Source organism: Chimaeribacter californicus, assembly GCF_002858675.1.
Classification (GTDB): Bacteria; Pseudomonadota; Gammaproteobacteria; order Enterobacterales; family Enterobacteriaceae; genus Chimaeribacter; species Chimaeribacter californicus.
In genome coordinates this window covers 115,343-171,863 of sequence record NZ_PJZF01000001.1, presented here as the reverse complement: position 1 = coordinate 171,863, position 56,521 = coordinate 115,343, and the positions used below count along the sequence as shown (strand labels likewise).

Genomic DNA, 56,521 nt, shown 5'->3' with positions numbered 1-56,521 from the left:
AACGCCAGCACAAAAAAGGGAATCAAAACCACGCGAAACAACGTGAGGCAAGTCGGTATATTAAATTGCATAGCGCTCAGTAACTGTCTGGCAAAAGGGATTATTGTGAGTATGTTGCTACATTGCCCTTAGTGTTTCAACGCATTGTAGATTTTTTCTGCCAATGCGTGTGAAATACCCGGCACTTTTGCAATTTCCTCGATGCTGGCGTTGAGCAGGGGTTGCAACCCGCCCATATATTTCAGCAATACCTGACGGCGTTTCGGGCCGACGCCTTCAATCGTTTCCAGCGCGCTGGTATTGCGCACTTTCGCCCGTTTTTTCCGGTGGCCGGTAATCGCATGGTTATGTGAGTCGTCCCGGATATGCTGGATGACGTGCAAGGCCGGAGAATCCGGCGGCAGGGACATCCCTTCCCCTTCCGGTTTAAAGAACAGCGTCTCCAGCCCCGCCTTGCGGTCAGTGCCTTTGGCGATGCCGATCAGTTTCGGCCGGGTTTTATCCCAGGTCACATTCAGTTCTGCAAACACATCCATCGCCATGCCCAGCTGCCCTTTCCCGCCATCAATGAAGATCACATCCGGGATTTTATTCTCTTCCAGCGCCTTGCCGTAACGGCGTTTCAGTACCTGCGCCATCGCCGCATAGTCATCCCCCGGCGTAATGCCGGTGATGTTGTAACGGCGGTACTCGGCGCGTACCGGCCCGTTGCCGTCAAATACCACGCAGGATGCCACGGTTTGCTCCCCCATGGTGTGGCTGATGTCAAAACACTCCATGCGGTTGATCTCGGGCAGATTCAGCACTTTCGACAACTCCGCCAGCCGTTGGTGAATGGTGGATTGCTGGGAGAGTTTGGTCGCCAGCGCCGTGGCCGCATTGGTGCGTGCCAGTTTGAGGTAACGCGCCCGGTCGCCGCGCGGTTTGGTCTGGATCGCAATTTTGCGGCCGGACATCTCGCTCAGTGAGGCGGCCAGCAGTTCTTTCTCCGGCAGATCGAAATCCAGCAGAATTTCCCCCGGCAGGGTCCGGCCTTCGCTGCCCTGCAAATAGAACTGACCGATAAAAGTCTGCACCACTTCAGCAAGCTCGGTGCCGCCCGGTACTTTCGGGAAGTAGCTGCGGCTGCCCAGCACTTTCCCCTGGCGGAGAAACAGCACGTGCATACAGGCCAGCCCGGCATCAAAAGAGACACCGATAACGTCGAGGTCGTCACCGTCGCCCGACACAAACTGCCGCTCCGTCACCCGGCGCACCGCCTGGATCTGATCGCGGATGCGCCCGGCTTCCTCAAAGTTCAGCCCTTTGCTGGCCTGCTCCATGCGTTCAATCAGCTGGGTCAGCACCTGCTGATCTTTGCCGGCCAGGAACAGCCGCACATACTCCACCTGCTGGCGGTACTCGTCTTCGCTCACCAGCCCTTTCACGCAGGGGCCAAGGCAGCGCCCAATCTGGTACTGGAGGCAGGGGCGCGAACGGTTGCGGTAGACGCTGTTTTCACACTGCCGGATCGGAAACAGCTTCTGCAGCAGCGCCAGCGTTTCACGCACGGCATACGAGTTAGGGAACGGCCCGAAATACTCGCCTTTCGCGTGTTTAGCCCCGCGGTGAATAGCGATGCGCGGGTGATCATCGGCACTCAGGAAAATCAACGGGTAGGATTTATCATCACGCAGCAGCACGTTGTAGCGCGGCTGGTAAAGTTTGATGTAGTTGTGCTCCAGCAGTAACGCCTCGGTTTCCGTGTGGGTCACGGTGACGTCAATCTGGTCAATATTCTTGACCAGATTTTCCGTTTTGCGGCTGCCGACATGGGTGCGGAAATAGCTGGAAAGACGCTTTTTCAGGTCTTTGGCTTTCCCTACATAGATGACCGTCCCGGTGGTATCGTACATCCGGTACACACCGGGCTGGCTGGTGACAGTTTTCAGAAATGCCTGGGAATCGAAACGCTCACTCACTGCTGGTTAGGCTCTCGGTATTGAATAAGCCGTGACGAATAGCCAGATGGGTCAGCTCAACGTCACCGCTGATATTTAACTTACTGAACATGCGATAACGATAGCTGTTCACGGTTTTCGGGCTGAGATTAAGCTGCTCGGAGATCTCATTCACTTTCTGGCCCTTAGTAATCATAAGCATGATTTGCAGTTCGCGCTCAGAAAGGCAGCCAAACGGTGTCTCGGTCTGCGGCTCGAGCTGGCTCAGGGCCATCTGCTGGGCAATGTCAGACGCGATATAACGCTGGCCGGCCGAGACCACCCGGATAGCGTTAATCACCTCCTGCGGGGCGGCCCCCTTGCTCAGGTAACCTGCCGCTCCAGCCTGCATGACTTTGGCCGGCAGCGGGTTTTCGGTATAGATCGTCAACATAATGACTTTGATATCAGGTGAGAACCGCACAATTTTGCGCGTGGCTTCCAGCCCGCCGATTCCCGGCATGTTCATGTCCATAAGCACAATATCAACGTCATTATTGCGGCACCATTTAACGGCATCTTCGCCGCACTGTGCCTCGCCTGAGACCTTGATACCTTTCACATCTTCAAGAATGCGTCGTATCCCTGCGCGCACCAATTCGTGGTCATCAACAAGAAGAACGCTAATCAAAGAGAATTCTCCAAAAAAAGGGAGTAACGCCGTCAGCTATTGTCCACTGAGAAATGTCAATGTCTAAGCCAGAAATGAACACAGAATAGCGTGCAAAGCACCTGATACGGCGGGATACGCCATAACGGCACGCGTCAGCCTCTGTTTTTACAACATCCGTTTTTTACCACTTCCGTCTTTTACAACATCTGTTTTTCTATCATCCGAAGGTGACAACCTGCGCACTGCCGTCAGCGAACTTTGTTTTTATTCGTTGCTAAAACGGCATGGCTATTTGCACGAGGCATTTTACTGTATGCCCGCTTATTTGACCAATAAACACTGTAAAAAATTGCTAGCGGTTTCATACCGACATCTCCTTTCGACAACTCTTTGAATCTAGTCAAAAAGGTGGAAAATTGCCAACACTGTCAGATCATTTTTACAGCACATTTACATTAAAACAGGTGAATTATTTCACTGTCCAGGATAAATCAATTAACCAACCGCACGTTTTGCCGGATAATTGGCCCGGTAAAGAAAGTAAGAATGATATATTTTAAATACTTGTTTCCATCCCGTGTCTTTTTTATAACTTTTTTGATCACTTTATCTCTTTTTTGACATATACCTTTATGCGCTCCCCCGGATACCCGTCTCCGGCCGGCCACGGACGAAGGAGAGAAGCCGCTTTTCCTATGGTATACTCGCCCGCTTCTGTATTTTGCGTTGCTGTGCTGCGTATGCCGTAACGCGTTGTTCATCGCAAGGAGATGACATTGTGAGCCTTAACGAATTTGCCACTGACCCGAACGTAGAAACCCTGGCAACTGAAATTGCCTGCCTGAAAGCCACCCTGACCATGATCCTGAAGGCGCTGGGTCAGGCAGATGCCGGTAAAGTGGTCCTGAACCTGGAAAAATTCATCGCCCAGATTGAAGATGAACAGCAGGCGGAAACCTTCCGTACGACGCTGGCCCAGATCAAGCAGGCCTACCGCCAATAATCTGTTGAGCCAGACGCCCGCCGTCTGGCTCCCTTCCCTGGCTCATTTCACCAGTCCCAGCGCTTTCTGCGCGACCCGCAGGCGCGCCTGCCGGTCTTCAATGCCGTTCAGTCCTCCGTTGATGACCTTGGTCATGCCGATGAAATCTCCCATATCCGCAAACCGGCTGAGGTTTTTTTCCCGCCAGAACCAGCCCGCCGAACGGGCGGCATTGATGTCCAGCAGCAGCAGATCCGGGTTCCCCAGCAGATCCAGCCCCAGCGCCCGGCCGCACTGCAAATAATTGCCTTTAAATGTCACCTGTTTCAGGCCCCGGCCCCGGTAGGTCCAGCCATCGTCAGGCTGCGTATTGCCCACCCGCCCCCCGTAAACCAGGTTGGCAATGGCCCGCTGCCGCTCCAGCGGCAGGGCCGGCTCGCCGGGTTTGCGCCCCAGGGCCTGCCGTTGCTGCGGCGTCATTCGCGGGCCAAAAATAATCAGGCCGGTCACACTGTAATTAAAAGATTCGATAATCCGGGTAAAGCCGCCGGACTCGGTGCCAATTTGGGCAATAAAACAGGCCTGGCGCGCTAACGTGTCAATGACAAACTCGTGGCAGGTCTGCATCACCGGCTCGTACCAGCGGTCGGCCAGCGCGTCCGTCAGGGCGGCAGCCTGTTTAAATTGATCGCGTGTCATAGGTGTGCTCTCCGATTGGTAAGTTTTTTTAAACGGTAGCATCCACACGAAATAGAATAGCCGGTCCGGCATCACTAAATATCACGGCAAATAACAAAATAACTCAATGATAATAATGAGGATCGTGAGGAAAGCCTGCACCAGTCCTATTATACGCCCGGGGTAATTTAGCGAAATAACGCGTTGCGAAAAATAAATATAAAGCAGACTATTTCTTTATTAACTGGAAAATAATCACTGACGTCATTCTGGAATAAATAAATGGGGGTAATTAAATTAACTCTCCTCATTGATATTTTTTTCTTTCTTTCATTTTACGGTGTGAATAACGGGTTGAATCAGGATAAGAAACCACACCACGCCGGCCAGTGATGACGTTCATCAGAAACCGGCGTCGTGTTGCCGGGCAGAAGCGTTGCTTATTTATCGGGGGATTAACCGGCAATAAAGTACGTCAGAGGCTGACTTCGGCAGAGTAAACAGACAGGGCATCAGGCCCGTTACACAGCGCACGGGCCCGGTACAGAGGGAGGCGGTTAGCGGCTTTCCAGCAACGTGGTCAGACGCGTCAGGGCAAAGTTTGCGGCGGCGACAATGACTTCTTCACAATCACCGGAAAAGGTCTCCACTTCCGCAACGGTCAGCCCGTCAGAGAACGCCCAGCCAAACCAGACCGTACCGGCGGGTGTACCGTCCGGCCCGCCATCCGGCCCGGCGTAGCCACTGATGGAGACAGCCGCCTGCTCCCCGGAGATACGCAGCGCACCTTGCGCCATCTCACGTACCACCGGTTCACTGACTGCCGTATAGGTCTCGAGCGCACTGTGACTGACCCCCAGTACCTCCTGCTTCGCCTGGTTGGTATACGTAATGAAGCCACGGCTGAAAAAATCCGCGCTCGATTTGGCAGAGGCTACGGCCATCGCTGCCAGCCCCGCGGTGCAGGACTCCGCAAAGGTCACTTTCATCCCGCGTGCTTTCAGGACTTCCCCGAGTTCTTCCGCAGTGTGTTGCAGTTTTTTATCCATATAACCTCCAGCATAATGGCCAGTAAGCCGGCATAGGAATAATGCCGGGAAGTGTATAAGCATAGTCTGCTTTACCGGCGCCGGTGGGTGGAGTGCTCTACTCTCCATGCGCCCTGCGCCATGCTTCCACCTGTTCCTCACTGACATCATCTTTATAACAGAGCGGGTCAGCACCCCCTGGTTTACTCCAGGCGCTGCGTTTGCCGCAGCGGCTGCCGTTACGGGCGCTGTTATAGGGGCAGGCGCAGTTGCCGGAATAAGCAGAAATGGACTCATCAATTAAGTGTTGTTTTATTTCCTCATCCGGGGTCACTGCTTTTTTTGCTGTGGCGTCACAAACCGGTAAACTCAGGCAAACCAACAGGACTGCCTGAAAAGGGATATTCCTGAACATTGCCTCTCCTTTTTTAGGGAACGTAATAGAACGCGCAAAAAATACCGGGTTATCTTATTTGTTATCCTGAAAGGGAAATGAGATCCGGAGGGCGATATTGCGTGGTTTTTTAACGGATTACCGGCAGGGTTAAACATCCCGGCGCGCCGGCGTCGGCCTGCACCAGCTTCCCTAACATCAACCGACGCCCGCCCCTTTCTCAGATTTGGGCTGCGCCTGCCGATAACCTCATGACCTGACGCTGAGAGCATTAGGATCACAATAAGAGTACACACGTAAAACCTTTGCCCGCCCAGCGCGGGCTTTTTTGCGCCCGGGCAACACCCTATGCAGCAGGAGCAGCTGCGCCATGCATCAGGAAAAGAGGGAGATCCCTGGGATGCCCCGAAAAAAAAGGACTTACGCTATGACGGCGTAAGCCCTTGTATTCATTGGTGGGTCGTGCAGGGTTCGAACCTGCGACCAATTGATTAAGAGTCAACTGCTCTACCAACTGAGCTAACGACCCAACGCGGTGAATTATTCGCCTCCGCAGGGGAGAAGTCAAACCCGTCGCCCTAATGTGTGACTGATTCGTAAGCAATAAGTGCGTTTCCCACAAAGGCTGTGTGGAAATGCCTTTATTCAGCCCTTTTTGCTGACGGCATCGTAGAACAGCATACTGTTGCCCAGATTCTGCGTTGCGCCCTCGATATTGCTGCGCAACCCCACCTGCCGCTGGCCCTGGAGCGTCACCACATAGGGTGAGTTTTGCTGGATTTCCGTCTGCAACTGGGTATACAGCGCATGGCGTTGCGCGGCATCACTGGCCGCCGCCGCGGTGCGGGTCTGTTCACTCAGTGACGGGATCTGCCAGCCTACGCGCCAGGCCAGGGTTTTCGGCCCGTCCGGCACGTTATAGGCAAAGGTGCTGGCGTTGGTGTTCGGGTCGATGTAGTCCGGCCCCCAGTAGATAAAGATCGACTGGAAATTGCGGCTGCGCATTTTGCCCCACAGCTCCGCCTCCGGCACCGGTTTGATGTTGAGCATGATGTCCGCTTTGGCGAAACTGGCCTGTAACGCCTGCGCCACATCGGTGTACGGCGGCTGGTTAACGATGGTCAGATCAAATTGGGTGCCCGGTTTGATGCCCGCCCCGGCCAGGATCGCTTTCGCTTTTGCCACATCCAGATGGAACGGCTTGCTCTCCAGCGCACCGTCAAAGCCTTGCGGCAGAAACGCCTGGTGCACCTGGAACTGCCCTTTCAGCAATTGGTTGGCGATGCCGTCATAATCCACCAGCCAGCGTGCTGCCTGCCAGAAGGCGGGTTTGCCGAGCGCCGGTTGCTGCGGGTCCTGGGTGTTGAAACCGAGGTAGTAGATAAGCCCGGAGGGGAAGCCCGCTACCCGCACGCCCGGCTGGTGCGCCAGCGCGGCAAACTGGTCTGCGCCCAGGTCGTAGGCCACATCGGCGTCGCCCTGTTCCAGCAGTAACCGGCGGGTGCCGGGGTCTGCAACATTTTTCAGGATAACCCGCTTCAGTTTCGGTGCCGTGACGGCCTGCGGATTCGCCTCCAGGATCAGCGCCTCATGGGGAATATAGTTACGCACGCGGTAGGCTGCACTGCCGGCGGAATGGGTACGCAGCCAGCCGTTGCCGAAGTCATCGCCCTGGGTATGTTGCGCCAGCAGTTTGCTGTCCACGATGGACGCCACCGGGGCAGAGAGCAGGCGTAATGCCAGATCGCGGCCAATCGGCGACGTCCAGCGGATCTCCAGCTGGTGGTCGCCGCGCCGGGTAAATTGCGCGTCAATGTTCTGCGGTGTCCAGCCGAACTCGCTCAGAATAAACGCCGGGGTCTTATTCAGCTTTACCACCCGGCTCAGGGAGGCGATCACATCGTCCGCCGTGACGGGGTTGCCGCCGGCAAAACGCGCCTGTGGGTTCAGGGTAAACAGCAGGCTGTGCTCACTCTCCCCCGGCTGCCAGCCGGTGGCCAGTGCCGGCACCAGTTTACGCGGGTCCTGCCGGTCAGACGCCACCAGCCCCTGATAGATATCTACCAGGCTGCCGGTGCTGACCGTCTCAAAACTCTCTGCCGGGTCGAGGCTGATTACCCCATCCAGCGAGATGGCCACAATCAGCGTATCCGGCGGGGTCGCTGCCTGCGCCGGGGAAAAACCAATGAGCGCGGCAAGGGCCGCCGTAACGGGCAACAGTCTGAACATGGCATCTTCCTGAAAGAAAAGCGATATCCCGACTATAGGGGTTTCCGGTGCCGGGTGAAATGCCGGATCCGGCAATGCTTAGCACCTTTCAGAGAATAGCCAGATCAACGGCTTATCATGCCGGGCGGCAGGATAACCGGCGCTGATGGCTGCATTTCTCGCCGGCCCCTGCCGCTTTATTCACCGTCTTCCCGCCTGAAGGAAATAATGCCCCGGAGAAGCGCACAATTTACTTTCTCCGTGACCGGAATCACATTGTTCAGCGGTATTTATTTTGTTAGCCTCTTGCGCTTTGCTATTTGCCCCGGCAGGCGGGCTTTACGCGTAAAAATAAGTATACAAGCCTCACGCCTGTGCCCGCAGAAAATAGCCTTTGCGGAACTAACAGTTAACACAAATATTACATTATCTTGATAACCGATTCAGGCACAACACAACATCAACAAGAGCCATTCAGAGCTCATCACTGATAACAAGACAGGAACCTTTATTAATGGTTGATCAAACAAAAGAACTCAGCACCGCCCCCGAGCGCGGTGAAGAGAATCTGAAACGTAATCTGACAAACCGGCATATTCAGCTTATCGCTATCGGCGGAGCCATCGGCACCGGGCTGTTTATGGGCTCCGGCAAAACCATCAGCCTGGCCGGACCGTCGATCATCTTCGTCTATATGATCATCGGTTTTATGCTGTTTTTCGTGATGCGCGCCATGGGCGAGCTGCTGTTATCCAACCTGGAATATAAATCCTTCAGCGATTTTGCCACCGACCTGCTCGGCCCCTGGGCCGGCTATTTCACCGGCTGGACATACTGGTTCTGCTGGATTGTTACCGGCATCGCGGATGTGGTCGCCATCTCCTCGTATGCGCAGTTCTGGTTCCCCGGTTTGTCGCACTGGGTCGCCTCGCTGCTCTGCGTGCTGTTGCTGCTGAGCCTCAACCTGGCCACGGTCAAGCTGTTCGGCGAGATGGAGTTCTGGTTTGCGATGATCAAGATTGTCGCGATTGTGGCGCTGATTATCGCCGGTGTGGTGATGGTGATGATGCACTTCCCTTCCCCGTCCGGCAGCGTTGCCGCGTTCAGCAACATCTGGAATGACGGCGGCATGTTCCCGAAAGGGCTGAGCGGCTTCTTTGCCGGGTTCCAGATTGCGGTGTTTGCATTTGTCGGCATTGAGCTGGTGGGCACCACCGCCGCGGAAACCAAAGATCCGGAAACCGTGCTGCCGCGTGCCATTAACTCCATCCCGCTGCGTATCATCATGTTTTATGTGTTTGCGCTGGTGACCATCATGGCAGTAACGCCGTGGCGTTCCGTGGTCGCGGACAAAAGCCCGTTTGTGGAACTGTTTGTGCTGGTGGGCCTGCCGGCTGCGGCCAGTATCATTAACTTTGTGGTGCTGACGTCTGCTGCCTCCTCGGCCAACAGCGGCATCTTCTCCACCAGCCGTATGCTGTTCGGCCTGTCGCAGGAAGGCAGCGCGCCGAAAAGCTTCGGCCGCCTCTCCCGCCGTGCGGTGCCGTCCACCGGGCTTATCTTCTCCTGCATCTGCCTGCTGAGCGGCGTGGTGCTGATCTACCTGATCCCGAATGTGATGACGGTGTTTACGCTGGTCACCACCGTGTCAGCGATCCTGTTTATGTTTGTCTGGAGCATCATTCTCTGCTCCTATCTGGTCTACCGCCGCACCCGCCCGCAACTGCACCAGGCATCTGCCTATAAAATGCCGCTTGGCGTGGTGATGTGCTGGGTGTGCCTGGCCTTCTTCGCCTTTGTGCTGGTGCTGCTGACCTTACAGGAAGATACCCGCCAGGCACTGATGGTGACGCCTGTCTGGTTCCTGCTGCTGGGTGTGACTTACGCGGCGCTGCGCCGCAAACAACGCGCCTGACCTGCCTGCCCCGCCCGCTGCGGCGGGGCCTTTTCCTCGTTCCTGCCCCGCGTTTCCCTACTCTGCTTTCATCTGTTGCCATACCCGGCCGATCATCTCACTGACCGGCGGGCGCACGGTGTTGATCCGCGTCGGCAGCACCTCTCCGTCGGGCGTGTTCACCGGCCCCAGATCAAAGGTAAAGGTGTAATAGGGCTCCTCGCCCATACGCAGGTCGCTGAGCCACAGGTGCCCGTTCTGTTCACTCAGCCGGAAAAAGCCGTGGGTGAACCACGCCATGCGCGCCACATAGGGATTATCCCGGTAACGGGCATACAGCGCCTCACCGCGCGGGTAGAAGGTGAAGGTCAGCGGCCGCTGCGGGGCCAGCAGAGAATAGAAGCCTTCGCCGTAGGTGCCCGGTGTCATGACCACCACCCGCCACACCAGCGTGTTCAGGCTGGTAGGCGTCACCAGCACCCGCTCGCCGTTAATATAATTCTGCGCGATCGCCTGCCGGGCGGCCTCCGTTGCCTGCTGCTGGGCAAACAGGCTCCAGAGCAGATAGGCGCAGCTCACTATCAGGCCGCCGTGGTTCCAGCGCAGGCCGCGCCGGTTACGCAGGATCAGGGCAGCGATGACGCCCACCAGCAGCGGCAGGGTATAGAGCGGATCGATGATGAACATGCTGCCGATGGCATAGGGATAGTCGGTGAACGGCAGGCCGAATTGGGTGCCGTACACCGTCATGGTGTCCAGCAACGGGTGGGTAATCAGCGCCAGCCATACCGCCAGCCAGAGGCGGATCACCTGGCCGCGCAGCCGGAACAGGATGCCGCCCAGCCAGGAGAGCAGCGGCGACACCAGCGTCAGGTAGAACAGCGCGTGGCTTTCGGTGCGGTGCATCGTCATGTTGCTGATCGGGTCACCGCGGTCGAAAAACACATCCAGATCGGGCAGCGTGCCGCAGACTGCCCCCAGCAGCGCCGATTGCCAGACCGGCATCCGGCGGCCCATCACCGTGACGCTGAGGGCGGCACCCAGCGCCAGTTGTGAAACAGAGTCCATCTCATCTCCCTGAACGGCAAAAAACGAAAAAGAGAACAGCATGACGGCGTTAGCGTTCACCGTGGCTGGTTTAACCCTATGCGTTGATGGGCAAAAACACCAAAACTCCGGCAAAGGGAAACAGAGATTAGGATTAATGCCCCCTTACCGGAGGGCGAAAGGCGGCTCAGGGGCGCAGGCGGATGCCGTCGATAATGATGCACTGGAGGGTCTCTACGGTCTGCTGGAAGAAGGCGTCATCCTGCAACGAGCGGCCGGAAATCGCCTCGACCTGCACCCAGAAATCCGCGTAGTGCTGGGTGGTGGCCCACAGCATAAAGATCAGCTGCAACGGCGCGACCGGCGCGATGCGTTCTGTTGCCACCCACTCTTCGATAATCGCGGATTTCTCTGCCACCAGCGTTTTCAGCGAGCCTTGCAGCTCCTGCTTCAGCAGCGGCGCGCCCTGAACCATCTCCAGGCAGAACAGGCGCGACGCCTGCGGATGATCCCGCGATACCTCCAGTTTCAGCCGGATATAGTCGCGGATCGCCTCCAGCGGGGCCTGATCGGCGCGCAGCGCTTTCAGCGGGGCCAGCCAGATGTCGAGGATATCTTTCAGCACCGCCACATAGAGCGCCTCTTTTGACGGGAAATAGTAGAGCAGATTGGTTTTGGAGACGTCAGCCCGCGCCGCTACCTGATCGAGGCTGGTGCCGTGGATGCCGTACTGGGAAAAAAATTCCAGGGCCGCCGCCATAATCGCCTGCCGCTTGGCGGCCACGGCCCGTGAGCGGCGGGTCGGCGTTTTTGCTTTGGTGGCCGCGGCCACCGGCCGGGCATCCTGTTCTGCGGGTGACTTCACATCCCCTCCCGGGACTCTCAATTATTTACATGATGTTTTCTTCATCAAGCATAACAAATGTCGATGAATGCGCCTACGTTGAGCACCTCTGCGCGGGATACCCCCTTTGGGTTAATTTTTTAACAAATTTGCACCATTTTCGCTCAATCCTGCCTGCTTTTTGTGCACAAATTTTTTACCAAATGGTCTGTTTCAGACCATGTAGTCAGTAATCACCCGCCGTTATTTTTTAAGCTACTGATTATAGTAGGGTTCGAAAAAGTGGCACTGCGTTTGCAATACCTCTCTTACCACGGCGGCGCTGAACCGGCGACCTTCCTGATGACATGACCGTCCTGATTACATGAGGTGTGCAGATGAAAATTGGCGTCTTTATCCCGATCGGCAACAACGGCTGGTTAATCTCCACGAATGCACCGCAATACAAACCGACCTTTGAGCTGAACAAAGCCATTGTGCAGAAAGCGGAGCACTACCATTTCGACTTCGCGCTGTCGATGATCAAGCTGCGCGGGTTTGGCGGCAAAACCGAGTTCTGGGACCATAACCTGGAGTCTTTCACGCTGATGGCGGGGCTGGCTGCCGTGACGTCCCGCATCAAAATCTTTGCCACTGCCGCTACCCTCACCCTGCCCCCGGCGATTGTGGCGCGCATGGCCTCGACGATTGATTCCATCTCCAACGGGCGTTTCGGCCTGAACGTGGTGACCGGCTGGCAGAAACCGGAATATGAGCAGATGGGCATCTGGCCGGGTGATGACTACTTCAGCCGCCGTTATGACTACCTGGCCGAGTATGTGCAGGTGCTGCGTGACCTGTGGGGCACCGGCAAATCGGACTTCAAAGGCGACTTCTTCCAGATGGATGACTGCCGCCTCAGCCCGCAGCCGCAGGCAGACATGAAAGTGATCTGCGCCGGGCAGAGCGACGCAGGCATGGCCTTCTCCGCCCAGTACGCCGACTACAACTTCTGCTTCGGCAAGGGGGTCAACACCCCGACGGCTTTTGCGCCGACGGCCGCCCGCATGAAAAGCGCGGCAGAAAAAACCGGGCGCGACGTCTCCTCCTACGTGCTGTTTATGATCATCGCCGATGAAACCGACGAAGCGGCGCGCGCCAAATGGGAGCACTACAAAGCAGGCGCAGACACCGAGGCGCTGGCCTGGCTCACCGAGCAGAGCAGCAAAGACACCAAATCCGGCGCGGACACCAACGTCCGCCAGATGGCCGACCCCACCTCCGCCGTCAACATCAATATGGGGACGCTGGTCGGCTCTTACGCCCATGTGGCGAAGATGCTGGATGACGTGGCCACCGTGCCCGGCACCGAGGGCGTATTGCTGACCTTTGATGATTTTATCAACGGCATTGAGCAGTTTGGCGAGCGCATCCAGCCGCTGATGAAAACCCGTCAGTCGGCGATCGCCGATGACACCAACCGCGAGGTAGCATAATGAACATTGTTGACCCCCAGCACGACGCAGAGAATACCCCTGTGGTGCGCCGCCAGCCCGGCCAGCCCGGCAGCGAAGTGATCCTGCCCGCGCGGCCGGAGGCGCTCGCCTTCAGCCCGCAGCAGACCGCGCTGATTGTGGTGGATATGCAGAATGCCTATGCCTCGCAGGGCGGCTATCTGGATCTGGCCGGGTTTGACGTCTCTGCCACCGGGCCGGTGATTGCCAATATTAAAACGGCCATTGCCGCCGCCCGTGCCGCCGGGATCAAGGTGATCTTCTTCCAGAACGGCTGGGACAACCAGTATGTGGAGGCGGGCGGCCCCGGCTCACCCAATTTCCACAAATCCAATGCGCTGAAAACCATGCGTAAACGCCCGGCGCTGATGGGAAAACTGCTGGCAAAAGGCGACTGGGATTACGATCTGGTCGATGAACTGCGCCCGCAGCCGGGTGACATTGTGCTGCCGAAACCACGCTACAGCGGCTTCTTCAATACCCAGCTCGACAGCCTGCTGCGCAGTTACGGCATCCACCATCTGGTGTTTACCGGCATCGCCACCAATGTCTGCGTGGAGTCCACGCTGCGCGACGGCTTCTTCCTGGAATATTTCGGCGTGGTGCTGGAAGACGCCACCCATCAGGCCGGGCCGCCGTTTGCCCAGCAGGCCGCGCTGTTCAACATCGAAACCTTTTTCGGCTGGGTCTCGGACGTGGCGAGCTTCTGCCGCGCCGTGGAGGGGCACTCCGCCCCGCTCAGCCAGACCGCCTGACTTCAGGGAGAGACGCAATGCCTAAACAAGCCATTATTCCCCCCGGCAGCGGCGTGCCGCTGGCCCCCTTTGTGCCCGGTACGCTGGCCGACGGCGTGGTCTATGTCTCCGGGACGCTGCCGTTCGATAAAGAGAACAATGTGGTGCACGTCGGTGATGCCGCCGCCCAGACGCGCCATGTGCTGGAGATCATTAAAAGCGTGATCGAAACCGCCGGCGGCACAATGGATGACGTGACCTTTAACTCAATTTTTATCACTGACTGGGCCAATTACGCGGCGGTTAATCAGGTCTACGCCGGGTACTTCCCGGGCGACAAACCGGCCCGTTTTTGCATCCAGTGCGGGCTGGTGAAACCGGACGCGCTGATTGAGATCGCCACTATTGCCCACATCGGCACGCCCTGACCGCCACGCATAAGAGAGGCCACTATGTATTACGAGGTGCTGGGCAATTCCTCGCCCACGGCGGAAACCGTGGTGCTCTCCGCCGGGCTCGGCGGCAGCGGCAGTTTCTGGCAGCCGCAGCTGGCGGTGCTGGCGGAGCAATTCAGGGTCATTCTCTATGACCAGAACGGCACCGGCCGCAGCGGCAGCACCCTGGCCGCGGGCTACCGGATGGCGGACATGGCCGCTGAACTGGCCGCGCTGTTGCAGCGGCTGGAGGTGCAGCGCTGCCACCTGGTGGGCCATGCGCTGGGCGGCATCATCGGGTTGCAGCTGGCGCTGGATTATCCCGGCCTGCTGCAGAGCCTGGTGGTGGTCAACGGCTGGCCGGTGCTCGACAGCCAGACCCGGCGCTGTTTCACCGTGCGCCGCGATCTGCTGCTGAACAGCGGGGTGGAATCCTATGTGCGCGCCCAGCCGCTGTTCCTCTACCCGGCGGACTGGCTGTCGCAGCATGACGCACTGCTGGAACAGGAGCAGGCGCATCAGGTCGCGCATTTTCAGGGCATGGAGAACCTGCTGCGCCGGCTGGATGCACTGATGGCCGTTGACCTGCGCGCCCGGCTGCCGGCGCTGGACCGGCCGGTACTGGCGCTCTGCGCCCGGGATGACCTGCTGGTGCCTTACCCCTGCTCGGCGGCGCTGGCGGCGGCGCTGCCGCAGGGCCATTACCAGGAGATGGCCTATGGTGGCCATGCCATGAGCGTCACTGACCCGGATACTTTCAACGCCCTTTTACTGGCGTGGCTACAACGCCACCGCATGGAGCCTGTATGAATGAAGCCCTGAGCGCCGCCGCCCTGGCAACGCTGTTTACTGAGGCACGCAGCCAGAATGGCTGGCTGGATAAACCGGTGAGTGACGCGCTGTTGCAGGAGGTGTACCAGCTCGCCAGCCTGGGCCCGACATCCGCCAACTGTGGCCCGGCGCGCATCGTGTTTGTGCGCAGCCCGGAGGCCCGCGCGCGGCTGCTGCCTGCCCTCTCCAGCGGCAACGTCGGCAAAACCCAAAACGCCCCGGTCACTGCCATTATGGCCTGGGACCCGGCCTTCTATGACGCCCTGCCGGAACTCTTCCCGCACGGCGATGCCCGCAGCTGGTTTACCTCCAGCCCGGAACTGGCCCACGAGACGGCGTTCCGTAACGCCAGCCTGCAGGCCGCCTACCTGATCATCGCCTGCCGGTCTCTGGGGCTGGACACCGGGCCGATGTCCGGTTTCGACCCGGCGCACGTTGAGCGTGAGTTTCTGGCGGAACAGGGCTGGAAAGTGAATTTTCTGATTAACATCGGTTATGGCGACCCTGCAAAAGTGTATGGCCGCCTGCCGCGTCTGCCGTTCGACCGCGCCTGCCGGTTGATCTGACCCCGTGATAAGGAACTGAAGTATGCATACTGCACTCACTCAGGCGGATGCCGCCGGCCTGGCAGCACGCCGGGCCGTACCGGTTGAACCGCTGGACAAACACACCTTCCGCAATGCCATGTCCTGCCTGGGCGCGGCGGTGAATATCATTACCACTGACGGCCCTGCCGGCCGGGCCGGGTTTACCGCCTCGGCGGTGTGCAGCGTCACCGACACCCCGCCGACGCTGCTGGTCTGCCTGAACCGCTCCGCCTCGGTACACCCGGTCTTCGCCGGTAACCAGCAACTCTGTGTGAACACGCTGGCCGCCGGGCATGAGGATCTCTCGAACCTGTTTGGCGGCAAAACGCCGATGGAAGCCCGCTTTGCCGCCGCCGACTGGTCACGGCTGGAGACCGGCTCGCCGGTGCTGGCCGGGGCAGTGGTCAGCTTTGACTGCCGCATCACTCAGACGGTGAGCGTCGGCACCCATGACATCCTGTTCTGTGAGGTGGTGGCGCTGTTGCACAATGATGCCGGCCACGGACTGGTCTATTTCGACCGGCGCTACCACCCCCTGACGCGTCAGCTCAGCTAACCGGCCCGCTGCCCACCGGCGGCGGCCCGCATTCCACTTCTGGAGAACACCATGGCACATTCCTGGTTTCCGCAATGGCATAAACGGCAGGGCAATCTTGACGGCGCAATCATCGCCCCGGATGAGCGGTTGCCGCTCTGGCCGACACTGGTAATGGGGCTGCAACACTCGGTGGCGATGTTTGGCGCCACGGTACTGATGCCGCTGCTGATGGGCTTTGATGCCAATCTGGCGATTTTGATGTCCGGCATCGGCACCCTGCTGTTCTTTCTGGTGGTGGGCGGCCGGGTGCCCAGTTACCTCGGCTCCAGCGCCGCCTTTGTCGGGCTGGTGATCGCCATAACCGGCTACAGCGGCCAGGGGCCGAACCCCAATATCGGCGTGGCGCTGGGCGGCATCATCGCCTGTGGCGCAATTTATACGTTGGTAGGGGTGATTGTGATGGCGGCCGGCACCCGCTGGATTGAACGGCTGATGCCGCCGGTGGTGACCGGGGCCGTGGTGATGGCGATTGGCCTGAATCTGGCACCGATTGCGGTGAAAAGCGTCTCCGGTTCGATGTTTGACAGCTGGATGGCGGTGGTCACGGTGCTCTGCATCGGCAGTGTGGCGGTGTTTACCCGCGGGCTGCTGCAACGCCTGCTGATCCTGATGGGGTTGCTGGCGGCGTACCTGATCTATATCGCGGTGACCAACGGCCTGGGCTGGGGCACACCGGTGAATTTTGCGCCGGTGGCACAGGCGGCCTGGATCGGCCTGCCGACCTTCAGTACCCCGGTGTTCAGCAGCCATGCGATGCTGCTGATTGCCCCGGTGGCGGTGATCCTGGTGGCAGAGAACCTCGGCCATATCAAAGCCGTGGCGGGCATGACCGGTAAAAACCTCGACCCTTACATGGGGCGCGCCTTTGTCGGCGATGGTCTGGCGACCATGCTCTCCGCCTCCATGGGCGGCACCGGCGTGACGACCTATGCCGAAAATATCGGCGCGATGGCAGTGACCCGCATCTACTCCACGCTGATCTTTGTGGCGGCAGCGCTGGTCGCCATCTTGCTGGGCTTTTCGCCCAAGTTTGGTGCAGTGATCCACACCATTCCCGGCCCGGTGCTGGGCGGCACCTCGATTGTGGTATTCGGGTTGATTGCGGTGGCAGGCGCGCGCATCTGGGTACAGAACCGGGTGGATCTCAGTGAAAACGGCAACCTGATCATGGTCGCCGTGACGCTGGTACTGGGCGCCGGGGACTTTGCGCTGAGCCTGGGCGGCTTCACCATGGGCGGCATCGGCACCGCCACTTTTGGGGCGATTATCCTCAATGCCTTGCTGCGCAACCGGCGCGTGCTGCCGGTTGGCACAGAACCTGCATTAAAAGATCACTGACGACCTCAGTTTCTCCTTAGCTCATCATGTTTGATGAACGCCGGCCGCTATCCAGCACACCCGTCTGAGACAGCGGCCGGTTTTTTTCTTTTCAGCCGCAGCTCACTCACCAGCACCCCCAGCACAATCAGTGCCCCGCCCAGTAGCGCAATGCCCGGCATCCGTTCACCGGCCAGCCGCCCGACAATACCGGCCCACACCGGCTCACCGGCATAAATCACCGTGGCACGCGTGGGTGACACACTCTTCTGCGCCCAGTTCATGGTGACCTGGATCAGCGCACTGGCGCAGCCCAGCCCCAACGCGCTCCAGAGCAGCCGGTCAGAGAGCGGCGGCACGCTTTCCCCCGCCGGGGCCATCATCAGGAAGGCCAGCAGTGACGCCGTACCGAGCTGGATAATGGTCACGCGGCGGATATTCACCTGACCGGCAAACGCGCCGATCATCAGGATTTCGGCGGCAATTGCCAGCGCGCTCACCAGCGTAATCAGCTCGCCAAAAGTGAAGCTGAGCGAGGCGTTGTCCGGCCCGGCAAGCAGAATTAACCCGGTGAACGCCAGCACAATGCCCAGCGAAGACATCAGGCCCGGCGCACGCCGCAATACCAGCCACTGCAACAGCGGCACGATCGGCACATACATGGCGGTAATAAAGGCGGACTTGCTGCTGTCGATGCTCTGCAACCCCACCGTTTGCAGGCCGTAACCAAACATAATGGCCACGCCCACCAGGCTGCCGGCCTTCAGTTCAGCCCAGGTCAGGCCGCGCAGCGTATGGGCAGAGAACAGCAGCAGCACCGCGGTGGCCGTAGCAAACCGCAGGCCAACAAAAAAGAACGGCCCACTGACCTGCACCGCCAGATGAACCACCAAAAACGTGCCGCCCCAGATCATGGTAATGCCGATCAGCACCCACTCCTGAAGCGCAAGGCGCAAACCCGGGCGGCCCGGGGCAGAGATGTCAGACAAAAAATATTCCTTGCGAATAATCTGCCCGCCAGCCGGGCACAGCGCGGCAGTATACCCGTTCCCGCCCGGCGGCCCAACCGGGCATCCCTGGTAATCTGCTCACAAAACGCACGCGCCGCACAGGGGTACACTACACTCCTTTAAGCTGCCAGCCGGCAGAGATGATTTACGCTGCCGTCCGGCAGTGGCGCTTTCCTTCTTTACCGGAGATCCCCATGCAAACTGCGTTAATTATGTTGATGGTGGTATTCTGCGTGCTCGCGGCCTATGCCCTTTACCGCCATGTCCGGCTCAGCCGGTCACGTAACCTGCTGAACCCACATGCGCGCCGCCACCCGCGTTGATTCTGCCGGCCCCCGCTGCGGGGCCGTGTTCCCCGGATAACGTTGCCCTTAAGCCACCGTATTACATTGGCCACCGGTTAACGCCCCGGTGACCGGCAAAAAGCCCGGCGTATCGCTCATTTTCCTAAATTATCAATCACCTCTTTGATATTCTCAGGCTAAATTACACTATAGTTGTTCTGCACAATCAGTTAACTGGCATAGTTGCTGCATAACCGGTAAAAAACAGGGGAGAAGGCGATTTGGAAGCAACCACTATCAACACATTGTTTGTGATTGGTGCCGTGTTGGTGGGGGCAAGCATCCTGCTGAGTTCGCTCTCTTCACGCCTTGGCATCCCGATCCTGGTGATTTTTTTAGCGATCGGCATGTTAGCGGGCGTCGATGGCCTGGGCGGGATTGAATTTGATAACTATCCGCTGGCGTACATGATAAGCAACCTGGCGCTGGCCGTGATCCTTCTGGATGGCGGGATGCGGACCCGCGCCTCCTATTTCCGCGTTGCCCTGTGGCCGGCGCTTTCACTCGCCACCGTGGGCGTGGTGCTGACGGCGGCGCTGACCGGGCTGGCCGCCGCCTGGCTGTTCCATGTCAACCTCTATCAGGGACTGCTGATTGGGGCGATTGTCGGCTCCACCGACGCGGCGGCGGTGTTTTCCATGATTGGCGGCAAGGGGCTGAATGACCGCGTCAGCGCCACGCTGGAGATTGAGTCCGGCTGCAATGACCCGATGGCGGTGTTCCTGACCATCACCCTGATCGACATGATCAGCAAAGGCGAACATGGCCTGAGCTGGATGTTCATTGTGGACATCGTGCGCCAGTTCGGCCTGGGCATCGCCCTCGGCTTTGCCGGGGGCTGGCTGTTACAGCAGTCGATCAACCGCATTCACCTGGCACCGGGGCTCTACCCGCTACTGGCACTGAGCGGCGGCCTGCTGGTGTTCGCCCTGACCACCCTGCTGGAGGGGAGCGGCATTCTGGCGGTTTACCTCTGCGGCCTGAAGCTCGGCAACTCACCGATCCGCAACCGGCACGGCATCCTGCAAACCTTTGACGGCATGGCCTGGCTGAGCCAGATCGGCATGTTTATGGTACTCGGGCTGCTGCTGACGCCCAGCCAGTTGCTGCCGATTGCGCTGCCTGCCCTGCTGCTCTCGGTATGGATGATTGTGTTTGTCCGGCCGGTGGCGGTATTTGCCAGCCTGTTGCCGTTCCGCAGCTTTACCGGCCGCGAGCGGGTGTTTCTCTCATGGGTCGGGCTGCGCGGGGCGGTGCCGATCATCCTGGCGGTCTTCCCGATGATGGCCGGCATCCCGGATGCGCGCCTGTTCTTTAATGTGGCGTTCTTTATCGTGCTGGTATCGCTGTTGGTGCAGGGTACCTCCCTGGCCTGGGCTGCCCAGCAGGCACGGGTGATTGTGCCGCCGACGCCCACACCGGAGTCACGCATCGGGCTGGATATCGATCCGCAGAATATCTGGCAGCATTTCACCTACAAGCTCGGGGCGGAAAAGTGGTATATCGGCGCGGCGATCCGTGATTTGCAGATGCCGCCACAGACGCGCATTACCGCGCTGTTCCGCGGCCAGGAGATGCTCTACCCCACGCGCAACACCCGCCTGCAAGAGGGGGACGTGCTGTGCGTGATCGGCCGGGAGAGCGATATCCCTCAACTGGGTAAACTCTTCAGTGAAACGCCGCGCACCAAGGTGGATGAGCGCTTCTTCGGGGACTTTATTCTGGATGCAGATGCCCGGCTGGGCGCGGTGGCGGCGCAATATGGCCTGACGCTGACGGCGGATATCGACCCCGGCCAGCCGTTGCGGCACTTTATGATGCAGCGGCTGGGCGGGGAACCGGTTATCGGTGACCATATCGACTGGAACGATCTGGTCTGGACGATTGCCGAAATGGAAGGCGGGAACGTGACCCGTGTCGGGGTGAAAATTAATAACGACGGCTGAAAGTGAATCAGATGCTGGTGCGGTACATCACCGTCAGCAGGCCGATAATCACAACGCCGCAAAGCAGGCTGAGGTATTTGAAAAGGCGTTCGGTGCGTAAGCTCATGGTCATTCCTGTCAGGCTGGTGGAGTGGCTTCAGAGTACGCCTGCTGCCATCAAAACCATTCAGCGAATAACCCGCTGCCGGGGGCCTAAATTCAACGATTGCCCGCCCGCGTTTCCAATAAAAACGGCCGCCGGTTTCTGCCTGGCGGCCGTTTCTGCGTTGTCGCTTCGCGGGCGGTTTTTTTATCGGGTCAATAAATGTTTACCGGGTAAGCAAATGTTTACCGGGTAATTATTTACCCTGCTGCGGGTCGGTGTCGTAATCCGCGCAAGACTGGTAGCCTTTGTTCAGGACATGGCCGGTCTCATCGAAGCTGACAAAGTAAACCTGGGCTTTGCCGTCACGCGGTTTGATCGCGTAGTTGCTGCAGGTCCCTTTCGCATGGATCATAGTGACATCAGTAGACGGCGGCCCGGCAATGGCACGCACCTGGGCGCGGGTCATGCCCACTTTCACGTCACTGACCACCGGCTCATCAACATAACTTGACGCGCGATCATAAGCTGTACAACCTGACAGCAGCGTTACAGCTCCCATGGCTGCCATTAACAGTGTTTTTTTATTCATGACTTCTCCTCCTGAAGTGCTTTATGTTCTTTAAGCCTAGAAGATAAAGACTTTTTTTCAAATCCATTTGCTTCCTTTCCCGGCGGCACATCGCCCCTGCCGCTGATGCCTCCACGCGACACCGCCCGCTGACGCCTTTGATACCGGGCTTTCCGGCCGTTTTGCGGGCCGCAAAGGCAGGGAAACTCCGGCCGGCCGCTTTCAGAAAAAGATCAGCAGAAAACGATCATCATCACGTTTTGCGCTATACCTGTTTGATGTAAGCCGGCACGGTTGCTGTGCTTATGTCACTGTTACACAGGGAGGAACGTGGATGCCTATTGACCGCCGCCGGTTTTGCAGCATGCTGACGATACTGGCTGCTGCCCCTTTTAGCCCCCTTACCCGCGCACAATCGAGAGAGGTTGCCATGGAGAGGATTTCCCTGCCCAAACCGGCGCACGGTGTGCCGAACAGCCACTACCCGGTGCTGCTTTATCACCATGTGATCCCGCCGGACACCGCGGATAATGCCGCCTACCTGGAGCACCTGTTCATGGCCAATGGCTGGCCGCCGCAGTGGCGTTACCCGGTCTACCCCTTTACCCATTTCCATACCACCACGCATGAGGTGGTAGGCTGCTATGCCGGTGCCGCCCGCCTGCAATTGGGTGGGGAACATGGGCCGGTGCATGACATTCAGACTGGCGATGTATTACTGATCCCCGCCGGGGTGGGCCATAAACAGATCGCGGCCAACAAGGAATTTATGCTGGTGGGGGCATATCCGGCCGGTTTCAGCCCTGATTTATGCCGCGATGAGCCGGCGCTGCTGGCCACGCGCACGAAAGCCGTGCAGGAGGTGCCGCTGCCGAAGAGTGACCCGGTGACCGGGCATAATGAGGGCGTCGTGAGATACTGGGCCGCCCCCTGACGGGGTCAGCCTGAGTGATGGCGGTTACTCTTTGATATAGCAGCTTTTGACATCCAGCCGCGCCGCATCATGGTTTTTAATATCTGAAAAGTAGGTCATGCCGAACAACACCGAGACCACAATCAGGCTGGAGGCGAGCAACGCAATGATTGCAATCAACTTGTTGTCATCAATACGTTTTTTTTCCATTTACCGGCTCCCTGCGTCGTCCGTTATGTCACCAGCAGCGTAATGATCAGCGTAAAAATGATCAATGTGCAGGAGGTCAGCACCAGCACTGCGACAGCAAACTGCGCATCTCCCAGGGTCTCCTGGTACGGCGGTTTCTCCGGGAGAGAAGATCTTTTTTTCACACCATCTCACTCTGCAACTAACTTTTGTTCATCACTGCCTGCCGGCGGTGCCTTCGTCACGCGCTGCCGGATCGACCATGATAAAGGTTGATTCATTCACGACCGTTATGAACATATGATAAACAATCCATAAAAGTTGTGCTATTGATGCCGGGCGAAAAATGTCTTCTTCCCCGCCCCAAAGGCTGCAGCACAAAAAAACCCTGCACCAGGCAGGGTATGTTTTGGAAACGACATCATTCTACTTATTCAGGGTTCTACTGCTTACAGAAGTCCAGTCAGAAAAATGTGATGTTCCCCGGCGCTTATCTCCGGTTGTCAGGCAAGTCAGCTCTTTAACAGAACACCCACAGACAACTTCCGTTCGTCTATTGGCACTAATCCTAATTTACTTTTTACTTACTTGTCGTGATGGCGATCACTTTCGCGGTGCAGGGAATATGGTTTGCGGGTAATTCAGAGGTGGATCACGTTTCAGCGGCTCAGGTAACCGGCATACGCGTCAGGCAGGAAGAGAAAAACGGAAAAGCGGAAAAGCAAAAGGGGCTGCCTTTCGGCAACCCCTTAAATTTGATGGCGGAGGAGGTGAGATTCGAACTCACGGATAGTCGCCCATCGACGGTTTTCAAGACCGTTGCCTTCAGCCGCTCGGCCACTCCTCCGCAACGACGCGAACTATAAACATCCCTGATCCGCTTGTAAAGCCCGGGTTGATTCAATCGCCTGAAAAATAGACGCAACCCGCGTAAATGCCGTAAAAATCAGCAGGCCGCCGCTTTTTCAGCCGCCACAACCGCGTAAAGAAGGGTAAAACGTCTTTGCCGCACGCCACCAACTTTCTATGATTCTGTTTCTTTTCATTATACCTGGTGGGATCGCTATGGATCGTATCGTCGTTTCGTCACGTGAGCGCTCGTTGTTGAGCACGCATAAGGTGTTGCGTAACACTTATTTCCTGTTGGCGTTGACGCTGGGCTTCTCTGCCCTGACGGCAACGGCCAGTACCCTGCTGATGTTGCCGGCTCCCGGCCTGCTGCTGATACTGGTGGGGTTCTATGGCCTGATGTTCCTGACTTACCGTCTGGCGGACAGCCCGGCCGGCATCCTGGCCGCTTTCGCCCTGACCGGCTTTATGGGTTATACCCTCGGCCCAATCTTAAGCTCGCTGCTGGCGGCCGGTGCCGGGGACATCATTATGCTGGCGCTGGGCGGCACCGCACTGGTGTTCTTCTGTTGCTCCGCCTACGTGCTGACCACCCGCAAGGACATGTCCTTCCTCTCCGGCATGATGATGGCCGGGTTTGTGGTGCTGCTGGTCGCTGTGGTTGCCAACCTGTTCCTGCAGATCCCGGCGCTGTATCTGGCGATCAGTGTGATGTTTATCCTGTTTTCTTCCGGCGCTATCCTGTGGGAGACCAGCAACATCATCCACGGCGGCGAGACCAACTACATCCGCGCTACCGTAAGCCTGTACGTGTCACTGTATAACGTGTTTGTCAGCCTGCTGAGCCTGCTGGGGTTCGCCCGCAGCAACTGATGCCTCTTCTGCTCACCCCGCCACGGCGGGGTGAGCCCCCTTACCTCTCGCTGATATTGTCCCCTCACTGATATTGTTGGCACGGCCACAACTTTGCTAAACTGCCCGCCGTTTTTTCCCCGTTTCTGAGGTTGTATGTTCGAGTTTGAAGGCCGCACCATCGACACCGATACCCAGGGCTACCTGAAAAACAGCGCGGACTGGCAGGAAGGGATGGCACCGTTGCTGGCGGAGCAGGAAGGCATCACCCTGACGGAGGCACACTGGGAAGTGGTGCGTTTCGTGCGGGCGTTTTATCTGGAGTTCAATACGTCACCGGCCATCCGGATGCTGGTGAAAGCGATGGCGCAAAAATATGGTGAAGAGAAAGGCAACAGCCGTTATCTGTTCCGCCTGTTTCCCAAAGGGCCGGCCAAACAGGCCACCAAAATTGCAGGCCTGCCCAAGCCGGTAAAATGCCTGTGAAAATCAATGACGGATGCTGAAGTCGCTGTACTCCCCGGCGGCTTTAGGTTCCGTTAATACCCGATCGACCCTGGCGCTTTTCGGCCCGCCCTGTTTCAGCCACTCAATCAGCTGGTCCACGTCTGCCTGCGGGCCGCAGGCCACCACCTCCACACTGCCGTCATCCAAATTACGGGCGTAACCCGTCAGCCCCAGGCCTTTTGCCTGATGTTGCGTCGAGTAACGGAAACCGACGCCCTGAACAAGCCCATAGACATAGGCAGAAACACAGACCTTTGCCATAATCTTCTCCTCATCTGGTGTGATTCGTTGCATTTTCGGCGTCATACTCCGACAATGTCGCTCTTTTTTTTAAGCTGGCAGCCTTACTATTATGACCGTACGTTTATATCTCGCCAAAGGGCGCGAAAAATCCCTGATCCGTCGCCATCCGTGGGTTTTTTCTGGTGCCGTCCACCGCGTTGAAGGTGACGCCGTCTCCGGTGATACCGTTGAGATCTATGACAACCAGGGTAAATGGCTGGCACGCGGCGCTTATTCGCCCCAGTCACAGATCCGCGCCCGCGTCTGGACTTTTGATAAACAGGAAAGCATCGACACCGCCTTCTTTGTCCGCCGGTTGAAACAGGCGCAGCAGTGGCGTGACTGGCTGGCCGAACGTGATGGGCTGAACGGCTACCGCCTGATTGCCGGTGAGTCTGATGGCCTGCCGGGCGTCACCATTGACCGCTTCCAGAATTTCCTGGTGCTGCAACTGCTCTCCGCCGGTGCCGAATACCAGCGCGCAGCCCTGCTGACGGCGTTGCAGGAATGTTTCCCGGAATGCGCCATTTACGATCGCTCCGATGTGGCGGTACGTAAAAAAGAGGGCTTGCCGCTGGCTCAGGGCCACGTACTGGGCGAGATGCCGCCGGCGCTGCTGCCGATTAGCGAACACGGTATGCAATTGCTGGTGGATATCCAGCAGGGCCACAAAACCGGCTTCTATCTGGACCAGCGTGACAGCCGCCTGGCTACACGCCGCTATGCACAAGGCCGCCGGGTGCTGAACTGCTTCTCCTACACCGGCGCATTCGCGGTTGCGGCCCTGATGGGTGGCTGCGCACATGTCACCAGCGTGGATACCTCTCAGGCCGCGCTGGACATCGCTCGCCAGAACATTGAGCTTAACCAGCTTGATCTCAGTAAAGCAGACTTTATCCGGGATGATGTGTTCAAACTGCTGCGTGCTTACCGCGACCAGGGCGAAACCTTCGATCTGATCGTGATGGACCCGCCGAAATTTGTTGAGAACAAAAACCAGCTGGCCGGCGCCTGCCGTGGTTATAAAGACATCAACATGCTGGCGATGCAACTGCTGAACCCCGGCGGCATTCTGCTGAGCTTCTCCTGCTCTGGCCTGATGCCGGTTGAGCTGTTCCAGAAAATTTTGGCCGATGCCGCCATAGATGCAGGCCGTGATGTACAATTTATAGAGCAGTTCCGCCAGGCGGCGGATCATCCGGTTATCGCGCCTTACCCTGAAGGCCTCTATCTGAAAGGCTTTGCCTGCCGGATGATGTAACTTGAAAACGTGCCTTCTGCCCCCATTTATTAAAGGCAAAGGCACGGTTTCTCAGGAGGTCATGATGATTGCCAGCAAATTTGGTATTGGCCAGCAGGTACGCCATAAACTGCTGGGTTTTTTGGGTGTCGTTATCGATATTGACCCGGAATACTCATTGGAAAAGCCAAGTGCGGAGGAAGTAGCGGGTAATGAACGCCTGCGTTTTTCGCCCTGGTATCATGTGGTGATGGAAGATGATCAAGGCCAGCCGGTACATACGTATCTGGCTGAAGCGCAACTGGACAGGGAAGTGGCAGAGGCCCACCCTGAACAGCCCTCTCTTGATGAACTGGCGGAGAAGATCCGCCGCCAGCTTCAGGCGCCGCGTTTGCGCCATTAGTGATGCTGCTGAGAAACGCCGGAGCCCAGACACTGTCTGGGCTTTTTTATGTGCGGCGTCAGGCAGCGCGATGCAGGCCGAGACGCGGGATCTCTATTTTCGGACAGCGATCCATCACCACGCCCAGTCCGGCATCCTGCGCCAGTACTGCCGCCTGCTCGTTAATGACCCCAATCTGTAACCACAGCACGTCGGCACCGATCTCAATCGCTTCCTGGGCAACCCCATAGGCGGCCTCGGTATTGCGAAACACATCGACCATATCCACATGGCGGCCAATCTCTTTCAGCGAGGCGACGACCGGCTGGCCCAACAGGGTGCTGCCGGCCAGTTTCGGGCTGACCGGGATGACCTCATACCCCTGTGACAGCAGATACGCCATGACGCCATAACTGGGCCGGGCCGGATTGTCACTTGCGCCCACCAGCGCAATGGTTTTTACCTTTTTCAATACCTGTGCAATGTCAGTGTCTTGCATGCTGATGCTCCCTTTAATGTGGTATCAGCCAAGTGTACTTCACCCGCAGGAATTCCACCGGCACCGGGTAAAATTTTCTCTGCGCCCGTTGGAAAACGGGGAAATAACCCTGGCATTCATCAGTAAAACCCATACTCAACGCCATTCTCATTCACCATAAAAATACATATAAATCAGGATCTTGAAAGCCTTTGACTCCCCAGAAACCTTGCCGGACAATACGCCGGACTTTTTACTGAGGAACTGATAATGAAACGAGGATGGGTAATAACCGGCCTGCTGGCACTCTCTGTGTGCCTGCCTGCCAGCGCCGCTACGCTGACACTGTTACCAGAGGTTGATGTGCTGGTGGTTGACGGTAAAAAGACGGCAGGTTCGCCATTGAAAGACGCAGCACGCCTGGAACTGGCCCAGGGCCACCATCAGGTCCTGTTCCGGGTCTCCAAAGTGCTGCGTGCCGGTGCGCGTGACCAGTATCTGTATCACTCTTCACCGCAGATTGCGGCGTTCGACGTGCCGGCTGACGGCTCATTGCGGCTTGCGTTACCGCGGCTGGAAAATGATGGTGACGGCAAACGTTTTGATGCCGGCCCGGATTACCAGATCGTTGATGAAAACAAACAGGCGCTGCCGGTGCGCCGCGACACGCTCCAGATCCCCGGCCTGAGCCTGGGTGCTGACCTGGAAAAAGCGATGGCAGAATATAATGTCGCGAACCAGCCGGCATCCGTCACGGCGCTGTTACCGGTCGCCGCCGTGGCTGCCAGCCCGGCATTGCCGGGGTCTTCCGGCCCGGTGAACCATGCCTCGGTCACCGTACAGGGCGAAAACGTCGCGGAGCAGATGCTGCAATACTGGTTCCAGCAAGCCGATGCCCAAACGCGCCAGCGTTTCCTGAGCTGGGCAGAAAAACACTCCACGCGTTAATCCCTTCAGGCGCTTTTTACGCTAAAAAGCGCTTTTTCCTGCGGGCTCCCCCTTTTTTCAGCTATCCGCCATTTGCAGGGAAAACCAGTTTCAGTACTCTGTCCGTTATCACTTACCTTTGATAAAGGGCATTTATATGGAATTCACCACCCGCACCATTGGCAAACAAAAACACATCGCGCTGGTCGCTCACGATCACTGCAAAAATATTCTGCTGAGCTGGGTTGATGCGAATAAGGCACTGCTGGCGGAGCATAGCTTGTATGCCACCGGCACCACCGGCAATCTGGTGCAGCGCGCCACCGGGCTTGAGGTGAAAAGTATGCTCAGTGGCCCGATGGGCGGCGACCAGCAAGTCGGCGCGCTGATCTCGGAAGGCAAAATCGACATGCTGATTTTCTTCTGGGACCCCCTCAATGCCGTGCCGCATGATCCGGACGTCAAAGCGCTGCTGCGCCTGGCGACGGTGTGGAACATTCCGGTGGCGAATAACCGCTCAACGGCGGATTTCCTGATTGAATCCAGCCTGTTCCGCCAGGAAGTGCAGGTCACCATTCCCGATTATCAGCGCTATCTGCAGGATCGCCTGAAATAACCGGACCGGGGCGCACCGTCACGGCTTACGCTGCACCGGCACGCCCCGTTTTTTCAACTCGTCCACGAAACAGGACGGGTTCCCGGGTGAATAGAGCACCCACACCCGCTCACTCGCCCTGGTCAGCGCCACATACAGCAACCCGCGCTCCTGCGCTTTCGTCAGCGCGCTTTCCGCATGCTGTAGCACCTGTTCTGCCACGGTTTCCCCGGCCGGTGCCGGAAAGCCGTCGCGCCCCGCCTGCAGCCCCAACACAATCACAAACTCTGCCTGTTGCCCTTTGCTGTCGTGAACGGTGGAAAACGTGATATGAAGTTTCGGCCAGCGGGTCGCCGCTTTTTGCAGTGATGCGGGGCGCAACGTGGCGTGGCGTGCCAGCAGCAGCACCTGCTGCTGGTCATCCACGAAGCCGCTCAGCTTATCCAGCAAGGCGTCCAGCTGGTCATCCGGCAACAGCTGGATGCTTTTTTTATCGCCGCGGCGCAGGCTGGCCAGCACCCCGTGGCCCTGCCCTGAAGGCTGCCGGATAAGGCCATCGGCGACGTCTGCCATGCGCTCATCAAGCCGGTAGGTAGTCTCCAGTTCACACCGGGCGTGTGGGTCACTGAACAGAAGAGGCAGCGGTTGTTCCACGTCATCACTGCCGCCATACACCAGCCTGCTCTCCACCGTAGCAAACAAGCCGGTCCGGCTGTTCTGCGCCCGCAGGGCAGCCAACAACTGGGCATCCCCCAGGGAAATAGCCTGAATATCATCCACCAGAATCTGTTTCCAGGGGCTGATAAAACGCCCTTTATTGAGCACATCCATCGCCTGAAGCCGCAATGCAGCAGAATCGACGGCCCCCTCCTCTTTCAGGGCCGCTTTCCAGGCTTTCAGTAAGGGTGCCAGCAGACGCATCTGTTTCTGGAATGCGCTCTGCAGCGCATCAGGTGCCCCACTCAGCATCTCTGCCTGCGTGCCCCCATGGCGGCGCATCAGCCCCAGCCACTGATCCAGTCGGGGGGCCAACCGCTCGCCCAGCGCCCGGTTTTTCCAGAATGCCTTGTCAGGGATCTCCCAGCCCAGATCGTCCGTCAGCAGGGCGCGCCAGCCCGTGGCCTGCGGTTTTTTCGTTTCGCATTGCTGTTGCCATACCTTCAGCAGCATCTTCCGCCGCGCGTTGCCGTCCTCTTCCAGCTTGCTGATTTTGGGCACTTTTCGCCCGCTCTGCCGGATTATCTGCAACGCCAGCGCCTGAAACGCCATCGCTTCTACATCCACCTTGCCCAGCCGGGCAGTTATGCGACGGTTCAGGGCCTCTGCTCCCTGCCGGTCTGGTGCCAGCAACAGGATCTGTTGCGGCCCGGCCTCACCGCGCTGTAACAGCCAGCCGGCGCGTGCCACCACCAGCGAGGTTTTGCCGCTGCCCGCCCCGCCCCGCACCTGTATCGTCTCTTCACCATTGACCACGGCCTGCATCTGGCGCGCATTCAGCGGGCCTTGCTCCACGGAAGCAAAGAACGACGCGTGGTCCGCCATCATGCGTTGCGCCCAGGCCCGGTTCCGCGCCTCACACTGCGCCGCGCCCTCTTCCAGCCAGCGCAAACAGAGATCACAGGCCGCACGGCATGAGGCGAATTCCGCCATCCGCGAGACCGGCATCGGCAACGCGTCGAAGGCCTCGCAGATGCCCTGTTGCAACGTTGCCAGTTCATGCTGGGTCAGCCAGTGGGGCTGTTGTTCAGCCTGTTCAATAACCGCCTGCTGCTGCGCCAGCACCTGTGCGCTGATCGCGGCCATCTCCTCACTCCACGCTTGCCAGCGCACAGAGAGATGATGATAAAAACGCTGGGTCTCCTGCCACTCGGTGCCGTGCAGCCGCACCACTTTCCCCTCCGGCAGCTCAAACTCCAGCTCACCCCACACAATTCCTCGTTTACACTGAATAGTGATCAGCTGGTTAAAAGGGATCAGGTAGTGATGTTTATCTCCGCTGACTTCAACACCCGCGTTAAGCAGCCGTACCCGGTTATAGGGATGCTGAGCCAGATGTTTGCCAAGGGATGTCGCTTTGAGTTCCATAATTCTGTGCCATGAAAGTAAAGGGCTTTTTAATGTGCTGTTACCTTTTTACCTGTGACAGGCAGAGAGGCTCTTGCGTGAAAAAAAGAGTAGACTCTGGGGTTGTGGCACGACCATAACGCACACACATCTCTGTTGGTTTTTTTATTTAGAGCACATTTCTTATTATGCGTACTGTACTGAATATCTTAAATTTCGTGTTAGGCGGTTTTTTTACTACCCTGGCCTGGGTGCTGGCAACGGTTGTCAGTGTGCTGCTGATCTTCACCCTGCCGCTGACCCGCTCCTGCTGGGAGATTACCAAACTTTCGCTGCTGCCTTACGGTAATGAAGCGATCCACGTTGATGAACTCCATCCGGAGAGCCGTAACGCCTTGCTGAGCGGCGGCGGCACCTTACTGAACATTGTATGGTTTGTGCTGTTTGGCTGGTGGCTTTGCCTGTCCCATATCGCTACCGGGATTGTGCAATGCGTGTCAATTATCGGTATTCCGGTGGGCCTCGCCAACTTCAAAATCGCGGCCATTGCCCTCTGGCCGGTAGGCCGCCGGGTAGTGCCGGTAGAGGTCGCCCAGCAGGCACGGGTAAATAACGCCCGTCGTTAAGGTATGCCGGGCCGCGGCCACCCGCTGCGGCCCGCTCTTCTGGCCCCGTGCCGGGCTGATTTTCTCTTTTCCGGAGTGTGTTGTGCTCGCTTATGCCCCTGGCCTGCGCCGGTATATTTATAACAGCAGTATTCTCTACTATATCCGTATCACCCTGGCCCTGACCGGGGCCGCGGCGGCCCCCTGGTGGCTTGGGCAACCAAAGCTGACCATTCCGCTTACGCTTGGGGTAGTGGCTGCCGCCCTGGCGGATCTGGATGACCGGCTGGCCGGACGCCTGCGTAATCTGTTTATTACCCTGCTCTGTTTCTTTATCGCCTCTGCGTCCATTGAGCTGCTGTTTCCCTATCCCTGGCTGTTTGCCGCCGGGCTGACGCTGTCGACCTGCGGCTTTATCTTGCTGGGCGCGCTCGGGCAGCGCTATGCCACCATTGCGTTTGGCGCGTTGCTGATCGCGGTTTACACCATGCTGGGAACGTCGATGTATCATGTGTGGTATCAGCAACCGCTGCTGCTGTTGTGCGGTGCCGTCTGGTATAACCTGCTGACGCTGATGGGGCACCTGATTTTCCCTATCCGGCCGTTACAGGAGCAGATTGCCCGCAGTTTTGATCAACTGGCGCATTATCTGGATGCGAAATCCAACCTGTTTGATCCCGATCTGGAAGAGGGAAACCAGGCCCTGATTGAGGTTGCCATGGCCAACAGTGCGCTGGTGGCCACGTTGAACCAGACCAAAGCCTCGCTGCTGACCCGGCTGAAGGGCGATCGCGGCCAGCGCGGCACCCGCCGCACCCTGCACTACTATTTTGCCGCCCAGGATATTCATGAGCGGGCCAGTTCTACCCATGCGCAATACCGCGAACTGAACGAAAAATTCCGCTACAGCGACATCATGTTCCGCTTCCAACGGATGCTGAGTATGCAGGCGCGCGCCTGCCAGCATCTGGCCCAGTGTATTTTGCTGCAACAGACTTACCAGCATAACAGCCAGTTTGAGCGGGCCTTCGGCCAGCTGCAGGCGACCTTGGTGCGCCTGGCGGACGATCCGGATAACCGCGAGCTGCTTCGCGCCTTGCAGCATCTGTTGAAAAACCTGCGGGCAATTGATGCCCAGCTGGCTAATATTGAATCAGAACAGGCGCTGGCAACCGGCCAGCAGCAGGAGACCCGCCTGTCAGAGGAGCGGCTCTCCGGCTGGAGTGACATGCTGCTGCGTTTTCGCCGTAACCTGACGCCGCAATCTGCCCTGTTCCGCCATGCCATCCGGATGTCTGTGGTGCTGTGTGCCGGCTATACCTTTATACAGGTCACCGGCATGGACCATGGTTACTGGATTTTGCTGACCAGCCTGTTTGTCTGCCAGCCTAACTACAATGCCACCCGCCGCCGGCTGGCATTGCGGATTATCGGTACCCTGGCCGGGGTACTGCTGGGGTTACCGATTCTCTATTTTGTGCCCTCCACCGAGGGGCAACTGATTCTTATTGTCATCAGTGGCGTGCTGTTTTTTGCGTTCCGGAATGTGCAGTATGCCCATGCCACTATGTTTATTACGTTTCTGGTGCTGCTCTGCTTTAACCTGTTGGGTGAAGGGTTTGAAGTGGCACTGCCGCGCGTCATCGATACCCTGCTGGGGTGTGCCATCGCCTGGGCAGCGGTGACCTTTATCTGGCCTGACTGGCGTTTCCGCCAGCTCCCGCTGGTGATTGATAAAACGCTCAATGCCAACTGCCGTTATCTGGACGCCATCTTAGTGCAATACCACCAGGGGCGAGACAACCGGCTCGACTACCGTATTGCCCGCCGGGATGCGCACAATGGCAACGCAGAGCTGGCCTCGGTGATTTCCAGCATGTCGGCTGAGCCGGGCAACAGCAGCGCCATCCAGGAGCAAGCCTTCCGGCTGTTATGCCTGAACCATACACTGCTGAGCTATATTTCGGCGTTGGGTGCCCATCGCGGTCAGCTGAAAGACGGCAATGTCCTGAGCATTCTGGATGATGCCGTCTGTTATGTAGACGGGGCACTGCATCTGATGACGCAGGACGCCGGGCGGCTGCAGCGGCTGCTGGCAAGCCTGTCACAGCGGGTGGCTGCGGTGGTGCCGGAGGCAGAAAGCCGCGAGCAACTGGTGCTGCAACAGGTAGGGTTGATACTGGGCCAATTGCCTGAATTAATCGCCCTGCACCAACGGCTGACTCACCCTGCTGCCTGAATAGCGGGATGTCCAGAACATTGCACAAGCATGATGGCCGGCCGCAAGCCGGCCATCCCCTCAGCGACGGTATTTCGTGGTCGCCGTCGGGTGCCGGGTTTCATACCAGCTACGCAGTTCATCGCGCTTTTCCGCCGGTAAAGCCGCTTCGTGATAACCGGTAATCGCACCTTCCAGGGCATAGAGCACTTTAATACTGAGCGGAATATCATCCGTATCCAGTTTGAGGTAACACGCCTTCGCTCCCTGCGCTTTTAACTGTTCCTGATTACTGATACCGGCGTCTAACAGCAGGCTTTCAAGATACCCGCCAATATTGGGTAAGCCTTTCAGCCGCTCGCGGTTCTGCTTCTCTGCACGCTCTTGCCTGGCGCCGTTCAATGCCAGGGTTGCCAGTTGCAGAAACAGTGTCGGGTCTTGCCAGCCCGCGTCAGTAAGCTGGAAGTACGAGAGCGTAAGAGGCAACCCACGCCGGATATAACGCAACCGGGTCATCTGATGGTGGTGAAATACCTCTTCTATTTGCGCAGTTGCCCTCAGATAAAGTTCATCCTGCAGAAACAGGCCAAACATGACGTTATCTGCCAGCACCCCATACCCGCCAAACTGCGGCCTCGTATGAATTTCACCCAACGGTGCCAGTATCTGTTTCGTCTGATCGATCCTTTTTTCGTATAGGTTCTTCATTACTATTTCCTTTAGTAAATATATTCGCTTCCTAAATAACTACATTAAGAACAAGCAATTACAAAATACGTAAACTTACCGGCGCTGCCAATTACAAAATGCCGTTACAAGGATTTACGTATCAAATCTGCGAGACGTATTGAAAGAATCGCATTGATCTTTGCGGAAAGTGGAGATACTGTATATACATACAGTGACATCAGGGCAGGGAAATTATGCGTCCATCTTCTCATAACTATCAGACTGGCGAGCACGCTCAGATAACAATGCCATCCTCTTCTTTTCAGGCGCCTGCCAATCACCTTGGCGGCCTGGTCAGTGAGTTCGTTTACAGTGAGGATCAACCTGCTCTGGCCCAGATTCTTCTCCCCCTCCTCCATCATCTGGGTACACAGTCACGTTGGCTGCTCTGGCTCGCACCGCAACAAAAGTTGAGCCGTAACTGGCTGCGTCATTCCGGCCTGCCGGTCGATAAGGTGGTACAACTGAGAGCTATTCAGCCCACCTCCACGGTGGATGCCATGGAAAAAGCGTTGCAGAGCGGCAATTACAGTGTGGTGCTGGGGTGGTTACCGGAACTGACCGATAAAGAACGGGAAAGGTTGCAACGGGCGGCGCAATTGGGGCGGGCGTATGGCTTCATTATGCGGCCTCAATATGAGGGGCGGGCATCCCGGGGACATCTGCCTTCACTTAAAATTCACTCCTCCCGCTATCATTGAAAGAAATTAGGAATATTCTCATGAAAAAAGCCTTTTTTTCCGTCAAAAGCACTTTTACTGGCGGTTTTAGCGGCTTGTTTACCGCTTGTTAAGGGATTTTTTCACGTAATTTCGTCACCAATTGCCCGAACATGTTAAAAATTATGTACGTTTTGCGCCTTTTTGCGGGTTCAGGAAAACTTCATACTTGTAAGTTTCACACCACGTTGTAGACTTTACATCGCCAAGGTTGCTCTATAAGGCCAAATCAATTGGCAAAGTCACTAACGGAAGCAATAACCTTGGCGAAGGATTTTAACCAAGGGCTTATAACAGCTTAAAGCTCATTGCCTATTTGGATGATAACGAGGCGCAAAATGAAAAAGACAGCTATCGCATTAGCAGTGGCACTGGCAGGTTTCGCTACCGTAGCGCAAGCCGCCCCGAAAGATAACACCTGGTACACCGGTGCTAAAGTGGGCTGGTCCCAGTTCCATGACACAGGTTTCTATGGTAACGGCTACAACGGTGTGGGCAATGGCCCAACCCACGACAGCCAAGTAGGTGCAGGTGCGTTCGCGGGCTACCAAGCGAACCAATACCTGGGCTTTGAAATGGGATATGACTGGCTTGGCCGTATGCCTTACAAAGGCAGCGTCAACAACGGTGCTTTCAAAGCACAGGGCATCCAGCTGGCAGCTAAACTGAGCTACCCGATCTATGATGACCTGGACCTGTACACCCGTCTGGGTGGCATGGTATGGCGTGCTGACTCCACTGCTTCTGTGAACGGCAACCGCATCAGCGACCACGACACCGGCGTTTCTCCGCTGGCCGCAGTGGGTGTTGAATACGCACTGACCAAAAACTGGGCTACCCGCCTGGACTACCAGTGGGTTAACAACATCGGCGACGCAGCGACCGTTGGTGCACGTCCTGACAACGCCATGGTGAGCCTGGGTGTTTCTTACCGTTTCGGCCAGGATGATATGGCTGCTCCGGCACCGGCTCCGACTCCGGCCCCGGCTCCGGTTGTTGAAACCAAGCGTTTCACCCTGAAGTCTGACGTTCTGTTCAACTTCAACAAATCCACCCTGAAAGGCGAAGGCCAGCAGGCTCTGGATCAGCTGTACACCCAGCTGAGCTCCATGGATCCGAAAGACGGTTCCGTTGTTGTTCTGGGCTTCAGTGACCGTATCGGTTCTGACCAGTACAACCAAAAACTGTCTGAGCAACGCGCTCAGAGCGTTGTGGATTACCTGGTATCCAAAGGTATCCCGGCTGACAAAATCTCTGCACGTGGCATGGGTGAAACCCAGCCTGTTACCGGTTCTACCTGTGACAGCGTGAAAGGCCGTGCTGCTCTGATCAACTGCCTGGGCCCAGATCGTCGCGTAGAGATCGAAGTTAAAGGCATCAAAGACGTTGTAACTCAGCCGCAGGCTTAAGTTAAACGTACGTTATTTAAAAACCCCGCTTCGGCGGGGTTTTTTTATGCGCGTTTGTACCAATGTAGAGAGATGCAGAAGGGGGAATACCTGGGCGATTTACTCTTTTTTAGAGAGGATTTCCTGCAGATCCTGCCTGAGAGATGACATCTGGCTGGCGTACTTCTCTTTGCGCTCTGCATCTTCAATCAGCTGTACCACAGTTTCCGACAGGGTGACACCGCGCCGTCGTGCCAATCCTGCCAACCGCTGCCAGACCAGGAACTCCAGGTCGATGGACTTTTTGCGGGTATGCTGATGTTCTGCGTTAAAATGCCGTTTACGCCGCGCCCGGATAGTCTGTTTCATCCGGTTATCGAGCGACGGATTCATATGCCGGGTTATCCATTGCAGCACATTCACCGGCGTGTTTTCCATCTTCAGTAATTCTTGTACGGCTTCTTGCGCAGCGCTGTTTTCAAGATAGCGGGTAATGCGTTCCCCTTCCCGGTGTTTTTTCACCAGGTATTTCCATTTCCATCCGCTTTCCAGATTTTCCAGTTGCTGATATTTCATCGCGCGCCTTATGTGACCGTGTAACTTTACTAAAGCATAACAGTTTTGCCGGGAGTTTTTATGAATTTTCGCCGCTTCGCTTGCCTGTTTTTTACACAGCACTTCGCTATTGTCAAACAGCATCGACTTAAGAATAACTCTGCTTATATGCAGCCTTCGTTATTCTTGTATAATCGCCCTTTCCCTTTTTGCTGATTGACCCTAACACTTTGACCAATAACCGACTTGAATGGCAGTCACTCGTTCCTGACGCCGCGCCTTATCAGACATTATTCGCTACGGCGCCTGACATGGCACCGATAACCTTCGCAGTGACCCAGCCCCGCCTGGAAAATGGCTTGACGCTGTTCTGTCATCCACAGTCACGCCCGCGCATCATGACGGTTAAAGCCCAGGAGAGCCGTGCCTATCTTGCGGTGATCGCGGGCGTGGTCGATACCCTGCTGCCGGATAACGAGCAACCTGTCGGCAGCCATTACCAGATTGCCGGAACGCGCGCCACACTGTCACCAGCCCTGCCCCAGGGCGGCCCTTTTGTGGCTGACACACGCTGCCTGTACCGGGAATGGATCGAACCGGAGCAACTCTTCGGCCGCGCCGGTCTGTTAAATGGGGAAGTCGTGCTGCACCCCGGTGCCGTGCACCAGGTGAACGGTGGGGTATTAATCCTCAGCGCCCGTACCCTGCTGGCCCAGCCGCTGATGTGGCTGCGCCTGAAACAGATTATCAGTGAAGGGCTGTTCCGCTGGGTTTCCCCGGATGAAACCCGTCCGCTGCCGGTAAGCATCCCGGCGATGCCGCTCAACCTCAAACTGATTATCGTCGGTGACCGCCACGGGCTGGCCGATCTTAATGAGATGGAGCCGGAACTGGTTGAGCACGGGTTATACGGTGAATTCGAAGGTGAGCTGCCGCTGACCGAGCCTGAAGACATGGCCACCTGGTGCGCCTATATCAACACCCTGGCTGACAGCCAGGATCTGCCGCGCCCGGCAGAAAATGCCTGGCCAATGCTGTTGACGCAGGCGGTACGTTTCAGCGGCGATCAGGGTAGCCTGCCGCTCTGCCCTGAGTGGATCACGGCCCTGCTCTCCGAAGCAGCCCTCTACTGCGAAGAGACGCTGCTGGATGAAAAAGCCTTGGATGCCGCGTTGCAGGCCAAAGCCTGGCGTGAAAGCTATCTGGCAGAGCGTATGCAGGATGAGATTGAGCTGGGCCAGATCCTGATTGAAACTGAGGGCGAGGTCATCGGCCAGATTAACGGCTTATCGGTGCTTGAGTATCCCGGCCACCCGCGCGCCTTTGGCGAACCTTCCCGCATCAGTTGCGTGGTGCACGCAGGCGACGGCGAATTTAATGACGTCGAGCGCAAAGCGGAACTTGGCGGAAATCTGCATGCCAAAGGCATGATGATTATGCAGGCCTACCTGATTTCTGAATTGGATCAGGATCAGCCGCTGCCCTTCTCAGCGTCGCTGGTTTTTGAGCAATCTTACGGTGAAGTGGATGGCGACAGTGCCTCACTGGCAGAGCTGTGCGCCCTGATCAGTGCCCTGGCGCAACAGCCCATTAACCAGCAGATTGCGGTGACCGGCTCCGTGGACCAATTCGGCAACGTCCAGCCCATCGGCGGCGTGAACGAAAAAGTTGAGGGCTTCTTTGAGGTCTGCCAACGGCGTGGGCTGACCGGTAAGCAGGGCGTCATCCTGCCGCTGGCTAACCTGCGCCATCTGTGCCTGCAACCGCAGGTCGTGGAGGCCGTACGTGAGGGCCAGTTCCATCTGTGGGCTGTCTCCTCCGCGGCTGAAGCATTAACCATAATCACTGGCGTAACGTATGCTGACGAGCAGCAACCCAGCTTACTGGGCGCCATTCAGGATCGCATTGCACAAGTCACCGCGCATGAACGCCGGCATCTGCCCTGGTTCTTACGTTGGTTAACCTGGCTCAGCCGCGGCTGATCGGACTTGTTCAGCTTACACTTGTAAGCTAATCTGCGACCTTCATTAAAATAGGGCTACATCGACATGGTAGAAAAACGCGACTCTTACACGAAAGAAGATCTGGAAGCCTCTGGCCGCAGTGAGCTGTTTGGCGCAGGCGGCCCGCCGCTGCCGTCAGGCAATATGCTGATGATGGATCGCATCGTCAAAATGAGCGAAGACGGCGGCAGCCATAACAAAGGCTACGTGGAAGCGGAGCTGGATATCAACCCTGACCTGTGGTTCTTTGGTTGTCACTTTATTGGTGACCCGGTCATGCCGGGCTGCCTGGGCCTGGATGCCATGTGGCAGCTGGTCGGCTTCTATCTGGGCTGGCTGGGTGGCGAAGGCAAAGGCCGCGCACTGGGCGTGGGCGAGGTGAAATTCACCGGCCAGGTTCTGCCGACCGCCAAGAAAGTCACCTATCGCATTAACTTCAAGCGTGTAATCAACCGTAAGCTGATCATGGGCGTGGCTGATGGTGAAGTGCTGGTCGACGGTAAAGTCATCTATACCGCCAGCGACCTGAAAGTGGGCCTGTTTAAAGACACCAGCGTTTTCTAAGCCCCAATAAAAACCTCCGCGCCTGGCGGAGGTTCTTCCCTTTTCTTACAGGGCGCCGCTTATGCAGCGGTCACGGCCCTGTCCTCCATGGCTTGTCGCCAACCTCCCAACCAGTGAGACCGGGCGTCCAACGATTGATAGGGACATAATTCCCTGGGACGACCTGAAATACCTGCGTGATACCCGCGTGAATGTGCCCGTTCCAGGCGATCGCGTTTCTGTCTCTTCATCATATGCCTTATTTCCCTCATTCATGGTCTGGTGGAAAGAAAACAGTGGTCGCCGCAGTCTGCGTACGCCACGTTTAAGCAATAGTCCTTTAAGAGGGGAAGATCAATGCGCAAAATTCACGCCAATGTCACATTTGTGAGATATATAAGCAGAATCAGGTAACTCACTGATGTAAATGATAATAGCGCAACATGTTGTTTATTAAAGAAACAGATAAAAAAGCCCGATGAGCGAACCGCGTTATGCGACCTGCTCACCGGGCTTTATCGTTTTTTCTGCTGATTATTTTACATAGGCCGCAATCACGCCAGCTTGCTGTTGCCAACCCTGCGCCAGAGTGCGCACCAGATTGTCATAGCCATCTTCCGGCTGGTTCAGTTGCAGGTTAAAAGGCTGTGTAACGGTCCGGCCGTTCTGTGTCAGCGTCCATTGCCCGCTGACAACGGCCTTGCCGTCATAACGGCCATGGAAGCCAGTGACGGTAACGTTCAGCACATCCTGATCGCCGGCCAGCGTCTGCGAGGAGACCAGCCAGCCCGGCAGATCACGGCTTAACTGCGTGACCAGGGTTTGTTGCAGCTGCTGCTCCAGCGGGCTGGCCCACAGGTTGTCTTTGGCGATGACATACTGCACATCGTTAGTCTGGTAAACCACCCCGGTGCCGTTCAGGTAATCCGCAACGCCCACATGTTCGATCCATAACTGGCGTTGCGTGGTTTGCGCTGGTGTAGCGGCAGCCGCAGCCGCAGCCGCAGCGGGCAAATCGGGCAATTGATAGTAGGTTTTGCCGCTGTCATCACTGCTGCACGCGGCCAGCAGAGCGGCCATCGTGACAGGAACTATCCATTTCATCATTTTTTGGCCTTCTTCGGCTGGGGATCGGGGCTGTCAGATGCTTCAAACACCAATGCATTGCTCTTGTCATTGATAGTACGCAGCACCGGTTGCAGTTCACGCATTACCTGATCAAGGCGCTGCATGTCCGCCACCATTTTGGTGTAGGCCGGTGAGCCGGGCTGGAAGCCTTTCATGCTGCGGTTCAACTCCAGCAGCGTTTTCTGCATGTCGGCCGGCAGGTTCTGCATCTCTTTGCTGGAGGTGATTTTGTTCAGCGACGCCATGGTGCGCTGTGTTTCTGCCAGCGTGCGCTTACTCTGCGCCAGGGTCTGCGTGGCTTCTTCAATCAGCGGGTTCAGCGGCAGCGCATTGATCTTGTCCAGCGTCATCATCACTTTCTGCTGAATCTGTGCCAGGCCACCGCTGGTGGTCGGCAGCAGTTCGTAACCGCCCAGCTTATGCGGCCCTTTCCACGGTTTCTCATTCGGGTAGAAGTCGAGATCGATATACAGCGCGCCGGTCAGCAAGTTGCCTGACTTCAGTGATGCCCGCATGCCGCGTTGCAGGGCATCTTTCAGCGCAGCTTCCATATCAAAGTTTTTGCCCAGCTGCTTGGTGAAGCGATCGGGTTCAATACGGATCAACACCGGGATGCGGTAATCGCTGTCAATTTGCTGCTCGATGCCGGGAATCGTGAACGGTACGGAGGAGACCGTCCCCAGCCGGATGCCGCGGAACTCTACCGGCGCGCCCGGCGAGAGGCCGCGGATCGAGTCGGAGAAGAACATCACAAAGTCGCGGTGCTCGGTGTAGAGCGAATCCTGGATGCTGCGCTGGTCGTCAAACAGGGTGTACTCCGCATGCTCCTGCGCCTGTTCACCCCGCTCCCAGCCGCCCGGCACGTCAAAGCTCACTCCGCCGCTGAACAGCGTGGTCAGCGACCCCATCTCCACCCGCATTCCCTGCGAGGACATATCAAAGTTGACGCCGCTGTCTTTCCAGAAGCGCACGTTGCTGGTCACCAGCGAGTCATACGGCGCATTGATAAACAGTTGGTAATGCATAGAGCGCGTTTGGGTATCAAACTGGCTGGTCTCGACCGAGCCGACGCGATAGCCACGAAACAGTACCGGATCGCCGGGATTAAGCTGGCCGGAGCGTTCGCTGTCCAGCACCACCCGGATCCCTTTGGCATCCGGCGCCGCCAGCGGCGGGGAATCGAGCAACTGGTACTGTGCCGGTTCCTCACCTTTGCGGCCCGGCTGCAATTCAATATAGGCGCCGGAAAGCAGGGTGCCGAGGCCGGAGATGCCCTCTTTACCAATCTGCGGTTTGACGACCCAGAACGCGGAGTCACCTTTCAGCAGCTTCTTCATATCCGGGTTCAGGCGGGCTTTAAGGATCACGTGGTTAAGGTCGTCACTCAGGGTCACGCTCTCTACCCGGCCGACGTCAACGTTGCGGCTTTTGATGGTGGTTTTACCGCCCTCAATGCCTTCGGCCGTGGTGGTGATCAGGGTCACTTCCGGCCCCTGATGGCTGAAGTGGTAGAACAGGATCCAGGCGCCGATCAGCGCTGTCACAATCGGCACAATCCATACCGGTGACCAGCGTTTGATCTTCTCCACCCTGGCGGTGCCTTCATTTGCTGTCAAGATGCAGCTCCTTTTGGTTTTTTCTATTCAGACCGTCCCAGCTTAATCTGGGATCAAAGGTCATGGCAGCAATCATGGTCAGGATCACTACCATGGCAAATAACACCGCAGCGACCTGCGGGTAAACATTCATCAGCTGCCCGATTCTGACCAGTGCCGAGAGCACCGCAATCACAAACACGTCGATCATCGACCAGCGGCCGACGAACTCCACCACTTCATAAATCAGGTGCATCCGCTCGCTGTCACGCTGCCGGTCAGGGTGGCGCGCGTCCCAGCAGAGCCAGGCGATCGCCATCATCTTCAGGGTCGGCACCATAATACTGGCGATAAAAATCACCATCGCCACCGGATAGGAGCCGTCGCTCCACAGCAGCACCACGCCCGCCATAATGGTGGAAGGCGCCGGGTTACCCAGCAGTTCGGTGTTCATGATCGGCAGGATATTGGCCGGAATATAGAGCAGCGCGGCAGTGACCAGCAGCGCCATCGTCCATTGAAGGCTGTGTTTTTTGCGCAGATGGCCTTTGGTGGCGCAGCGCGGGCATTGTTCCTGTTCGGCCGGTAACACGGCCGTGCAGCAAGGGCAGCCACGCAACTGCTGCTGCAACCCGCTCTCCCCCACGCGCAGCACGCGCTTAAGCGTCGGCGCAGGGGCAATGTCATTCCACATGCCGCGCCGGTCAAGGCACTGGAACGCCCGCAGTTGCAACAGGCAGAACAACACATAGGCGTAGAAACTCAGGTTCACGCCGATATTGCCGTAAGCCATCAGCTTAACGAAGCTGACCAGTACCCCAGCCAGGAAGATCTCCACCATGCTCCAGGCTTTCAGCATAAACAGCCAGCGTGCCAGCCTGGCTTTCAGCGCCTGCGGCATCTGAACCCGCAGGCAAAGCAGGATAATCGTGACCATACAGAACGCCGGCACCAGCTGCACAAACAGGATGAACAAGCCCGCCATGCTGGCGTAATCCTCTGACATCATCACCTGCGGGATTTGGTACAGCGAAATTTCGCTGCTTAGCCCTTTGACATGGATATTGATGAACGGGAAAAGATTGGCCAGTAACAGCATAAACAGGGCGCTTAACGCAAAGACCATCGGGCGGCGGCGCGGTTCTGACCAGGCAGTCTGGAGGGTGGTATGACAACGCGGACAGTTTGCCCGGTTGCCGGGGGATAAAGCAGGTAAAGTGACCATCAGGTCACATTGCGGGCACAACAGGGGATCATCAGAACGGTGCGCGTGCACGGCTTCACTCCTCAACGGCATGGTGCTCTCAACGGCATAATGCTCCTTAGCAAAGAATGGCGGCCGGGGCCGGCCGCCGTTTTCCTTATCCGTTCTTCTGCGCTTCGAGGCTTTCCCAACGCTCAAAGGCGGCTTCCAGTTCGCTCTCGGCAGTGGCCAGCGCATCAATGACACGTTGTGTTTCGTCATGCGGCTGGCTGAAGAAACTGGCGTCGCTCATGGTGTTCTGCAGCGCCGCAATCTCTTTTTCTAACGCATCGATGCGTTGCGGCAATTGCTCCAGTTCGCGTTGCAGATTATAGCTTAGCTTGTTTGCCGGACGTTTGGCATTGTCTGCTTTGGGTGCAGGGGCGGCGCTTTTCTCCTGCACAGCCGGTGCCGCGCGCAAAGCACGGGTTGCAGCACGCTGCTGGTGGGCATCGTGGTAGCCGCCAACGTAACTGTTGATTACGCCCTGCCCTTCGAAGATCCAGCATTCAGTCACACAGTTGTCGACGAATTCACGGTCATGGCTGACCAGCATCACGGTACCCTGATAGCCATCAATCAGCTCTTCCAGCAGTTCCAGCGTTTCGACGTCGAGGTCGTTGGTGGGTTCATCGAGGATCAGCAGGTTGCTGGGGCGCAGGAACAGGCGCGCCAGCAGCAGGCGGTTACGTTCCCCGCCTGACAGCGCCTTCACCGGCGTCATGGCGCGTTTCGGGTGGAACAGGAAGTCCTGCAAATAGCCCAGCACATGGCGGGAACGGCCATTGACCATCACTTCCTGCTTACCTTCGGCCAGGTTGTCCATCACCGTGCGTTCCGGGTCCAGCTCCGCGCGGTGCTGGTCAAAGTAGGCGACTTCCAGTTTTGTACCGCAGTGTACCCGGCCGCTGTCAGCTTTCAGTTGGCTGAGCATCAGTTTCAGCAGGGTGGTTTTACCACAGCCGTTCGGGCCGACCAGCGCAATCTTGTCACCGCGCTGTACCTGGGCGGTGAAATTGGAAACCAGTTGCTTGTCGCCCACGCGGTAGCTGACATTTTCCAGCTCAAACACAATCTTGCCGGAGCGGCTCGCCTCTTCAACCTGCATTTTCGCGGTGCCCATCACCTCACGGCGATCGGAGCGCTCGCGGCGCAGCGCTTTCAGGGCGCGTACACGGCCCTCATTACGGGTACGGCGCGCTTTGATGCCCTGACGGATCCACACCTCTTCCTGCGCCAGCTTGCGGTCAAACTCCGCGTTTTGCAGCTCCTCTACCCGCAACGCCTCTTCTTTCGCGGTGAGATAGAGATCGTAATTGCCCGGATAGGAGACCAGCTTGCCGCGATCCAGATCCACAATGCGCGTCGCCATATTGCGGATAAAGGAACGGTCATGCGAGATGAAGATAATGCTGCCCTGGAACTCTTTCAGGAAGCCTTCCAGCCAGTTGATCGTCTCGATATCCAGGTGGTTGGTCGGTTCATCCAGCAGCAACACCTGCGGGGAGCTGACCAGCGCCCGGCCCAGGGCGGCTTTACGCAGCCAGCCACCGGAGAGCGACGAGAGCTCGGCATCGCCGTTCAGCGAAAGCTGGGCCAGCACTTCCTGGATACGGCTGTCGAGCTGCCACAGCCCCTGATGGTCAAGGATCTCCATCACCTGCGCCATTTTGGCCAGATTCTTCTCGCTCGGGTCAACTTCCACCAGATGGGAAATCGCGTGATACGCCTTCAGGTGTTCCGCCTGCTCGGCGACGCCTTCGGCCACAAAGTCAAATACCGTGCCACCAATGTTACGCGGCGGGTCCTGTTGCAGGCGCGCCACAATCAGATCCTGCTCATACACGATGCGGCCATCATCCAGCGGCACTTCCCGGTTCAGGATTTTCATCAGCGTGGATTTCCCCGCGCCGTTGCGGCCGACCAGGCAGACACGTTCATTTGGCTCGATGTGGAGTTCGGTGTTATCCAACAGCGGGGCATCACTGAAGGAGAGCCAGGCACCTGACATACTGATTAAAGACATAAAAGTTACTTTTCCTCGCCGGCGCGGGTGAGCAGCCAGCAGTTGTGAATCTGACGGTTACGGGCAAAATCCTGGGACTGGGTCTGGGCGGTGATCTCTTTCGCCACCAGCCCGAGTTCGGCCAGACCGGCCATGTCCATCTGGAAGCCGCGTTTGTTGTTGGAGAACATGATGGTGCCGTTGCGGCGCAGCAGACGGGTCAGGTGCTTCATCAGCGCCAGGTGGTCACGCTGCACGTCGAAGGAGTCAGCCATGCGCTTGGAGTTGGAGAAGGTCGGCGGATCGATGAAAATCACGTCGAACTGCTCATTGGCCTCACTCAGCCAGGAGAGGCAATCCGCCTGGATCAGGCGGTGCTGGCGGCCGGTCAGGCCGTTGACCCGCAGGTTTTTCTCCGCCCACTCCAGATACGTCCGGGACATATCCACGGTGGTGGTGCTGCGCGCCCCGCCCAGCCCGGCGTGTACGCTGGCGGTGCCGGTGTAGGCGAACAGGTTCAGGAAATCTTTGCCTTTGCTCATTTCGCCCAGCATCCGGCGGGCAATGCGGTGGTCGAGGAACAGGCCGGTGTCGAGGTAGTCCGTGAGGTTGACCCACAGTTTGGCGTCAAACTCCTGCACCAGCAGGAACTCGCCTTTCTGCGCCAGTTTTTCATACTGGTTTTTGCCTTTCTGCCGCTCGCGGGTCTTCAGCACCAGTTGATTGGACGGCAGATCCAGCACCGACAGCGTGGCGTTGATCACATCAAACAGGCGCTGACGTGCTTTCTGCGCATCAATGGTTTTCGGCGGCGCATACTCCTGCACCACCACTTTGCTGCCGTAGCGGTCCACGGCGACGTTATATTCCGGCAGGTCGGCGTCATACAGGCGGTAACACTCAATGCCCTGCTGTTTGGCCCACTTCTCCAGCTTACGCAGGTTTTTGCGCAGGCGGTTGGCGAAATCCTCGGCGATCTGGCCGCCGGTGACACCCTCCGGATTTTCCGCCAGCTGGTAGTTTTTCTGTACGCACTCCAGCGGGCCGTTTTTCGCTTTGAACTGACGCTCTGCCCGCAGTTGCAGGCAGCTCAGCAGCTCCGGCGAGGCGCTGAACAGCGACAGCTGCCAGCCGCCGAACTGGGTTTTCATGATGCGGCCAAGCAGGTTATGCAGGGCAATCAGCGCCGGTTCACTCTCCAGGCGCTCACCATACGGCGGGTTACTGATCACGGTACCGCGCGGGCCTTCCGGCAGCGGGTTGACCAGCTTGCTGACATCATTACTGTTAAAGGTGATCAGCTCCGCCACCCCGGCACGACGGGCGTTGGCGCGCGCCATCTCAATCACGCGGCGGTCGATGTCCGAGCCGAAGAAGCGGGAGGTGGTCTCCTGCAGGCCGCGGCGCGCGCGCACCTGTGCCTCAGTGGTGACTTCGCGCCACAGGTCAGCATTGAAGCCGTTCCAGGCGGTAAAGCCCCAATACTGGCGATGCAGGCCGGGTGCACGGTCGGAGGCGATCATCGCACCCTCAATCAGCAGCGTACCGGAACCGCACATCGGGTCGAGCAGCGGTGTTCCGGCTGCCCAGCCGGAGCGCATCACAATCGCCGCCGCCAGGTTCTCTTTCAGCGGGGCCGCACCGGTCAGGTCACGGTAACCACGCTGGTGCAGGCCGTCGCCGCTCAGATCCAGCGCCACGCTGGCGGTGTCACGTTGCAGGAACACATTGACGCGGATGTCCGGTTGCTGTTTCGCCACGTTCGGCCGCTGGTCAATTTTGCGGGTGAAGCTGTCAACGATGGCATCCTTGACCTTCAGCGCGCCGTACTGGCTGTTACGGATCTCATCATTCAGGCCGCTGAAATGTACGGCAAAGGTTTTGTCGACGCCAAACACCGAAGGCCAGTCAATCGCCATTACGCCGAGGTAGAGGTCCAGATCGCTGTGTACCTTGAATTCATTCAGCGGCAGCAAAATGCGGGACGCCAGGCGGCTCCACAGCAGGCTTTGGTACAAAAGACGATCGTCGCCCTGAAAATGTACCCCACCCTGTACCACTTTACAGGCGTGGGCGCCCAGCGCTTCCAGTTCGCTTTTTAACAGTTCTTCCAGACCACGCGCCGTGCTGGCAAACAGAGAGTTCATATCGACTTATCACCAAATAGAAAATTGTTGCGCATTATAGCTAATCCCACCCGCTTGTCATAAAGTTGCTGACTCTCATTTATGCCGGCAAGGAGTCAGCAGTGATTACCCTCTCCAAACTTTTCATTCATCCGGTGAAATCGATGCGTGGCCTGCAACTTTCGCAGGGCCTGGCCGAGCGCGCCGGGCTGGCCTTTGACCGGGCGTTTATGCTGACCACGCCGGACGGCACCTTTATTACCGCCCGGCAATTGCCGCAGATGGTGCAGTTCACCCCGGCGCTGCTGCCGGATGGCCTGTACATCACCGCGCCGGACGGCAGCAGCGCCGTTATCCGTTACGGGGAATTCAGTGACACAGAGAGCCCGACCGAAGTCTGGGGTAATCATTTTACCGCCCGTATCGCCCCTGATGCCATCAATCACTGGCTGAGCGGTTACCTGGCGCGCGAGGTGCAGTTACGCTGGCTGGGGCCGACCCTGAGCCGCCGTGTCAAAGCCGCGCCCGATACCCCTTTGACCTTTGCGGATGGCTATCCGTTCCTGCTGATTAATGAGGCATCACTGGAGGAACTGCGCCGGCGCTGCCCGGCCGGAATCAAACTCGAGCAGTTCCGGCCCAACCTGGTGGTGGCCGGGGCCACTGCCTTTGCCGAAGACAGCTGGGCCGCGCTGCGGGTCGGCAGCGTGGTGTTTGACGCGGTGAAACCTTGCAGCCGCTGCGTGCTGACCACCGTCAGCACCGAGCGCGGGGTGAAGCACCCGGGCGGTGAGCCGCTGAAAACGCTGCAATCCTTCCGCACGGCGGACAACGGCGACGTCGATTTCGGCATGAACCTGATGGCGCGCAACAGCGGCATTATCCGGGCAGGCGATGCGGTAGAGATCCTCTCCACCCGCACGCCGCGCGCCTATACCGCCGGCAAGGTCAGCGTGGCGGTTGCGCCCCCGGCGCCGTCTGAACAGCGTGTTGATATTACCTATCAGGGCCAGCGTTTCAGCGGCAATAAAAAAGAGGTGTTACTGGATCAGCTGGAGCAGCAGGGGTTCCGCATTCCCTACTCATGCCGGGCCGGGCTGTGCGGCAGTTGCCGCCTGACGCTGGAGAAGGGAAAGGTGGCCCCGCTGGTGCAGGATGCCCTGGGCACTGACGGCACGCTGCTGAGTTGCAGCTGCATACCGCTGGGGGATGTCACCCTGAGCTAGCCCGTGCGGGCCGGAAAAAGAGGGTCAGAAAGGCGGCGCGCCCATGGGTGCGCTGTTTTGAGAGCCGGCCGTTTAAGCGCCGACTGTTGTTAATCCTGAAAGGCTAAACGGCCTGATCGTACAGTGCGGCCAGGTCCAGCTCTTCTGCGACCGGCATCATCCGGTCATGCATGATTTTTATCGCGTCACCGCACTGCATGGTGCGCCCGGCCAGCGTCAGCTGATTCTGCGCCAGCAGGCAAAGGCTGGCATTGTCGCCGGACTCCACCACCAGCAACTGCGCCCGGTCACCGCTCTCGGTGACGTTCACCGCCACCACGTCACCGGTTTTCGGTGCCAGCGCGCGCGCCTGCTGGGTAAAGTGCCAGCTTTTCGGCATCAGCGGCTTCAGGTAACGAAATGCCACCAGCGCATTTAATACCAGTTCAGCGCGCAGCTCGGATTTAAGCTTAATTTTGCGGCACTGCTCTTCATAATCAAAATAGAGCGCTGCATCTTCCACCGAAAAGGCAGACTCGCCGAACGCATCCGGCGTTAACATTTTGGCGGGAAAGCGCGAGCGGAATATCATGCCGTTTGCCAAATCCAACATCAGCCGATCGTGATCGGCGTCAAAATACCAACGCCAATTGTCGTCAGGTTTGATTCTCATCGGGTTACCCCTTTACGCCTGTTAATTTCCAAAAACCCCAACAAGACCGCCGTAAAAGTGTCGCTGCTGACGGTATGCTAATAAATGATGCCGGTGAGGATCGCTGAACATATTATTTAGTCTGGTAACACGCTGTCATCCCGCGCCTATAACCCCGGCAGTGGACAAAATATAGTCGAGCCGGGAGGAGAAATAAACCCCCCGGCCCGGCATGTTGGTTAAAAAATATCAAATTGCGTTAATAATATCTTTTATCAGCCTCGGCCCGTGATAAATAAAGCCGGAATAGAGTTGAATCAGTGACGCACCAGCCTGCATTTTTTCCCGTGCGGCAGTGAGGGAATCAATGCCGCCCACGCCAATAATCGGCAACCGCCCCTGTAATTCCAGCGACAAACGGCGAATCACTTCCGTGCTGCGCAACTGTACCGGACGGCCGCTCAGGCCGCCCGCCTGTTCGCAATAATTGAGGCCGTGCACCAGTTTGCGATCCAGCGTGGTATTGGTGGCAATCACACCGTCGATATTATGGCGAACCAGGCTATCGGCAATTTGTACCAGCTCTTCTTCTGACAAATCTGGCGCAATTTTCACCGCTACCGGCACATATTTGTGATGCTGTTGCTGTAATTGTGCCTGCTTATTCTTGATGGCGGCGAGCAATTCATCCAGCGCGTCGCCATACTGCAATGAACGCAATCCCGGCGTATTGGGTGATGAGATATTAACCGCTATATAGCCGGCATGAGGGTAGACTTTCTCCATGCAGAGCAGGTAATCATCCTTGCCGTTTTCCACCGGCGTGTCTTTATTCTTGCCGATATTGATGCCGAGGATGCCGCCAAAACGCGATTTTTTAACGTTTTCGACCAGATTATCCACCCCGCGGTTATTGAACCCCATGCGGTTGATTAACCCTTCTGCCTCCACTACCCGGAATAGCCGCGGCTTATCATTGCCCGCCTGCGGGCGCGGCGTCACGGTGCCGACCTCGACAAAGCCAAACCCCATCGCCCCAAAGGCGTCAATGCACTCCCCGTCTTTATCCAGCCCGGCCGCCAGGCCCAGCGGGTTTTTAAACGAGAGGCCCATGCAGCTGACCGGTTTGGCAGGCAGTGACTGGCGGATAAGGAATTCAAACGGCGAGCCGGAAAGGCGGCGAAGCTGGCGGAAGGTCAATTCGTGTGCGTGTTCTGGGTCGAGCTGGAAAAGCGCTTTTCTGACGAGGGGATAATACATGAAATCTCCTGAGTTCCCGGTGGCAAACCGGGGGCGTATTATCCGCGAATGCCCCACAAAAGGGAAATGATCCACCACAAAAAAACGCCCTTTCCGCAATCGTTTTCCCCCGCGCCGCGCCGCCCTTTTGCCCCATCCTCTTTTTCCCCGGCTGACCGGCCGGTTGTTATTCCCTTTTCAGAAAAGGAAAGCAGAAAAAGAGATTTTAAGAAATAAGCCTCGGCTGATAGCGTGTTAACACTTGGTTAGGAAAAACGCCCCAACTATTCTTTTTAGTTATAAGGAGTAAGTATGCACGTTATATCTCTGGCAGGCAGCCCGCGACAACCTTCCCGTTCATCTGCGCTGCTGCACCGCAGCGAACAGTGGCTGCAACAACGTGGTGTCACCATCACCGCCTATAACCTGCATGATTTTGACGCTGAAGATTTACTCTACGCCAATTTCAACAGCCCCCAGATCAAGGCGCTGACCGCCGAACTGGCCGGGGCCGATGGCCTGCTGGTGGCAACGCCGGTGTATAAAGCGGCTTACTCCGGCGCGCTGAAAACCCTGCTTGACCTGCTGCCGGAGCGCGCGCTGGATCATAAGGTGGTGTTGCCGCTGGCCACCGGCGGCTCCCTCGCCCATATGCTGGCGGTGGACTACGCCCTGAAACCGGTGCTGGCCGCCCTGAAAGCCCAGGAAGTGCTGCACGGCGTGTTTGCAGATGACAGCCAGATTGACATGAAAGCCCAGCCACAGCCCCTCCTGACCCCGGCGCTGGCGCTGCGGCTGGAGGAGGCACTGGAGAGTTTCTATCAGGCGCTGGACCGCCGTGCGCCGCTGCGGGCCGCAGGGGCCGACCTGCTGCGGCATATTGCCTGAACCGTAAATAAGGAGAGCAGAAGATGACAACGATGTCGCTGTTTCGTCGCTGGGGCCGCACCCTCGCCCTGTTTACCCTGCTGGGCGGGCTGAGCCTGACCGCGCAGGCTGCACAAGACCCGGCGCAGTTCCGCATCGGGTATCAGAAAGGCTCTGTCAGTCTGGTGCTGGCCAAAACCCATCAGATGCTGGAAAAGCGCTACCCGCAGACGCATATCAGCTGGATTGAATTTCCGGCCGGGCCGCAGATGCTGGAAGCACTGAATGTCGGCAGCATCGATATGGGCAGCACCGGTGATTTGCCGCCGCTGTTTGCGCAGGCAGCCGGGGCCGATCTGCTGTACGTCGGGCAGGAACCGCCCAAACCCAAAGCGGAAGTGATTCTGGTGGCGGCCAACAGCCCGATTCAGAGCGTGGCTGACCTGAAAGGGCGCAAAGTGGCGTTCCAGAAAGGCTCCAGCTCGCACAACCTGTTGTTACGCGCACTGCAACAAGCCGGGCTGACGTTCAAAGATATCACCCCGGTCTACCTGACCCCGGCCGATGCGCGCGCGGCTTTCGCGCAGCATAACGTCGATGCCTGGGCGATCTGGGACCCGTACTACTCCGCCGCACAGCTTCAGGGCGGCGTGCGGGTACTGAAAGACGGCACCACGCTGAACCAGACCGGCTCCTTCTACCTGGCTGCGCGCAGCTATGCCGAGGCGCATCCGGCATTTATCCGTGACGTGCTGAGCCAGCTGACCGCTGCCGATGCCCTGACCCGCACCGACCGCGCCCAGAGCATTACGCTGCTGGCTACCGCGATGGGGCTGCCGGAGCCGGTAATCGCCACTTATCTGGATCACCGCCCGGTCACCGTGATTGAACCGGTGGACAAACGCACCGAACAGGCCCAGCAGAACACTGCCGATCTGTTTTATGAGAATCACCTGCTGCCGAAAAAGCTGGATATCGCCAGCCGTATCTGGCACGCAGCGCCCTGACCCGTTCACTACCCCGCCCGGCGCGGAGCTCGCCGGGCCGTACAAGGAGCAAACACCATGAGCCTTAACGTTTTCTGGTTTTTACCGACCCACGGCGACGGTCACTACCTCGGCACCAATGAGGGTGCACGCACCGTCGATCACGCTTACCTGCAACAGATTGCCCAGGCGGTGGACCGCCTGGGGTTTGGTGGGGTGCTGATCCCGACCGGCCGTTCCTGTGAGGACTCCTGGCTGGTGGCGGCGTCGATGATTCCGGTCACGCAACGGCTGAAATTCCTGGTGGCGCTGCGCCCCGGCATTATCTCCCCGACGCTGGCGGCGCGGCAGGCTGCCACGCTGGACAGGCTTTCCAACGGGCGCGCCCTGTTTAATCTGGTGACCGGCGGTGACCCGGATGAGCTGGCCGGTGAAGGGCTGTTCCTCGACCACGAAGAACGTTACGAAGCCTCGGCGGAGTTTACCCACATCTGGCGCCGGGTGCTGGAAGGCGAAACCGTGACGTTCAACGGCAAACATATTCAGGTAAAGGAGGCACGTCTGATGCTGCCGCCGGTACAGCAGCCGCGCCCGCCGCTCTATTTTGGCGGCTCGTCCGATGCCGCGCAGGATCTGGCCGCCGAACAGGTTGAGCTTTACCTGACCTGGGGCGAGCCCCCGGCGCAAGTGAAAGAGAAGATTGAGCAGGTACGCGCCAAAGCGGCGGCCAAAGGGCGCCAGGTACGTTTCGGCATCCGGCTGCATGTGATTGTGCGTGAAACCACGGACGAGGCGTGGCGCGCCGCGGACCGGCTGATCGCCAATCTGGACGACGAAACCATCGCCCGCGCCCAGCAGTCGTTCGCCCGGTTTGACTCCGTCGGCCAGCAGCGGATGGCGGCCTTGCACGGCGGCAAAAAAGATAACCTGGAGATCAGCCCCAACCTGTGGGCCGGGGTCGGGCTGGTGCGCGGCGGGGCCGGTACCGCGCTGGTGGGCGATGGCCCGACGGTGGCGGCACGGATGCAGGAGTATGCCGATTTGGGTATCGATACCTTTGTGCTCTCCGGCTACCCGCATCTGGAAGAGGCGTACCGGGTGGGCGAATTGCTGTTCCCGCACCTCGATCTGGCCACTGCCGATGCGGCCCCCGGCAACCTGCGGGTGATCCGGCCGCAATCCGAGGTGATTGCCAATGACTTCTACCAGACCACTGCGTCACAGAGCTGAGGAACGCACCATGCATCACTTTGCCAAACGTGGGTTATACCGTCTCGCCCCCTGGGCCGTGCCGGTGCTGTTGATTGTCGTCTGGCAACTGGCGGTGGAGACCGGCTGGCTCTCCAACCGTATTCTGCCGGCCCCGAGCGCAGTAGTGACCGCCTTCTGGTCGCTGAGTGCCAGCGGCGAACTCTGGCACCATCTGGCGATCAGCAGTTGGCGCGCCGGGATTGGGTTCGCCATCGGCGGCAGCATCGGCCTGCTGCTGGGCTTTATCACCGGGTTGTCCCACTGGGGGGAGCGGCTGCTGGACAGCTCATTACAGATGTTGCGCAACATTCCGCATCTGGCGCTGATCCCGCTGGTGATCTTATGGTTCGGCATTGACGAATCCGCCAAAATTTTCCTGGTGGCGCTCGGTACGCTGTTCCCCATCTACCTGAACACCTACCACGGCATCCGCAATATTGACCGCGGCCTGCTGGAAATGGCGCGCAGCTATGGCCTCTCCGGGTTGCCGCTGTTTGTGCAGGTGGTGCTGCCCGGCGCCCTGCCCTCCATTATGGTCGGCGTGCGGTTTGCGCTCGGCTTTATGTGGCTGACGCTGATTGTGGCAGAAACCATCTCCGCCAATGCCGGTATCGGCTACCTGGCGATGAACGCCCGTGAGTTCCTGCAAACCGACATCGTGGTGGTCGCCATTGTGCTGTACGCCATTCTCGGCAAGCTGGCTGACTTCAGCGCGCAACTGCTGGAGCGCGTCTGGCTGCGCTGGCACCCCGCCTATCAACTGACCTCCCAAGGAGGCAACGCATGAGTACGCCAACCCGTATCCCGCAGGGCACGCCGCTGACGCTGAACCACATCAGCAAACGTTATGGTGCCCGCACGGTACTGCATGATATTGACCTGCGCATTGTTCCCGGCCAGTTTGTGGCAGTGGTAGGCCGCAGCGGCTGCGGTAAAAGTACCCTGCTGCGTCTGCTGGCCGGGCTGGAGCATGCCAGCGAGGGCGCGCTGCTGAGCGGTAATGCGCCGTTGGCCAGTGTGCAGGAGGATACGCGCCTGATGTTTCAGGAGGCACGCCTGCTGCCGTGGAAGCGCGTGATTGATAACGTCGGGCTGGGCCTGAAGGGCAACTGGCGGCCGGCGGCGCAGGAAGCGCTGGCGGCGGTCGGGCTGGCGGAACGCGCCGGTGAATGGCCTTCTGCCTTGTCCGGCGGGCAGAAACAGCGGGTGGCGCTGGCGCGCGCGCTGATCCACCGCCCACGGCTGCTGCTGCTGGATGAGCCGCTGGGGGCGCTGGATGCCCTGACGCGCATTGAGATGCAGGGGCTGATTGAATCACTCTGGCTGACGCACGGTTTCACCGTGTTGCTGGTGACCCATGATGTCAGCGAGGCAGTGGCGCTGGCCGATCGGGTATTACTGATTGAAGAGGGCCGGGTCGGCCTGGACATCACGGTGGACGTGCCGCGCCCACGCCGTCGCGGGTCGGTACGGCTGGCCGAGCTGGAAAGCCAGGTGCTGGATCGCATCCTGACGCCTGCCCCCACCCTGCAACCGGTACCGTCGCGCGGCTACGCCTGAGCACGCTTTTCCGGGATAAAAAAAGGCGCGGTGCCTCATGGCCCGCGCCTTTTTTATGGCTTACGCCGTGGGATCAGGCATCCAGCGCTTTGCTGATCTTCTCATACAGATCGCCGGACAGGTTCGGCAGGCTTTTGAGCTGCTCGAGTGCCGCACGCATCTGCACCTGACGTGACTCATCATAGCGTTGCAGGCGGATCAACGGCTCCACCAGACGGGACGCCACCTGCGGGTTGCGGGTGTTGAGATCCGTGAGAATTTCCGTCAGGAAGCGGTAGCCGCTGCCGTCTGCTGCATGGAACGCTGCTGGGTTGCCGGAGGCGAACGCCCCAATCAGCGACCGCACGCGGTTCGGGTTGCCCAGGCTGAAAGAGCGATGGTTCAGCAGGCTGCGCACTTTCTCCAGCACATTCTCCGCCGGGCTGGTTGCCTGCAGGATAAACCATTTGTCCATTACCAGGCCATCCTGATGCCAGCGCTCATCAAACGCCGTCAGCAGCGCCGTCCGGCATGGTAACTGGGCCGTGACCGCCGCCGACAAGGCCGCCAGTGCATCGGTCATGTTATCGGCAGCGTGATACTGCTTCGCCACTAGCTGGTCAGCACGTTCCGGATCGCCGAAGGCCAGATAGCTGAGGCAGAGGTTGCGCAGGCTGCGCTTGCCGATGTCGGCATGCTCTACCCGGTATTCCGGCGTCAGGTTGGCGTAGTAGACCGCCAGCCATTCATCCGCCATTTCCGTGGCCAGGCAACCGACAATCGCGGAGTGGACGGCGTGGATCGCCTCCGGATCGATGGTGGCGAACAGTTCCGCCATCTCATTTTCCGTCGGCAGCGACAGGATCTGCGCGATAAGGGCCGGTTCCAGCGTCTCATCCAGCAGAATACCGCGGAAGGCATCCGCCACGTGCAGCGGCAGCGACAGCGGCTGTTTCTGCTGGTGGCGCGCAACGTTCAGGCGGATATAGAGCGCCAGCAGGCTCTGCGCCGCATCCCAGCGGGAGAACGGATC

57 protein-coding genes and 2 tRNA genes (2 of these 59 cut by a window edge) are annotated in these 56,521 nt (G+C 58.0%); 30 read left to right on the top strand and 29 right to left on the bottom strand.

Annotation, left to right across the window (positions count from 1 at the left end):
• The 3 genes in view from pgsA to uvrY are tightly spaced (at most 57 nt apart) and all read right to left on the bottom strand, a layout consistent with a single transcriptional unit that may run on beyond the window.
• Positions 1-71: the 5' end (the start) of a CDP-diacylglycerol--glycerol-3-phosphate 3-phosphatidyltransferase gene (pgsA, locus tag CYR55_RS00720; RefSeq protein ID WP_101814259.1), read on the bottom strand. It extends 478 nt beyond the left edge of the window; 71 of the gene's 549 nt are visible here — the first part of the coding sequence; its start codon is at positions 69-71; its stop codon lies off the left edge, out of view.
• Positions 72-128: 57 nt separating this feature from the next.
• Complete coding sequence (uvrC, locus tag CYR55_RS00715; protein ID WP_101814258.1) at positions 129-1,961, bottom strand: excinuclease ABC subunit UvrC; 1,833 nt, start codon at positions 1,959-1,961, stop codon at positions 129-131.
• Positions 1,954-2,610 (bottom strand): UvrY/SirA/GacA family response regulator transcription factor, encoded by a 657-nt coding sequence (gene uvrY / locus CYR55_RS00710; protein ID WP_101814257.1) that lies wholly within the window; start codon positions 2,608-2,610, stop codon positions 1,954-1,956. Before uvrY ends, uvrC begins: the two co-directional genes overlap by 8 nt.
• A gap of 760 nt (positions 2,611-3,370) precedes the next feature.
• On the opposite strand from uvrY, the gene CYR55_RS00705 reads away from it, so the two are divergent.
• A complete protein-coding gene (locus CYR55_RS00705) occupies positions 3,371-3,595 on the top strand; it encodes a DUF2594 family protein (RefSeq protein WP_101814256.1) in 225 nt (74 codons plus the stop codon).
• Between the two features lie 42 nt (positions 3,596-3,637).
• On the opposite strand, the gene CYR55_RS00700 is transcribed toward CYR55_RS00705, so the two are convergent.
• From CYR55_RS00700 to CYR55_RS00680, 5 genes are all read right to left on the bottom strand, one after another.
• Positions 3,638-4,273, bottom strand: coding sequence for a glycoside hydrolase family 19 protein (locus CYR55_RS00700; RefSeq protein ID WP_101814255.1), 636 nt, complete (start codon positions 4,271-4,273; stop codon positions 3,638-3,640).
• 536 nt (positions 4,274-4,809) lie between these two features.
• On the bottom strand, positions 4,810-5,301 hold the full coding sequence (locus CYR55_RS00695; protein ID WP_101814254.1) for a CinA family protein: 492 nt from the start codon (positions 5,299-5,301) through the stop codon (positions 4,810-4,812).
• Between the two features lie 97 nt (positions 5,302-5,398).
• Complete coding sequence (locus CYR55_RS00690) at positions 5,399-5,695, bottom strand: hypothetical protein (RefSeq protein ID WP_241522047.1); 297 nt, start codon at positions 5,693-5,695, stop codon at positions 5,399-5,401.
• 432 nt (positions 5,696-6,127) lie between these two features.
• Positions 6,128-6,203, bottom strand: a tRNA-Lys gene (locus CYR55_RS00685).
• Positions 6,204-6,319: 116 nt separating this feature from the next.
• The gene (locus CYR55_RS00680; RefSeq protein ID WP_101814253.1) at positions 6,320-7,903 is read right to left on the bottom strand and encodes an ABC transporter substrate-binding protein; all 1,584 of its coding nucleotides are present in this window, start codon (positions 7,901-7,903) and stop codon (positions 6,320-6,322) included.
• A gap of 493 nt (positions 7,904-8,396) precedes the next feature.
• Between CYR55_RS00680 and cycA the strand changes: the two genes are divergently transcribed.
• Positions 8,397-9,797, top strand: coding sequence for a D-serine/D-alanine/glycine transporter (gene cycA, locus CYR55_RS00675; RefSeq protein WP_101814252.1), 1,401 nt, complete (start codon positions 8,397-8,399; stop codon positions 9,795-9,797).
• A 57-nt stretch (positions 9,798-9,854) separates the two neighbouring features.
• Here the strand turns inward: cycA and CYR55_RS00670 are convergent, their stop codons facing one another.
• Both CYR55_RS00670 and rutR read right to left on the bottom strand, forming a co-directional pair.
• A complete protein-coding gene (locus CYR55_RS00670; RefSeq protein WP_101814660.1) occupies positions 9,855-10,844 on the bottom strand; it encodes a metal-dependent hydrolase in 990 nt (329 codons plus the stop codon).
• A gap of 166 nt (positions 10,845-11,010) precedes the next feature.
• The gene (rutR, locus tag CYR55_RS00665) at positions 11,011-11,688 is read right to left on the bottom strand and encodes an HTH-type transcriptional regulator RutR (RefSeq protein WP_101814251.1); all 678 of its coding nucleotides are present in this window, start codon (positions 11,686-11,688) and stop codon (positions 11,011-11,013) included.
• Between the two features lie 356 nt (positions 11,689-12,044).
• On the opposite strand from rutR, the gene rutA reads away from it, so the two are divergent.
• From rutA to rutG, 7 genes are read left to right on the top strand one after another with little or no spacing between them, the layout of a single operon-like run.
• Positions 12,045-13,142, top strand: coding sequence for a pyrimidine utilization protein A (gene rutA / locus CYR55_RS00660; protein WP_101814250.1), 1,098 nt, complete (start codon positions 12,045-12,047; stop codon positions 13,140-13,142).
• Positions 13,139-13,915, top strand: a complete 777-nt coding sequence (gene rutB, locus CYR55_RS00655; protein WP_420912714.1) for a pyrimidine utilization protein B — start codon at positions 13,139-13,141, stop codon at positions 13,913-13,915. The genes rutA and rutB overlap by 4 nt, the downstream gene beginning before the upstream one ends.
• 17 nt (positions 13,916-13,932) lie before the next feature.
• A complete protein-coding gene (rutC, locus tag CYR55_RS00650) occupies positions 13,933-14,322 on the top strand; it encodes a pyrimidine utilization protein C (RefSeq protein ID WP_101814249.1) in 390 nt (129 codons plus the stop codon).
• Between the two features lie 24 nt (positions 14,323-14,346).
• Positions 14,347-15,138 (top strand): pyrimidine utilization protein D, encoded by a 792-nt coding sequence (gene rutD, locus CYR55_RS00645; RefSeq protein ID WP_101814248.1) that lies wholly within the window; start codon positions 14,347-14,349, stop codon positions 15,136-15,138.
• Positions 15,135-15,725, top strand: coding sequence for a malonic semialdehyde reductase (locus CYR55_RS00640; RefSeq protein ID WP_101814247.1), 591 nt, complete (start codon positions 15,135-15,137; stop codon positions 15,723-15,725). Before rutD ends, CYR55_RS00640 begins: the two co-directional genes overlap by 4 nt.
• Before the next feature lie 22 nt (positions 15,726-15,747).
• Positions 15,748-16,302: an NADH-dependent FMN reductase RutF gene (gene rutF / locus CYR55_RS00635; protein WP_101814246.1), complete on the top strand. Its 555-nt coding sequence runs from the start codon at positions 15,748-15,750 to the stop codon at positions 16,300-16,302.
• Positions 16,303-16,353: 51 nt separating this feature from the next.
• On the top strand, positions 16,354-17,682 hold the full coding sequence (rutG, locus tag CYR55_RS00630) for a pyrimidine utilization transport protein G (RefSeq protein WP_101814245.1): 1,329 nt from the start codon (positions 16,354-16,356) through the stop codon (positions 17,680-17,682).
• 47 nt (positions 17,683-17,729) lie between these two features.
• On the opposite strand, the gene CYR55_RS00625 is transcribed toward rutG, so the two are convergent.
• Positions 17,730-18,641, bottom strand: coding sequence for a DMT family transporter (locus CYR55_RS00625; RefSeq protein ID WP_277622303.1), 912 nt, complete (start codon positions 18,639-18,641; stop codon positions 17,730-17,732).
• 224 nt (positions 18,642-18,865) lie between these two features.
• Here CYR55_RS00625 and CYR55_RS24085 point away from each other — a divergent pair, with 224 nt between their 5' ends.
• Positions 18,866-18,994, top strand: a complete 129-nt coding sequence (locus tag CYR55_RS24085) for a hypothetical protein (RefSeq protein WP_277622292.1) — start codon at positions 18,866-18,868, stop codon at positions 18,992-18,994.
• A 242-nt stretch (positions 18,995-19,236) separates the two neighbouring features.
• Positions 19,237-20,961, top strand: coding sequence for a potassium/proton antiporter (locus CYR55_RS00620; protein WP_101814244.1), 1,725 nt, complete (start codon positions 19,237-19,239; stop codon positions 20,959-20,961).
• A gap of 338 nt (positions 20,962-21,299) precedes the next feature.
• On the opposite strand, the gene osmE is transcribed toward CYR55_RS00620, so the two are convergent.
• Complete coding sequence (gene osmE, locus CYR55_RS00610; protein ID WP_101814242.1) at positions 21,300-21,635, bottom strand: osmotically-inducible lipoprotein OsmE; 336 nt, start codon at positions 21,633-21,635, stop codon at positions 21,300-21,302.
• Between the two features lie 409 nt (positions 21,636-22,044).
• On the opposite strand from osmE, the gene CYR55_RS00605 reads away from it, so the two are divergent.
• Complete coding sequence (locus tag CYR55_RS00605) at positions 22,045-22,548, top strand: cupin (protein ID WP_241522044.1); 504 nt, start codon at positions 22,045-22,047, stop codon at positions 22,546-22,548.
• 24 nt (positions 22,549-22,572) lie between these two features.
• Here the strand turns inward: CYR55_RS00605 and CYR55_RS23460 are convergent, their stop codons facing one another.
• From CYR55_RS23460 to CYR55_RS00600, 3 genes are all read right to left on the bottom strand, one after another.
• Positions 22,573-22,737 (bottom strand): hypothetical protein, encoded by a 165-nt coding sequence (locus tag CYR55_RS23460; RefSeq protein WP_165699499.1) that lies wholly within the window; start codon positions 22,735-22,737, stop codon positions 22,573-22,575.
• A gap of 23 nt (positions 22,738-22,760) precedes the next feature.
• Positions 22,761-22,901, bottom strand: coding sequence for a hypothetical protein (locus CYR55_RS23455; protein WP_165699498.1), 141 nt, complete (start codon positions 22,899-22,901; stop codon positions 22,761-22,763).
• A 574-nt stretch (positions 22,902-23,475) separates the two neighbouring features.
• Positions 23,476-23,563, bottom strand: a tRNA-Ser gene (locus tag CYR55_RS00600).
• 218 nt (positions 23,564-23,781) lie between these two features.
• On the opposite strand from CYR55_RS00600, the gene yccA reads away from it, so the two are divergent.
• Both yccA and tusE read left to right on the top strand, forming a co-directional pair.
• Positions 23,782-24,438, top strand: a complete 657-nt coding sequence (gene yccA, locus CYR55_RS00595) for an FtsH protease modulator YccA (RefSeq protein WP_101814240.1) — start codon at positions 23,782-23,784, stop codon at positions 24,436-24,438.
• A gap of 135 nt (positions 24,439-24,573) precedes the next feature.
• Positions 24,574-24,903, top strand: a complete 330-nt coding sequence (tusE, locus tag CYR55_RS00590; RefSeq protein WP_101814239.1) for a sulfurtransferase TusE — start codon at positions 24,574-24,576, stop codon at positions 24,901-24,903.
• A 3-nt stretch (positions 24,904-24,906) separates the two neighbouring features.
• Here the strand turns inward: tusE and yccX are convergent, their stop codons facing one another.
• Complete coding sequence (yccX, locus tag CYR55_RS00585; RefSeq protein ID WP_101814238.1) at positions 24,907-25,185, bottom strand: acylphosphatase; 279 nt, start codon at positions 25,183-25,185, stop codon at positions 24,907-24,909.
• A gap of 91 nt (positions 25,186-25,276) precedes the next feature.
• On the opposite strand from yccX, the gene rlmI reads away from it, so the two are divergent.
• Both rlmI and hspQ read left to right on the top strand, forming a co-directional pair.
• The gene (rlmI, locus tag CYR55_RS00580; protein WP_101814237.1) at positions 25,277-26,467 is read left to right on the top strand and encodes a 23S rRNA (cytosine(1962)-C(5))-methyltransferase RlmI; all 1,191 of its coding nucleotides are present in this window, start codon (positions 25,277-25,279) and stop codon (positions 26,465-26,467) included.
• Between the two features lie 64 nt (positions 26,468-26,531).
• Positions 26,532-26,849 carry a heat shock protein HspQ gene (gene hspQ, locus CYR55_RS00575; RefSeq protein ID WP_101814236.1) on the top strand — a complete coding sequence of 106 codons (318 nt, stop codon included), beginning with the start codon at positions 26,532-26,534 and terminating at the stop codon, positions 26,847-26,849.
• Positions 26,850-26,907: 58 nt separating this feature from the next.
• On the opposite strand, the gene CYR55_RS00570 is transcribed toward hspQ, so the two are convergent.
• Positions 26,908-27,327: a CoA-binding protein gene (locus CYR55_RS00570; RefSeq protein WP_101814235.1), complete on the bottom strand. Its 420-nt coding sequence runs from the start codon at positions 27,325-27,327 to the stop codon at positions 26,908-26,910.
• 249 nt (positions 27,328-27,576) lie between these two features.
• Between CYR55_RS00570 and CYR55_RS00565 the strand changes: the two genes are divergently transcribed.
• Positions 27,577-28,254, top strand: coding sequence for a DUF2057 family protein (locus tag CYR55_RS00565; RefSeq protein ID WP_101814234.1), 678 nt, complete (start codon positions 27,577-27,579; stop codon positions 28,252-28,254).
• A gap of 136 nt (positions 28,255-28,390) precedes the next feature.
• Positions 28,391-28,849, top strand: a complete 459-nt coding sequence (locus CYR55_RS00560) for a methylglyoxal synthase (RefSeq protein ID WP_101814233.1) — start codon at positions 28,391-28,393, stop codon at positions 28,847-28,849.
• An 18-nt stretch (positions 28,850-28,867) separates the two neighbouring features.
• Here the strand turns inward: CYR55_RS00560 and helD are convergent, their stop codons facing one another.
• Positions 28,868-30,913: a DNA helicase IV gene (gene helD / locus CYR55_RS00555; protein ID WP_101814232.1), complete on the bottom strand. Its 2,046-nt coding sequence runs from the start codon at positions 30,911-30,913 to the stop codon at positions 28,868-28,870.
• A 167-nt stretch (positions 30,914-31,080) separates the two neighbouring features.
• Here helD and CYR55_RS00550 point away from each other — a divergent pair, with 167 nt between their 5' ends.
• Both CYR55_RS00550 and yccS read left to right on the top strand, forming a co-directional pair.
• The gene (locus tag CYR55_RS00550; protein ID WP_101814231.1) at positions 31,081-31,518 is read left to right on the top strand and encodes a YccF domain-containing protein; all 438 of its coding nucleotides are present in this window, start codon (positions 31,081-31,083) and stop codon (positions 31,516-31,518) included.
• 82 nt (positions 31,519-31,600) lie between these two features.
• A complete protein-coding gene (yccS, locus tag CYR55_RS00545) occupies positions 31,601-33,736 on the top strand; it encodes a YccS family putative transporter (RefSeq protein ID WP_101814230.1) in 2,136 nt (711 codons plus the stop codon).
• A 60-nt stretch (positions 33,737-33,796) separates the two neighbouring features.
• Here the strand turns inward: yccS and CYR55_RS00540 are convergent, their stop codons facing one another.
• Entirely contained in the window at positions 33,797-34,423 is a 627-nt protein-coding gene (locus tag CYR55_RS00540; protein WP_101814229.1) for a TfoX/Sxy family DNA transformation protein, read from the bottom strand.
• A 215-nt stretch (positions 34,424-34,638) separates the two neighbouring features.
• On the opposite strand from CYR55_RS00540, the gene sulA reads away from it, so the two are divergent.
• Entirely contained in the window at positions 34,639-35,145 is a 507-nt protein-coding gene (gene sulA, locus CYR55_RS00535; protein WP_101814228.1) for an SOS-induced cell division inhibitor SulA, read from the top strand.
• A 356-nt stretch (positions 35,146-35,501) separates the two neighbouring features.
• Entirely contained in the window at positions 35,502-36,572 is a 1,071-nt protein-coding gene (ompA, locus tag CYR55_RS00530; protein WP_101814227.1) for a porin OmpA, read from the top strand.
• Between the two features lie 99 nt (positions 36,573-36,671).
• Here the strand turns inward: ompA and matP are convergent, their stop codons facing one another.
• Positions 36,672-37,127: a macrodomain Ter protein MatP gene (gene matP / locus CYR55_RS00525; RefSeq protein ID WP_101814657.1), complete on the bottom strand. Its 456-nt coding sequence runs from the start codon at positions 37,125-37,127 to the stop codon at positions 36,672-36,674.
• A gap of 209 nt (positions 37,128-37,336) precedes the next feature.
• Between matP and CYR55_RS00520 the strand changes: the two genes are divergently transcribed.
• Positions 37,337-39,088 (top strand): AAA family ATPase, encoded by a 1,752-nt coding sequence (locus tag CYR55_RS00520; RefSeq protein ID WP_101814656.1) that lies wholly within the window; start codon positions 37,337-37,339, stop codon positions 39,086-39,088.
• A gap of 66 nt (positions 39,089-39,154) precedes the next feature.
• On the top strand, positions 39,155-39,673 hold the full coding sequence (gene fabA / locus CYR55_RS00515; protein WP_072925683.1) for a bifunctional 3-hydroxydecanoyl-ACP dehydratase/trans-2-decenoyl-ACP isomerase: 519 nt from the start codon (positions 39,155-39,157) through the stop codon (positions 39,671-39,673).
• 59 nt (positions 39,674-39,732) lie between these two features.
• Here the strand turns inward: fabA and rmf are convergent, their stop codons facing one another.
• The 6 genes from rmf to rlmKL all read right to left on the bottom strand — a co-directional run bounded on the left by rmf (position 39,733) and on the right by rlmKL (position 47,770).
• Positions 39,733-39,903, bottom strand: coding sequence for a ribosome modulation factor (rmf, locus tag CYR55_RS00510; protein ID WP_072926843.1), 171 nt, complete (start codon positions 39,901-39,903; stop codon positions 39,733-39,735).
• Between the two features lie 283 nt (positions 39,904-40,186).
• On the bottom strand, positions 40,187-40,759 hold the full coding sequence (gene pqiC, locus CYR55_RS00505; RefSeq protein ID WP_101814226.1) for a membrane integrity-associated transporter subunit PqiC: 573 nt from the start codon (positions 40,757-40,759) through the stop codon (positions 40,187-40,189).
• Complete coding sequence (pqiB, locus tag CYR55_RS00500; RefSeq protein ID WP_101814225.1) at positions 40,756-42,396, bottom strand: intermembrane transport protein PqiB; 1,641 nt, start codon at positions 42,394-42,396, stop codon at positions 40,756-40,758. The genes pqiC and pqiB overlap by 4 nt, the downstream gene beginning before the upstream one ends.
• The gene (pqiA, locus tag CYR55_RS00495) at positions 42,383-43,672 is read right to left on the bottom strand and encodes a membrane integrity-associated transporter subunit PqiA (protein ID WP_101814224.1); all 1,290 of its coding nucleotides are present in this window, start codon (positions 43,670-43,672) and stop codon (positions 42,383-42,385) included. The genes pqiB and pqiA overlap by 14 nt, the downstream gene beginning before the upstream one ends.
• A 64-nt stretch (positions 43,673-43,736) precedes the next feature.
• Positions 43,737-45,644, bottom strand: a complete 1,908-nt coding sequence (locus CYR55_RS00490) for an ABC transporter ATP-binding protein (RefSeq protein WP_101814223.1) — start codon at positions 45,642-45,644, stop codon at positions 43,737-43,739.
• A 5-nt stretch (positions 45,645-45,649) separates the two neighbouring features.
• Entirely contained in the window at positions 45,650-47,770 is a 2,121-nt protein-coding gene (rlmKL, locus tag CYR55_RS00485) for a bifunctional 23S rRNA (guanine(2069)-N(7))-methyltransferase RlmK/23S rRNA (guanine(2445)-N(2))-methyltransferase RlmL (protein WP_101814222.1), read from the bottom strand.
• Positions 47,771-47,871: 101 nt separating this feature from the next.
• On the opposite strand from rlmKL, the gene CYR55_RS00480 reads away from it, so the two are divergent.
• Complete coding sequence (locus tag CYR55_RS00480) at positions 47,872-48,975, top strand: YcbX family protein (protein ID WP_101814221.1); 1,104 nt, start codon at positions 47,872-47,874, stop codon at positions 48,973-48,975.
• A 103-nt stretch (positions 48,976-49,078) separates the two neighbouring features.
• Here CYR55_RS00480 and CYR55_RS00475 read toward each other — a convergent pair whose 3' ends face one another.
• Together CYR55_RS00475 and pyrD are read right to left on the bottom strand one after the other, a co-directional pair.
• On the bottom strand, positions 49,079-49,627 hold the full coding sequence (locus CYR55_RS00475; protein WP_101814220.1) for a cell division protein ZapC: 549 nt from the start codon (positions 49,625-49,627) through the stop codon (positions 49,079-49,081).
• 228 nt (positions 49,628-49,855) lie between these two features.
• Entirely contained in the window at positions 49,856-50,866 is a 1,011-nt protein-coding gene (gene pyrD / locus CYR55_RS00470) for a quinone-dependent dihydroorotate dehydrogenase (RefSeq protein ID WP_101814219.1), read from the bottom strand.
• 291 nt (positions 50,867-51,157) lie between these two features.
• Between pyrD and ssuE the strand changes: the two genes are divergently transcribed.
• The 5 genes from ssuE to ssuB are packed head-to-tail and all read left to right on the top strand — an operon-like array spanning position 51,158 to position 55,509.
• Complete coding sequence (ssuE, locus tag CYR55_RS00465; protein WP_101814218.1) at positions 51,158-51,733, top strand: NADPH-dependent FMN reductase; 576 nt, start codon at positions 51,158-51,160, stop codon at positions 51,731-51,733.
• Between the two features lie 23 nt (positions 51,734-51,756).
• On the top strand, positions 51,757-52,719 hold the full coding sequence (locus tag CYR55_RS00460) for a sulfonate ABC transporter substrate-binding protein (protein WP_101814217.1): 963 nt from the start codon (positions 51,757-51,759) through the stop codon (positions 52,717-52,719).
• 57 nt (positions 52,720-52,776) lie between these two features.
• Complete coding sequence (gene ssuD, locus CYR55_RS00455; protein WP_101814216.1) at positions 52,777-53,928, top strand: FMNH2-dependent alkanesulfonate monooxygenase; 1,152 nt, start codon at positions 52,777-52,779, stop codon at positions 53,926-53,928.
• Positions 53,929-53,938: 10 nt separating this feature from the next.
• Positions 53,939-54,736, top strand: coding sequence for an aliphatic sulfonate ABC transporter permease SsuC (gene ssuC / locus CYR55_RS00450; protein ID WP_101814215.1), 798 nt, complete (start codon positions 53,939-53,941; stop codon positions 54,734-54,736).
• Complete coding sequence (gene ssuB / locus CYR55_RS00445) at positions 54,733-55,509, top strand: aliphatic sulfonates ABC transporter ATP-binding protein (protein ID WP_101814214.1); 777 nt, start codon at positions 54,733-54,735, stop codon at positions 55,507-55,509. The genes ssuC and ssuB overlap by 4 nt, the downstream gene beginning before the upstream one ends.
• A 73-nt stretch (positions 55,510-55,582) precedes the next feature.
• On the opposite strand, the gene pepN is transcribed toward ssuB, so the two are convergent.
• A protein-coding gene (gene pepN / locus CYR55_RS00440) for an aminopeptidase N (RefSeq protein WP_101814213.1) crosses the window boundary here: on the bottom strand, positions 55,583-56,521 show its 3' portion. Its footprint extends 1,692 nt past the window's final position; only the last 939 of its 2,631 coding nucleotides appear in the window; its start codon lies beyond the right edge, outside the window; it ends in the stop codon at positions 55,583-55,585.

Excerpts from the sequence above, each read along its gene's own strand:
- CYR55_RS00700 (WP_101814255.1), bottom strand. The coding sequence starts at position 4,273 with ATGACACGCGATCAATTTAAACAGGCTGCCGCCCTGACGGACGCGCTG.
- CYR55_RS00695 (WP_101814254.1), bottom strand. The coding sequence starts at position 5,301 with ATGGATAAAAAACTGCAACACACTGCGGAAGAACTCGGGGAAGTCCTG.
- CYR55_RS00690 (WP_241522047.1), bottom strand. The coding sequence starts at position 5,695 with ATGTTCAGGAATATCCCTTTTCAGGCAGTCCTGTTGGTTTGCCTGAGT.
- CYR55_RS00680 (WP_101814253.1), bottom strand. The coding sequence starts at position 7,903 with ATGTTCAGACTGTTGCCCGTTACGGCGGCCCTTGCCGCGCTCATTGGT.
- cycA (WP_101814252.1), top strand. The coding sequence starts at position 8,397 with ATGGTTGATCAAACAAAAGAACTCAGCACCGCCCCCGAGCGCGGTGAA.
- CYR55_RS00670 (WP_101814660.1), bottom strand. The coding sequence starts at position 10,844 with ATGGACTCTGTTTCACAACTGGCGCTGGGTGCCGCCCTCAGCGTCACG.
- rutA (WP_101814250.1), top strand. The coding sequence starts at position 12,045 with ATGAAAATTGGCGTCTTTATCCCGATCGGCAACAACGGCTGGTTAATC.
- rutC (WP_101814249.1), top strand. The coding sequence starts at position 13,933 with ATGCCTAAACAAGCCATTATTCCCCCCGGCAGCGGCGTGCCGCTGGCC.
- rutD (WP_101814248.1), top strand. The coding sequence starts at position 14,347 with ATGTATTACGAGGTGCTGGGCAATTCCTCGCCCACGGCGGAAACCGTG.
- CYR55_RS00640 (WP_101814247.1), top strand. The coding sequence starts at position 15,135 with ATGAATGAAGCCCTGAGCGCCGCCGCCCTGGCAACGCTGTTTACTGAG.
- rutF (WP_101814246.1), top strand. The coding sequence starts at position 15,748 with ATGCATACTGCACTCACTCAGGCGGATGCCGCCGGCCTGGCAGCACGC.
- rutG (WP_101814245.1), top strand. The coding sequence starts at position 16,354 with ATGGCACATTCCTGGTTTCCGCAATGGCATAAACGGCAGGGCAATCTT.
- CYR55_RS24085 (WP_277622292.1), top strand. The coding sequence starts at position 18,866 with ATGCAAACTGCGTTAATTATGTTGATGGTGGTATTCTGCGTGCTCGCG.
- osmE (WP_101814242.1), bottom strand. The coding sequence starts at position 21,635 with ATGAATAAAAAAACACTGTTAATGGCAGCCATGGGAGCTGTAACGCTG.
- CYR55_RS00605 (WP_241522044.1), top strand. The coding sequence starts at position 22,045 with ATGGAGAGGATTTCCCTGCCCAAACCGGCGCACGGTGTGCCGAACAGC.
- CYR55_RS23460 (WP_165699499.1), bottom strand. The coding sequence starts at position 22,737 with ATGGAAAAAAAACGTATTGATGACAACAAGTTGATTGCAATCATTGCG.
- yccA (WP_101814240.1), top strand. The coding sequence starts at position 23,782 with ATGGATCGTATCGTCGTTTCGTCACGTGAGCGCTCGTTGTTGAGCACG.
- tusE (WP_101814239.1), top strand. The coding sequence starts at position 24,574 with ATGTTCGAGTTTGAAGGCCGCACCATCGACACCGATACCCAGGGCTAC.
- yccX (WP_101814238.1), bottom strand. The coding sequence starts at position 25,185 with ATGGCAAAGGTCTGTGTTTCTGCCTATGTCTATGGGCTTGTTCAGGGC.
- rlmI (WP_101814237.1), top strand. The coding sequence starts at position 25,277 with ATGACCGTACGTTTATATCTCGCCAAAGGGCGCGAAAAATCCCTGATC.
- hspQ (WP_101814236.1), top strand. The coding sequence starts at position 26,532 with ATGATTGCCAGCAAATTTGGTATTGGCCAGCAGGTACGCCATAAACTG.
- CYR55_RS00570 (WP_101814235.1), bottom strand. The coding sequence starts at position 27,327 with ATGCAAGACACTGACATTGCACAGGTATTGAAAAAGGTAAAAACCATT.
- CYR55_RS00565 (WP_101814234.1), top strand. The coding sequence starts at position 27,577 with ATGAAACGAGGATGGGTAATAACCGGCCTGCTGGCACTCTCTGTGTGC.
- CYR55_RS00560 (WP_101814233.1), top strand. The coding sequence starts at position 28,391 with ATGGAATTCACCACCCGCACCATTGGCAAACAAAAACACATCGCGCTG.
- helD (WP_101814232.1), bottom strand. The coding sequence starts at position 30,913 with ATGGAACTCAAAGCGACATCCCTTGGCAAACATCTGGCTCAGCATCCC.
- CYR55_RS00550 (WP_101814231.1), top strand. The coding sequence starts at position 31,081 with ATGCGTACTGTACTGAATATCTTAAATTTCGTGTTAGGCGGTTTTTTT.
- CYR55_RS00540 (WP_101814229.1), bottom strand. The coding sequence starts at position 34,423 with ATGAAGAACCTATACGAAAAAAGGATCGATCAGACGAAACAGATACTG.
- sulA (WP_101814228.1), top strand. The coding sequence starts at position 34,639 with ATGCGTCCATCTTCTCATAACTATCAGACTGGCGAGCACGCTCAGATA.
- ompA (WP_101814227.1), top strand. The coding sequence starts at position 35,502 with ATGAAAAAGACAGCTATCGCATTAGCAGTGGCACTGGCAGGTTTCGCT.
- matP (WP_101814657.1), bottom strand. The coding sequence starts at position 37,127 with ATGAAATATCAGCAACTGGAAAATCTGGAAAGCGGATGGAAATGGAAA.
- fabA (WP_072925683.1), top strand. The coding sequence starts at position 39,155 with ATGGTAGAAAAACGCGACTCTTACACGAAAGAAGATCTGGAAGCCTCT.
- rmf (WP_072926843.1), bottom strand. The coding sequence starts at position 39,903 with ATGAAGAGACAGAAACGCGATCGCCTGGAACGGGCACATTCACGCGGG.
- pqiC (WP_101814226.1), bottom strand. The coding sequence starts at position 40,759 with ATGATGAAATGGATAGTTCCTGTCACGATGGCCGCTCTGCTGGCCGCG.
- pqiA (WP_101814224.1), bottom strand. The coding sequence starts at position 43,672 with ATGCCGTTGAGGAGTGAAGCCGTGCACGCGCACCGTTCTGATGATCCC.
- CYR55_RS00490 (WP_101814223.1), bottom strand. The coding sequence starts at position 45,644 with ATGTCTTTAATCAGTATGTCAGGTGCCTGGCTCTCCTTCAGTGATGCC.
- rlmKL (WP_101814222.1), bottom strand. The coding sequence starts at position 47,770 with ATGAACTCTCTGTTTGCCAGCACGGCGCGTGGTCTGGAAGAACTGTTA.
- CYR55_RS00475 (WP_101814220.1), bottom strand. The coding sequence starts at position 49,627 with ATGAGAATCAAACCTGACGACAATTGGCGTTGGTATTTTGACGCCGAT.
- pyrD (WP_101814219.1), bottom strand. The coding sequence starts at position 50,866 with ATGTATTATCCCCTCGTCAGAAAAGCGCTTTTCCAGCTCGACCCAGAA.
- ssuE (WP_101814218.1), top strand. The coding sequence starts at position 51,158 with ATGCACGTTATATCTCTGGCAGGCAGCCCGCGACAACCTTCCCGTTCA.
- CYR55_RS00460 (WP_101814217.1), top strand. The coding sequence starts at position 51,757 with ATGACAACGATGTCGCTGTTTCGTCGCTGGGGCCGCACCCTCGCCCTG.
- ssuD (WP_101814216.1), top strand. The coding sequence starts at position 52,777 with ATGAGCCTTAACGTTTTCTGGTTTTTACCGACCCACGGCGACGGTCAC.
- ssuC (WP_101814215.1), top strand. The coding sequence starts at position 53,939 with ATGCATCACTTTGCCAAACGTGGGTTATACCGTCTCGCCCCCTGGGCC.
- ssuB (WP_101814214.1), top strand. The coding sequence starts at position 54,733 with ATGAGTACGCCAACCCGTATCCCGCAGGGCACGCCGCTGACGCTGAAC.